Source organism: Phenylobacterium sp. 58.2.17, from assembly GCF_026411515.1.
Taxonomy (GTDB): domain Bacteria; phylum Pseudomonadota; class Alphaproteobacteria; order Caulobacterales; family Caulobacteraceae; genus Phenylobacterium.
This window is the reverse complement of record NZ_JAPMTQ010000014.1, coordinates 1-54,030: the sequence shown is the minus strand read 5'-3', so window position 1 is coordinate 54,030 and position 54,030 is coordinate 1. Positions and strand designations below refer to the sequence as shown.

The 54,030-nt window shown below is 68.7% G+C and carries 60 protein-coding genes and 1 pseudogene (1 of these 61 only partly in view); 32 read left to right on the top strand and 29 right to left on the bottom strand.

What is annotated here, in order from left to right; genetic code table 11:
* Both OUA97_RS11670 and OUA97_RS11665 read right to left on the bottom strand, forming a co-directional pair.
* Positions 1-93, bottom strand: partial view of a hydroxymethylglutaryl-CoA lyase gene (locus tag OUA97_RS11670; RefSeq protein WP_267232065.1) — the 5' end (the start) only. 810 nt of this gene lie to the left of the window's left edge; the window shows 93 of its 903 coding nt (coding positions 1-93); the start codon lies at positions 91-93; its stop codon lies beyond the left edge, outside the window.
* Complete coding sequence (locus tag OUA97_RS11665) at positions 90-1,763, bottom strand: ArnT family glycosyltransferase (protein WP_267232064.1); 1,674 nt, start codon at positions 1,761-1,763, stop codon at positions 90-92. Before OUA97_RS11665 ends, OUA97_RS11670 begins: the two co-directional genes overlap by 4 nt.
* 48 nt (positions 1,764-1,811) lie before the next feature.
* Here OUA97_RS11665 and OUA97_RS11660 point away from each other — a divergent pair, with 48 nt between their 5' ends.
* The 3 genes from OUA97_RS11660 (at position 1,812) to OUA97_RS11650 (ending at position 3,491) form a co-directional block, all read left to right on the top strand.
* Positions 1,812-2,540, top strand: coding sequence for a glycosyltransferase family 2 protein (locus OUA97_RS11660; protein WP_267232063.1), 729 nt, complete (start codon positions 1,812-1,814; stop codon positions 2,538-2,540).
* 69 nt (positions 2,541-2,609) lie between these two features.
* Entirely contained in the window at positions 2,610-3,038 is a 429-nt protein-coding gene (locus OUA97_RS11655) for a hypothetical protein (protein ID WP_267232062.1), read from the top strand.
* 138 nt (positions 3,039-3,176) lie between these two features.
* Positions 3,177-3,491 carry a DNA-binding protein gene (locus OUA97_RS11650; protein ID WP_267232061.1) on the top strand — a complete coding sequence of 105 codons (315 nt, stop codon included), beginning with the start codon at positions 3,177-3,179 and terminating at the stop codon, positions 3,489-3,491.
* Here the strand turns inward: OUA97_RS11650 and OUA97_RS11645 are convergent.
* Entirely contained in the window at positions 3,488-3,811 is a 324-nt protein-coding gene (locus OUA97_RS11645) for a hypothetical protein (protein WP_267232060.1), read from the bottom strand. The two genes, OUA97_RS11650 and OUA97_RS11645, sit on opposite strands and share 4 nt — an antisense overlap.
* A 28-nt stretch (positions 3,812-3,839) precedes the next feature.
* Complete coding sequence (phaR, locus tag OUA97_RS11640) at positions 3,840-4,454, bottom strand: polyhydroxyalkanoate synthesis repressor PhaR (RefSeq protein WP_267232059.1); 615 nt, start codon at positions 4,452-4,454, stop codon at positions 3,840-3,842.
* A 179-nt stretch (positions 4,455-4,633) separates the two neighbouring features.
* Here phaR and OUA97_RS11635 point away from each other — a divergent pair, with 179 nt between their 5' ends.
* The 3 genes from OUA97_RS11635 (at position 4,634) to OUA97_RS11625 (ending at position 7,417) form a co-directional block, all read left to right on the top strand.
* Entirely contained in the window at positions 4,634-5,809 is a 1,176-nt protein-coding gene (locus OUA97_RS11635; RefSeq protein WP_267232058.1) for an acetyl-CoA C-acetyltransferase, read from the top strand.
* A 59-nt stretch (positions 5,810-5,868) separates the two neighbouring features.
* Positions 5,869-6,594, top strand: a complete 726-nt coding sequence (locus OUA97_RS11630; protein ID WP_267232057.1) for a beta-ketoacyl-ACP reductase — start codon at positions 5,869-5,871, stop codon at positions 6,592-6,594.
* Between the two features lie 97 nt (positions 6,595-6,691).
* The gene (locus OUA97_RS11625) at positions 6,692-7,417 is read left to right on the top strand and encodes a DUF4908 domain-containing protein (RefSeq protein ID WP_267232056.1); all 726 of its coding nucleotides are present in this window, start codon (positions 6,692-6,694) and stop codon (positions 7,415-7,417) included.
* A 59-nt stretch (positions 7,418-7,476) separates the two neighbouring features.
* Here the strand turns inward: OUA97_RS11625 and OUA97_RS11620 are convergent, their stop codons facing one another.
* Entirely contained in the window at positions 7,477-7,800 is a 324-nt protein-coding gene (locus OUA97_RS11620) for a UrcA family protein (RefSeq protein WP_267232055.1), read from the bottom strand.
* 263 nt (positions 7,801-8,063) lie between these two features.
* Between OUA97_RS11620 and OUA97_RS11615 the strand changes: the two genes are divergently transcribed.
* From OUA97_RS11615 to OUA97_RS11585, 8 genes and pseudogenes are all read left to right on the top strand, one after another.
* Positions 8,064-8,531, top strand: a complete 468-nt coding sequence (locus OUA97_RS11615) for a (2Fe-2S)-binding protein (protein ID WP_267232054.1) — start codon at positions 8,064-8,066, stop codon at positions 8,529-8,531.
* Between the two features lie 2 nt (positions 8,532-8,533).
* The gene (locus tag OUA97_RS11610; RefSeq protein WP_267232053.1) at positions 8,534-10,714 is read left to right on the top strand and encodes a xanthine dehydrogenase family protein molybdopterin-binding subunit; all 2,181 of its coding nucleotides are present in this window, start codon (positions 8,534-8,536) and stop codon (positions 10,712-10,714) included.
* An 81-nt stretch (positions 10,715-10,795) separates the two neighbouring features.
* Positions 10,796-12,013: a TetR/AcrR family transcriptional regulator gene (locus tag OUA97_RS11605; protein ID WP_267232052.1), complete on the top strand. Its 1,218-nt coding sequence runs from the start codon at positions 10,796-10,798 to the stop codon at positions 12,011-12,013.
* 89 nt (positions 12,014-12,102) lie between these two features.
* Positions 12,103-15,435: a carboxyl transferase domain-containing protein gene (locus OUA97_RS11600; RefSeq protein WP_267232051.1), complete on the top strand. Its 3,333-nt coding sequence runs from the start codon at positions 12,103-12,105 to the stop codon at positions 15,433-15,435.
* 134 nt (positions 15,436-15,569) lie between these two features.
* Positions 15,570-15,737: pseudogene (locus OUA97_RS23440) on the top strand (response regulator transcription factor); the annotation flags it as partial.
* A gap of 109 nt (positions 15,738-15,846) precedes the next feature.
* The gene (locus OUA97_RS11595; RefSeq protein WP_267232050.1) at positions 15,847-16,116 is read left to right on the top strand and encodes a hypothetical protein; all 270 of its coding nucleotides are present in this window, start codon (positions 15,847-15,849) and stop codon (positions 16,114-16,116) included.
* Positions 16,117-16,306: 190 nt separating this feature from the next.
* Positions 16,307-16,663, top strand: a complete 357-nt coding sequence (locus tag OUA97_RS11590) for a hypothetical protein (protein ID WP_267232049.1) — start codon at positions 16,307-16,309, stop codon at positions 16,661-16,663.
* 46 nt (positions 16,664-16,709) lie between these two features.
* On the top strand, positions 16,710-17,138 hold the full coding sequence (locus tag OUA97_RS11585; RefSeq protein ID WP_267232048.1) for a hypothetical protein: 429 nt from the start codon (positions 16,710-16,712) through the stop codon (positions 17,136-17,138).
* Here the strand turns inward: OUA97_RS11585 and OUA97_RS11580 are convergent.
* From OUA97_RS11580 to OUA97_RS11570, 3 genes are all read right to left on the bottom strand, one after another.
* Complete coding sequence (locus OUA97_RS11580) at positions 17,135-18,487, bottom strand: VWA domain-containing protein (RefSeq protein WP_267232047.1); 1,353 nt, start codon at positions 18,485-18,487, stop codon at positions 17,135-17,137. The two genes, OUA97_RS11585 and OUA97_RS11580, sit on opposite strands and share 4 nt — an antisense overlap.
* A gap of 118 nt (positions 18,488-18,605) precedes the next feature.
* Entirely contained in the window at positions 18,606-19,523 is a 918-nt protein-coding gene (locus OUA97_RS11575) for an AAA family ATPase (protein WP_267232046.1), read from the bottom strand.
* A 307-nt stretch (positions 19,524-19,830) separates the two neighbouring features.
* Positions 19,831-20,913, bottom strand: a complete 1,083-nt coding sequence (locus tag OUA97_RS11570; RefSeq protein WP_267232045.1) for a hypothetical protein — start codon at positions 20,911-20,913, stop codon at positions 19,831-19,833.
* 183 nt (positions 20,914-21,096) lie between these two features.
* Here OUA97_RS11570 and OUA97_RS11565 point away from each other — a divergent pair, with 183 nt between their 5' ends.
* Genes OUA97_RS11565 through OUA97_RS11555 form a run of 3 tightly spaced genes read left to right on the top strand, consistent with a single transcriptional unit; the run spans position 21,097 to position 23,815 of the window.
* Positions 21,097-22,371, top strand: a complete 1,275-nt coding sequence (locus OUA97_RS11565) for a cytochrome P450 (RefSeq protein ID WP_267232044.1) — start codon at positions 21,097-21,099, stop codon at positions 22,369-22,371.
* Positions 22,372-22,379: 8 nt separating this feature from the next.
* Positions 22,380-23,399 carry a phosphotransferase family protein gene (locus OUA97_RS11560; protein ID WP_267232043.1) on the top strand — a complete coding sequence of 340 codons (1,020 nt, stop codon included), beginning with the start codon at positions 22,380-22,382 and terminating at the stop codon, positions 23,397-23,399.
* The gene (locus OUA97_RS11555; protein ID WP_267232042.1) at positions 23,396-23,815 is read left to right on the top strand and encodes a hypothetical protein; all 420 of its coding nucleotides are present in this window, start codon (positions 23,396-23,398) and stop codon (positions 23,813-23,815) included. The genes OUA97_RS11560 and OUA97_RS11555 overlap by 4 nt, the downstream gene beginning before the upstream one ends.
* A 40-nt stretch (positions 23,816-23,855) precedes the next feature.
* Here OUA97_RS11555 and OUA97_RS11550 read toward each other — a convergent pair whose 3' ends face one another.
* Entirely contained in the window at positions 23,856-24,308 is a 453-nt protein-coding gene (locus OUA97_RS11550; protein WP_267232041.1) for a DUF1810 domain-containing protein, read from the bottom strand.
* Positions 24,309-24,436: 128 nt separating this feature from the next.
* Between OUA97_RS11550 and OUA97_RS11545 the strand changes: the two genes are divergently transcribed.
* A complete protein-coding gene (locus tag OUA97_RS11545) occupies positions 24,437-24,829 on the top strand; it encodes a Zn-ribbon domain-containing OB-fold protein (RefSeq protein ID WP_267232040.1) in 393 nt (130 codons plus the stop codon).
* A 13-nt stretch (positions 24,830-24,842) separates the two neighbouring features.
* Positions 24,843-25,982, top strand: a complete 1,140-nt coding sequence (locus OUA97_RS11540) for a thiolase C-terminal domain-containing protein (RefSeq protein WP_267232039.1) — start codon at positions 24,843-24,845, stop codon at positions 25,980-25,982.
* A 72-nt stretch (positions 25,983-26,054) separates the two neighbouring features.
* Here OUA97_RS11540 and OUA97_RS11535 read toward each other — a convergent pair whose 3' ends face one another.
* Positions 26,055-27,182 (bottom strand): zinc-binding dehydrogenase, encoded by a 1,128-nt coding sequence (locus OUA97_RS11535; RefSeq protein WP_267232038.1) that lies wholly within the window; start codon positions 27,180-27,182, stop codon positions 26,055-26,057.
* A 148-nt stretch (positions 27,183-27,330) separates the two neighbouring features.
* On the opposite strand from OUA97_RS11535, the gene OUA97_RS11530 reads away from it, so the two are divergent.
* The 3 genes from OUA97_RS11530 to OUA97_RS11520 all read left to right on the top strand — a co-directional run bounded on the left by OUA97_RS11530 (position 27,331) and on the right by OUA97_RS11520 (position 30,002).
* Positions 27,331-28,842, top strand: a complete 1,512-nt coding sequence (locus tag OUA97_RS11530; protein ID WP_267232037.1) for a CehA/McbA family metallohydrolase — start codon at positions 27,331-27,333, stop codon at positions 28,840-28,842.
* An 87-nt stretch (positions 28,843-28,929) separates the two neighbouring features.
* Positions 28,930-29,532 carry a response regulator gene (locus OUA97_RS11525; RefSeq protein WP_267232036.1) on the top strand — a complete coding sequence of 201 codons (603 nt, stop codon included), beginning with the start codon at positions 28,930-28,932 and terminating at the stop codon, positions 29,530-29,532.
* Complete coding sequence (locus tag OUA97_RS11520) at positions 29,529-30,002, top strand: hypothetical protein (protein WP_267232035.1); 474 nt, start codon at positions 29,529-29,531, stop codon at positions 30,000-30,002. Before OUA97_RS11525 ends, OUA97_RS11520 begins: the two co-directional genes overlap by 4 nt.
* Positions 30,003-30,109: 107 nt before the next feature.
* On the opposite strand, the gene OUA97_RS11515 is transcribed toward OUA97_RS11520, so the two are convergent.
* Genes OUA97_RS11515 through OUA97_RS11460 form a run of 12 tightly spaced genes read right to left on the bottom strand, consistent with a single transcriptional unit; the run spans position 30,110 to position 39,822 of the window.
* Positions 30,110-30,559, bottom strand: a complete 450-nt coding sequence (locus tag OUA97_RS11515; protein WP_267232034.1) for a hypothetical protein — start codon at positions 30,557-30,559, stop codon at positions 30,110-30,112.
* Positions 30,556-31,152, bottom strand: a complete 597-nt coding sequence (locus OUA97_RS11510; protein WP_267232033.1) for a response regulator — start codon at positions 31,150-31,152, stop codon at positions 30,556-30,558. Before OUA97_RS11510 ends, OUA97_RS11515 begins: the two co-directional genes overlap by 4 nt.
* Positions 31,153-31,163: 11 nt before the next feature.
* Positions 31,164-31,529 (bottom strand): hypothetical protein, encoded by a 366-nt coding sequence (locus OUA97_RS11505; RefSeq protein ID WP_267232032.1) that lies wholly within the window; start codon positions 31,527-31,529, stop codon positions 31,164-31,166.
* On the bottom strand, positions 31,529-32,089 hold the full coding sequence (locus tag OUA97_RS11500) for a chemotaxis protein CheD (RefSeq protein WP_267232031.1): 561 nt from the start codon (positions 32,087-32,089) through the stop codon (positions 31,529-31,531). Before OUA97_RS11500 ends, OUA97_RS11505 begins: the two co-directional genes overlap by 1 nt.
* Positions 32,086-32,475: a response regulator gene (locus OUA97_RS11495; protein WP_267232030.1), complete on the bottom strand. Its 390-nt coding sequence runs from the start codon at positions 32,473-32,475 to the stop codon at positions 32,086-32,088. The genes OUA97_RS11500 and OUA97_RS11495 overlap by 4 nt, the downstream gene beginning before the upstream one ends.
* Positions 32,475-33,512, bottom strand: a complete 1,038-nt coding sequence (locus OUA97_RS11490) for a protein-glutamate methylesterase/protein-glutamine glutaminase (protein ID WP_267232029.1) — start codon at positions 33,510-33,512, stop codon at positions 32,475-32,477. Before OUA97_RS11490 ends, OUA97_RS11495 begins: the two co-directional genes overlap by 1 nt.
* Positions 33,509-34,390, bottom strand: a complete 882-nt coding sequence (locus tag OUA97_RS11485; protein WP_267232028.1) for a CheR family methyltransferase — start codon at positions 34,388-34,390, stop codon at positions 33,509-33,511. Before OUA97_RS11485 ends, OUA97_RS11490 begins: the two co-directional genes overlap by 4 nt.
* A complete protein-coding gene (locus OUA97_RS11480) occupies positions 34,387-34,857 on the bottom strand; it encodes a chemotaxis protein CheW (RefSeq protein ID WP_267232103.1) in 471 nt (156 codons plus the stop codon). The genes OUA97_RS11485 and OUA97_RS11480 overlap by 4 nt, the downstream gene beginning before the upstream one ends.
* A gap of 2 nt (positions 34,858-34,859) precedes the next feature.
* Complete coding sequence (locus OUA97_RS11475) at positions 34,860-37,190, bottom strand: chemotaxis protein CheA (protein WP_267232027.1); 2,331 nt, start codon at positions 37,188-37,190, stop codon at positions 34,860-34,862.
* A gap of 27 nt (positions 37,191-37,217) precedes the next feature.
* Positions 37,218-37,583: a response regulator gene (locus OUA97_RS11470; RefSeq protein WP_056017186.1), complete on the bottom strand. Its 366-nt coding sequence runs from the start codon at positions 37,581-37,583 to the stop codon at positions 37,218-37,220.
* A gap of 10 nt (positions 37,584-37,593) precedes the next feature.
* Positions 37,594-37,875, bottom strand: coding sequence for an STAS domain-containing protein (locus OUA97_RS11465; RefSeq protein ID WP_267232026.1), 282 nt, complete (start codon positions 37,873-37,875; stop codon positions 37,594-37,596).
* A gap of 36 nt (positions 37,876-37,911) precedes the next feature.
* A complete protein-coding gene (locus OUA97_RS11460; protein WP_267232025.1) occupies positions 37,912-39,822 on the bottom strand; it encodes a methyl-accepting chemotaxis protein in 1,911 nt (636 codons plus the stop codon).
* Between the two features lie 553 nt (positions 39,823-40,375).
* Here OUA97_RS11460 and OUA97_RS11455 point away from each other — a divergent pair.
* The 5 genes from OUA97_RS11455 (at position 40,376) to OUA97_RS11435 (ending at position 45,389) form a co-directional block, all read left to right on the top strand.
* Positions 40,376-41,563 carry an acyl-CoA dehydrogenase family protein gene (locus OUA97_RS11455; RefSeq protein WP_267232024.1) on the top strand — a complete coding sequence of 396 codons (1,188 nt, stop codon included), beginning with the start codon at positions 40,376-40,378 and terminating at the stop codon, positions 41,561-41,563.
* A gap of 1 nt (position 41,564) precedes the next feature.
* On the top strand, positions 41,565-42,641 hold the full coding sequence (locus tag OUA97_RS11450) for an acyl-CoA dehydrogenase family protein (protein WP_267232023.1): 1,077 nt from the start codon (positions 41,565-41,567) through the stop codon (positions 42,639-42,641).
* 48 nt (positions 42,642-42,689) lie between these two features.
* Positions 42,690-43,508, top strand: a complete 819-nt coding sequence (locus OUA97_RS11445) for a hypothetical protein (RefSeq protein WP_267232022.1) — start codon at positions 42,690-42,692, stop codon at positions 43,506-43,508.
* Positions 43,505-43,747, top strand: coding sequence for a UBP-type zinc finger domain-containing protein (locus OUA97_RS11440; protein ID WP_267232021.1), 243 nt, complete (start codon positions 43,505-43,507; stop codon positions 43,745-43,747). The genes OUA97_RS11445 and OUA97_RS11440 overlap by 4 nt, the downstream gene beginning before the upstream one ends.
* Before the next feature lie 142 nt (positions 43,748-43,889).
* On the top strand, positions 43,890-45,389 hold the full coding sequence (locus tag OUA97_RS11435) for a tetratricopeptide repeat protein (RefSeq protein ID WP_267232020.1): 1,500 nt from the start codon (positions 43,890-43,892) through the stop codon (positions 45,387-45,389).
* Here OUA97_RS11435 and OUA97_RS11430 read toward each other — a convergent pair.
* From OUA97_RS11430 to OUA97_RS11420, 3 genes are read right to left on the bottom strand one after another with little or no spacing between them, the layout of a single operon-like run.
* Entirely contained in the window at positions 45,379-45,675 is a 297-nt protein-coding gene (locus OUA97_RS11430) for a GNAT family N-acetyltransferase (protein WP_267232019.1), read from the bottom strand. The genes OUA97_RS11435 and OUA97_RS11430 overlap by 11 nt on opposite strands.
* On the bottom strand, positions 45,672-45,983 hold the full coding sequence (locus OUA97_RS11425; protein WP_267232018.1) for a GNAT family N-acetyltransferase: 312 nt from the start codon (positions 45,981-45,983) through the stop codon (positions 45,672-45,674). The genes OUA97_RS11430 and OUA97_RS11425 overlap by 4 nt, the downstream gene beginning before the upstream one ends.
* 48 nt (positions 45,984-46,031) lie before the next feature.
* Positions 46,032-46,811, bottom strand: coding sequence for a hypothetical protein (locus tag OUA97_RS11420; protein WP_267232017.1), 780 nt, complete (start codon positions 46,809-46,811; stop codon positions 46,032-46,034).
* A gap of 152 nt (positions 46,812-46,963) precedes the next feature.
* On the opposite strand from OUA97_RS11420, the gene OUA97_RS11415 reads away from it, so the two are divergent.
* Positions 46,964-48,292, top strand: a complete 1,329-nt coding sequence (locus tag OUA97_RS11415) for an SLC13 family permease (RefSeq protein ID WP_267232016.1) — start codon at positions 46,964-46,966, stop codon at positions 48,290-48,292.
* A gap of 3 nt (positions 48,293-48,295) precedes the next feature.
* On the opposite strand, the gene OUA97_RS11410 is transcribed toward OUA97_RS11415, so the two are convergent.
* On the bottom strand, positions 48,296-49,354 hold the full coding sequence (locus tag OUA97_RS11410) for a methyltransferase domain-containing protein (RefSeq protein WP_267232015.1): 1,059 nt from the start codon (positions 49,352-49,354) through the stop codon (positions 48,296-48,298).
* A 144-nt stretch (positions 49,355-49,498) separates the two neighbouring features.
* On the opposite strand from OUA97_RS11410, the gene OUA97_RS11405 reads away from it, so the two are divergent.
* The gene (locus OUA97_RS11405; protein ID WP_267232014.1) at positions 49,499-49,747 is read left to right on the top strand and encodes a DUF333 domain-containing protein; all 249 of its coding nucleotides are present in this window, start codon (positions 49,499-49,501) and stop codon (positions 49,745-49,747) included.
* On the opposite strand, the gene OUA97_RS11400 is transcribed toward OUA97_RS11405, so the two are convergent.
* A complete protein-coding gene (locus OUA97_RS11400) occupies positions 49,732-50,370 on the bottom strand; it encodes a VOC family protein (protein WP_267232013.1) in 639 nt (212 codons plus the stop codon). The genes OUA97_RS11405 and OUA97_RS11400 overlap by 16 nt on opposite strands.
* Complete coding sequence (locus OUA97_RS11395; protein ID WP_267232012.1) at positions 50,370-50,882, bottom strand: hypothetical protein; 513 nt, start codon at positions 50,880-50,882, stop codon at positions 50,370-50,372. The genes OUA97_RS11400 and OUA97_RS11395 overlap by 1 nt, the downstream gene beginning before the upstream one ends.
* 154 nt (positions 50,883-51,036) lie before the next feature.
* Between OUA97_RS11395 and OUA97_RS11390 the strand changes: the two genes are divergently transcribed.
* Positions 51,037-51,972, top strand: a complete 936-nt coding sequence (locus OUA97_RS11390) for an NAD(P)H-dependent flavin oxidoreductase (RefSeq protein WP_323690729.1) — start codon at positions 51,037-51,039, stop codon at positions 51,970-51,972.
* Here the strand turns inward: OUA97_RS11390 and OUA97_RS11385 are convergent.
* A complete protein-coding gene (locus OUA97_RS11385; RefSeq protein ID WP_267232011.1) occupies positions 51,969-52,352 on the bottom strand; it encodes a hypothetical protein in 384 nt (127 codons plus the stop codon). The genes OUA97_RS11390 and OUA97_RS11385 overlap by 4 nt on opposite strands.
* A gap of 84 nt (positions 52,353-52,436) precedes the next feature.
* Here OUA97_RS11385 and OUA97_RS11380 point away from each other — a divergent pair, with 84 nt between their 5' ends.
* Together OUA97_RS11380 and gloA are read left to right on the top strand one after the other, a co-directional pair.
* Positions 52,437-53,426 (top strand): helix-turn-helix transcriptional regulator, encoded by a 990-nt coding sequence (locus OUA97_RS11380; protein ID WP_267232010.1) that lies wholly within the window; start codon positions 52,437-52,439, stop codon positions 53,424-53,426.
* Positions 53,427-53,428: 2 nt separating this feature from the next.
* Positions 53,429-53,926 carry a lactoylglutathione lyase gene (gene gloA, locus OUA97_RS11375; RefSeq protein WP_267232009.1) on the top strand — a complete coding sequence of 166 codons (498 nt, stop codon included), beginning with the start codon at positions 53,429-53,431 and terminating at the stop codon, positions 53,924-53,926.
* The last annotated feature ends 104 nt before the right edge of the window (positions 53,927-54,030 follow it).

Below are 54,030 nucleotides of genomic sequence, written 5' to 3'. Positions count from 1 at the left end.
GAAGTCGAGCTTCTGATCGACCTCGAGGATGGACTTCTCGTTCTGCAATCCGTCGCGCGGACCGACTTCGACGATTTCGATGAACCGGCTCATGGGGACTCAGATGGGGCTGGGGCGTAGATGCGTAAAGTCGTTTCGTCGCCGTTCGAGTAGTCGAGGCCCTCGACCTTGCCGATTTCGCGGACCTTGAGGCCGCGGGCCTTGAGCTCGGCCTCGAAGGCCGCCTGCTCGCGGCCCTCGACCACGGCGGGGCGCTGATCGGCGATGGCTTCAATGGCCTCGGGCACGTCGCCGAGGTCGGTCGGGGTGCCCAGCGCGAACACCAGGCTGGGCTCGGCGTAGCCGGCGACCGCGACCGGGGCCGGGGTGAAGCCTTGGCGCGGCAACAGCCGGGCCGCCTCCAGCGCGCGTTCGGTGCGCTGCGACAGCCACAGCGGATCCAGGCTCGGCGCGAAGGCGCCGGCGAAGGCGCCATGTCCGAGGATGGTCAGGACGCCGGCCCCGACGATCGCCTTCAGCGCCTCGCCGCGCCACAGAAGGTAGGCGCCGGTCAGCCCGGCCGCGGCCAGCAGCAGGGCGGTGACGACGGTGGCCGGCAGATCGCCGGGATCGCCGTACTCGCCATAGAGGTAGAAGATCGCCGCGGCGAAGACGACGCCGACCAGGGCCGAAAGCACGACGCCGATCCACTTGGCGACCTGGCCCACCGGCGGGCGCATCACGGCCGCCGCCATCAGCCAGGCGAAGGCCCCGTAGGTCGGCAGGGTGTAGTGCACCAGCTTGGTCGGGGTGGCCTCGAAGACGATGAAGGCCGGGATCAGCCAGCACAGCGCAAAGCGCACGCCCGGCTCGTTGCGCGCGCGCCAGCCCAGCGCCAGCGCGGCCGGCAGCAGCAGCGCGCCGGGGAAGATCAGCAGCGGCGTCAGCAGGGTGTGGTAGCCGGGCGGAGCCCCGTGGCTCTCCTGGCCGCCGACCAGCTTGGGCGCGAAGTCGGCCCCGAAGGCGGTGGTCCAGAACCCGCCGTCGGTGGCGACGGTCACCGCCGCCGCCCAGGGACCGACGATCGCGGCCATCAGGATCAGGCCCCAGGTCCAGCCGAGGTCCTTCAGCCAGGCCCCTTTGCGGTCCCACGCCCACAGCGACAGCGCCGTAAGGGTGACGACCATCAGCCCCACCGGCCCCTTGACCAGCATCGACAGCGAAAGGCCGAGCCAGAACAGCAGCCGGGTGATCCGCCCGGCCGGCGGACCGTCGCGCGACGCAGCGTAGATCCTGGCCAGCGCCGCCAGCGCCAGCGTCGTGGTCCCGGCCAGCACCGCGTCGGTCTTGGCGATGAAGGCCTCGGTCGAGAGCAGGAAGGTCGATCCCAGGATCGCCCCGGCCAGCAGGCCGGTCGGCCCGCCGAAGAACACCGAGGCGCCCCAGGTGCAGGCGGCGGCCGCCAGCATCGCGCCCAGCAGCGAAGGCAGCCGATAGGCCCAGATGTCGCGGTCCTCGACCTGCGACACAAGCGCCACGCTGGCCGCCTGCATCCAGTGGATGCCGACCGGCTTCTTGAACCGCGGCTGGTCCTGGAACTGGATGACCACGAAGTCGCCGGTCTCCAGCATCTGCGCCGTGGCCTGGGCGAAACGGCTCTCGTCGCGGTCGAGCGGCGGCATCGCGAACACGCCGGGCAGCCCCGCGAGCATGGCGATCAGGGCGGCGAAGGCCGGCGCGCGCCAGCCCTGGCTGAATCGGTCCAGATAGGCCTGTAGACTCATGGCAGCGTTGATAGCATCCGCGCGGCGATTTTTCCGCTATGAGGGGCCATGGCCAAATCAACGCCCGACATTTCCGTGGTCGTCCCCGTTTTCGACGAGGAGGGCGCGGCGCCGGACCTCGCACGCGAGATCGCCGCCGCCTTCGCCGGCCGCGACTATGAGATGATCTTCGTCGACGACAAGAGCCGCGATGGCACACGCGCGGCGCTGAGCGCACTAAAGGCCGAAATCCCGCAACTGCGCGTGCTGAGCCACGCCAGCAATTCTGGGCAGAGCCGCTCGATCCGCACCGGTATCCTCGCCGCGCGCGGCGACGTGATTGTCACCCTGGACGGCGACGGCCAGAACGATCCCGCCGACGGCCCGGGCTTGGTCGACGCGCTCAACGCCGGGCCGTCCGAGCTGGTCATGGTCGGCGGCGAGCGGGTCAAGCGCCAGGACAGCGCCGCCAAGAAGTTCGCCTCGCGGTTCGGCAACGGCGTGCGCAAGAAGTTGCTCAAGGACACCGCCAACGACACTGGCTGCGGTCTGAAGGCGTTCCGGCGCGAGGCCTTCCTGCGGCTGCCATACTTCGATCACATCCATCGCTACCTGCCGGCGCTGATGCTGCGCGAGGGCTATCAGGTCGCGTTCCGGCCGGTGAACCACCGGCACCGCCAGACGGGCCAGTCCAAGTACACCAACCTCGGCCGGCTCTGGGCCTCGCTGTCCGACCTGTTTGGCGTGATGTGGCTGCAGTCGCGTTCGCGCCTGCCCGGCCGCGTGGAAGAGCTCTGAGGGCCGCGCTTGTCGCGCCTGGAGAAGCAGCGGAAGCTCCTGCTCGATCCCGGAGGGGGAGGGGTTTCGATGTTCGCCGCCGTGCCGCTGCTGGCCCTGCCCGTGCTCGCCTACAACATCGTGGCGCTGACCCTGGCCGGCGGCTTCGGTTCGCAGGAAGCGACCATCCGGATGACCGAGCCGCTGTTCACGATCGCGATGAACTCGGCGGCCGAGTGGCCGGTGACGCTGGGCGACTTGCTGCTGTTGGCCGGCCTGATCGTCTTGTTCATCGAACTGCTGAAGTCGACGACCAGCCGGCGGACGGCGATCGTCAATCACGCGCTCTCAATGCTGCTGTTCGTCGGCTGCCTGGTGGAGTTCCTGCTGGCGCCGGCCTTCGCGACCTCGGCCTTCTTCCTGCTGACCGTGATGGTGCTGCTCGACGTGCTGGCCGGATTCATCGTCACGATCGTCTCGGCGCGCCGAGACGTCGACTTCGGCCACGGCGACTACTAGGCCTCAGGTCAGGGCGGAGAAGATCAGGGTGACGACAGCCAGATCGAAGAAGCGGGTGGCGATGGCGAACATGGGAGTCCCGTCGGCGGTGGATTCACTCCCGGTTAAGCAAGACCGGCGCCAGAGCGCGCGCGGCTGATGGCCCTGTTCTTCGATCGCCAGTGGTTCGAGGAAAAGCTGGCGGAACGCGGGCTTAATCCTCGCATTCTGGCCGCCGCGGCCGGCATGGGCGAGGCCGAGATCGTGCTGGTCTTCAAGGACCAGCGGGAACTTTCCGCCGAGGAGGTAGGCATTTTCGCCGACCTGCTGGGCGTGCCGGCCGCCGAGATCGCCGACCGCGCCGGGGTCTCGACGCCGGTCCCTGGGCAGGGCGACCTGACCGGGCGGCTGTTGGCGCTGGAGAAGAAGGTGGCGGCCCTGGAAGCTGAAGTGGCGCGGCTGAAGGGGCGCTAAACCTCGGTCTTGGCCGTGCGGCCCTTGGGCGTGCGGCGGTCGGCGGCGCCCGAGTATTCGATCTTGTTGTAGAGGCTGCGGGCGCTGTCGAGCGTTTCCTTGCCGTTGCGTAGACCGCGCTTCTGACCGTCCTGGCCGAGCACATGCGCGGCGAAGGCCGCCTCGGGGCGGGCGGTGACGCCCGGGGCCACGGGCGGCGGCGGCGGTTCGTATACCGCCGGCACGCTGCGATCCGTCGATTCGCCCCGCGCGGCGTTGTCCGAGCGCTTGACGCGCCGCGTGGCGTTCGGCCTGCGGATCGGATCGATGGGCGAAGTCATACGCGGAACCTAGCGAGGCGAGGTTAAGCTAGCGTTTGGCGAGCTTCTCGATCTGGGCCTGCATCTCGGCCATCTGCTTCTTGAGGGCGTCGAGCGTCTCGTCGGCCGCCGGCGGGGCGGGCGCCGCGGGCTTGGCGGGCGCTGGCTCCTCCTGCGGGCGCGTATAGGCGAACGGCGAGAACATCTTCATCGCCCGATCGAACATGGCCAGGTTCTGGCGGATCTGGTCCTCGTAGGCGCCGCCCAGGCCCGAGCCAAGTCCCGAGCCCTGGCCGATGCTGGCGAACTGGGCGCGCATGCGCTCCTGCTGCTCGGCGAAGGTGGCCAGCGACAGCTCAAGATAACTCGGCAGGAACGCCTGCATCGAGTTGCCGTAGAACCCGATCAGCTGCCGCAGGAACTGGATGGGCAGCAGGTTCTGTCCCTCGCGGCTTTCTTCCTCGAAGATGATCTGGGTCAAGACGGTTCGGGTGATGTCCTCGTTGGTCTTGGCGTCGTAGACGACGAAATCCACGCCCTGCTTCACCATGTCGGACAGGTGTTCGAGCGTGACGTACGAGGACGAGGCGGTGTTGTAGAGTCGCCGGTTGGCGTACTTCTTGATGACGACGCGGCCGTCGTCGGATCCCTGGGTGTCAGCCATCCCACAGTCCTTCATCTGCCCGCCCCCGGCGGCGGATTCTCATTCTTGCACCGCAGTATCGCGGATGCGAGCGCCTTGCGAAAGTGATCGCCCCGATTAGGCGAGTCAGTTTGCGCCCTTGCCCAAGCTCCGCCCTTTATCGATAGATGAAAACCTCAAATGAGCTGAGGAGCCCTCCCATGAGCGACGTCGTCATCGTCTCGGCCGTCCGCACCCCCGTCGGATCGTTCAATGGAGCGCTGTCCAGCCTCCCAGCCCATGAGCTCGGCAAGGTGGCGATTACCGCCGCGGTCGAGCGGGCCGGCATCTCCACCGGCGACGTCGGCGAAGTCATCATGGGCCAGGTGCTGCAGGCTGGCGCCGGCCAGGGCCCGGCGCGCCAGGCGGCGGTCAACGCCGGCATTCCGGTCGAGAGCCCGGCCTGGAGCCTCAACCAACTGTGCGGTTCGGGCCTGCGCGCGGTGGCGCTTGGCGCTCAGCAGATCGCGGACGGTTCGGCCGCTATCGTCATCGCCGGCGGCCAGGAGAGCATGAGCCAGGCCCCGCACGCCCAGCAGCTGCGTTCAGGCCAGAAGATGGGCGACCTGGCCCTGGTCGACACCATGATCAAGGACGGGCTGTGGGACGCCTTCCACGGCTACCACATGGGCCAGACGGCCGAGAACATCGCAGCCCGCTGGCAGATCACCCGCGAGGAGCAGGACAAGTTCGCCGTCGCCAGCCAGAACAAGGCCGAGGCCGCCCAGAAGGCCGGCAAATTCACCGATGAGATCGCGCCGGTGACCATCAAGGGCCGCAAGGGCGACACCATCGTCGATCAGGACGAGTACATCCGCCACGGCGCGACGCTGGAAAGCGTATCGGGCCTGCGCCCGGCCTTCGCCAAGGACGGCTCGGTCACCGCCGCCAACGCCTCGGGCCTCAATGACGGCGCCGCCGCGCTGGTGCTGATGAGCGCCGACGAGGCCGCCAAGCGCGGCTTGAAGCCGCTGGCGCGCATCGCTTCCTGGGCCAACGCCGGGGTCGAGCCGGAAATCATGGGCACGGGCCCGATCCCGGCCAGCCGCAAGGCCCTGGAAAAGGCCGGTTGGTCCGTGGCCGACCTGGATTTGGTCGAATCGAACGAGGCTTTCGCCGCCCAGTCGATCTGCGTGGTGCGGGACCTGGGCCTTGACCCGGCCAAGGTGAACGTGAACGGCGGCGCGATCGCCATCGGCCACCCGATCGGCGCCTCGGGCGCCCGCATTCTCACCACCCTTGTGCACGAAATGAAACGTTCGGGCGCCAAGAAGGGGTTGGCGACGCTCTGCGTCGGCGGCGGCATGGGCGTTGCCATGTGCGTGGAGTCAGTCTGACGTTCCTGGAGCGCCGGACCAACCGGCGCCCGGTTGTTTAAGCGAGGGAGGCGAGCCCGATGGGCAGAGTTGCGTTCGTGACGGGGGGAACCCGGGGGATCGGCCGGGCGATCGTGGAGCGGCTGAAGAGCGACGGCTTCGAGGTCGCCGCCGGCTATTCCGGCAACGAGGCCGCCGCTCAGGCCTGCGCGTCCGAACTGGGCGTGATGGTCGTAAAGGGCAATGTCGGCAGCTTCGAGGACTGTGGCCGTGCGGTCGAGGCGGTGACCGCCGAGCTCGGCCCGATCGAGGTGCTGGTCAACAACGCCGGGATCACCCGCGATGGCGTGTTCCACAAGATGACCGCCGAGCAGTGGTCTGAGGTCATCCGCGTCAACATGGACTCGGTCTTCAACATGACCCGGCATGTGATCGAGGGCATGCGCGACCGCGGCTGGGGCCGGGTCATCAACATCTCGTCGATCAACGGCCAGAAGGGCCAGATGGGTCAGACCAACTATTCGGCGGCCAAAGCCGGGGTGATCGGCTTCACCAAGGCGCTGGCGCTGGAGAACGCGCGCAAGGGGGTCACGGTCAACTGCATCGCGCCGGGCTACATCGACACCGAGATGGTGCAGGCCGTGCCCGAGAACGTCCTCGCCTCGATCATCGGCCAGATCCCGGTCGGCCGTCTGGGCAAAGGCGAAGAGATCGCCGACATGGTCGCATTCCTGGCCGGCGAGCACGCCGGTTACGTCACCGGGTCGACTTTGTCGCTGAACGGTGGCCAGTACATGGCCGGCTAAGCTTGGCGCGCGTCCAAAAAGCGCCCCAGTCAAAGGGCATCTGCCTAGCTCGATGGTGAGCGAAAGACCGGCGTCAGCGTACCTAGGGCTTATCGCCGTGGCGTTCGCCGCGGCGATGAACCTTGGCTGGGCGGCGGTCGCGCACGCCGGACCGCAGACCCTGCGCGAGGGCCTGTTCGGCGATCGCACGGCCCCCGGCCGCCAGGCCAGCCCGCCGGTAGCCCGCTATGTCAGCGAGGACGGCGACGGCTTCGTCCTCGATCGCAGCCAGCCGCGCGTCTACATGAAGTTCGACGACAGCCCCGAAATCTGGGCGCTGCGGCCGCATCCGGCCCCGCGCGGCGACGTGATCTACAAGAACGATCTGGGCGAGCCGGTGTTGCGCGCGACGCGACTGGGCGGCCTGACCCTGTTCACCGCCGATCGGCCCGGCGGCTCTCCGGCGGCCCTGGCCGGCGCTGGCGGCGCCCTGCGGTTGGCGCCGCTCAGCCCGCAGGCGCTGCTTGAACGGCTGGCCCAGGCCAGCGCCCGGGCCACGCGCGCGGCCCGCAGGCTGATTCCCTTCGAGGCCGACGCCTCGCCGGCCTCCTCGGCGGTGGTCGCCGACGCCGCCGCCGTGACGGCCGAGGCTGTCGTGCGCATCTCCCGCAGGCCAGATGGCCGCAGCCTGCTGTCGCGGGTCAAGAAGGTGAAGCTGGTCGAGGGACGTAGACCCTCGGCGATCCTGTACGGCGAAGAAATGCGCATCACTGTGACGCCGGCCGACGGCCTCTATGGCCGCCCGTCGTCGGACCGCATCATGCAGGCGGCGGGTTCCCGCTAACACTGGACATGCAAAGGCCCGCCACAAGGGCGGGCCCTACTCGCGCGGCCTTCGGGGGACTAGCGCTGCGCGAGTTCCTGGGGCTTCCCGGCCAGGGCCTGATGCGCGGCCAGCTTGTCCTGGATTTCGGCGCGGGCGCCCTGCAGGCAGGCGTGGTGCGCGGCCAGGGTGATGCGGCCGACCGAGGCGGAGCTGCAGTAGTCGGCGGCGGCCTTCGCCACCCGATGCTCCAGGGTGTGCGCGTGGCGTGCCGAGCCGAGGTCGATATCCGACACCTTCACCGCGACCGGAGCGGCCTGCGCGCCGGTGGCCAGGGCCAGGATAGGAACAGCGGCCAGGGCGATGGTCGCGACGCCGGCCAGGGCGGTGCTGAACTTGGTCATCTGAACTCTCCCAATTCGTGGCGCCTGTCTGGGTCGCCGATGAGCAATGGGTAGTCCAAGCGGGCCCGATAAATCGTGTTAATCCGGAGTAATGACGAAGGTTTAAGGAAGTTACCGAACGTACATGTGCGCTGTTATTTGATGTCTATGCTTGGTTGGTCCGGACGCGCCGTGCGCCGTTCGTCGCCCATCAGATTTACTCCGCTTGCGGTGCGGCCATACCAGCCCTTAGGATTTCGCAATAAACAGGGAGGGCGGCTTTCATGGCCTTCAAGCTCAATGTGAACGGCAAGGTGCTGTCGGCGGACGTCGACGGAGACACGCCTCTTCTCTGGGTGCTCCGCGACACCCTCGGCATACTCGGTCCCAAGTACGGTTGCGGCGTCGCCCAGTGCGGGGCCTGCACGGTCCATATCGACGGCGCGCCGATGCGTTCGTGCACGATCCCGGTCGAGGGGCTCGGACAATCGAAGATCGTCACCATCGAGGGCGTCGGCGCCAGCGCCGTGGGCCAGAAGGTGCAGGCCGCCTGGAGCGAACTGGACGTGGCCCAATGCGGCTACTGCCAGGCCGGCCAGATCATGTCGGCGACCGCGCTGCTGACCGAAAAACCGAAGCCGACCGACGCCGACATCGACGAGGCGATGGCGGGGAACATCTGCCGCTGCGCGACCTACACGCGCATCCGCGCGGCCATCAAGCAGGCCTCCGGCCAGAAGACGGAGGCCTGACCATGGCGGACGGATCCCAGCTTACTTCGGCCAATCGCCGCGACGTCCTGGCCGGCGCGGGCCTGGTGCTGTCGTTTGCGGTCGCGGGCAAGGCCGGCGCCGCCGGGGCCGCGCAGGGCGGCGGCAAGCTCAACGCCTATGTGCGCGTGGCCCCCGATAACAGCGTGACCATCGTCTCCAAGAACCCGGAGATCGGCCAGGGCATCAAGACCATGCTGCCGATGCTGATCGCCGAGGAGCTCGACGTCGACTGGAGCCAGGTCCGCACCGAGCAGGCGATGAATGACTTCGCCACCTACGGCCGCCAGTTCGCCGGCGGCAGCATGGCCACGCCCCTGCACTGGGACGAGCTGCGCCGGGTCGGCGCGGCGGCGCGGATGATGCTGGTGGCGGCCGCGGCGCAGGGCTGGGGCGTGCCGGCCACCGAGTGCACGACCGCCGGCGGCGTCGTCCATCACGCCGGCTCCAAGCGGAAGGCGACCTATGGCTCGCTGGCGACCAAGGCCGCGCAGGTCACGGTGCCGGACCTCAAGACCGTGCCGCTGAAGGACCCCAAGGACTACAAGATCATCGGCAAGCCGCTGCGCCAGGTCGACACCGACGCGATCGTCACCGGCAAGCCGCTGTTCGGCATCGACGTGGTCGTGCCCGGGATGCTTTACGCCACCTACGAGAAGGCGCCGGTGTTCGGGGCCAAGGTCGCGGGCGCGGACCTCGCCGCGGCCAAGGGCGTGAAGGGCGTGCGCGAGGCCTTCGTGGTCGAGGGCGGAACGGCGCTCGACGGCCTGCTGCCCGGCGTGGCGGTGGTGGCCGACAGCTGGTGGGCGGCGCGCAAGGGCCGCGACCGGCTGAACACCCGGTGGGAGCAGCATCCAACCTCGGCGCAGTCGTCGGCCGGCTTTGCGGCCAGGGCGACCGAACTGGCCAAGGGGGCGCCCGGCAAGACCGAGCGCAACGACGGCGACGTCGAGGCGGCCCTGAAGGGCGCGGCCAAGACGGTGGAGGCGGCCTACGCCTATCCGTTCATCTCGCACGCCAACCTCGAGCCGCAGAACTGCACCGCCCACTTCAAGGACGGCAAGGTCGAGATCTGGGCGCCGACCCAGAACCCCGAGCCGGGCCGCCAGTTGGTCGCCAAGACCCTCGGCGTCGCGCCGGAGGCGGTGACCATCCACATGATCCGCTGCGGCGGCGGCTTCGGCCGGCGGCTTATGAACGACTACATGGTCGAGGCGGCCTGGATCTCCAAGCAGGTCGGCGCGCCGGTGAAGCTGCTCTGGACGCGTGAAGACGACATGCGCCACGATTTCTATCGGCCCGCCGGCTGGCACTTCCTGAAGGGCGGGGTGAACGCGGCCGGCGAAGTGGTCGGCTGGCGCGACCACTTCGTGACCCTCGGCGAAAACGGGACGGCCGCGCGCAGCGCCGGCATGTCGCCGACCGAGTTCCCGGCCCGCTTCGTACCGAACTACCGCTATGACCTGTCGATGATGCCGTGCGGCGTGCCGACCGGACCGCTGCGCGCGCCGGGCTCCAACGCCATCGCCTTCGTCGTGCAGTCGTTCATCGACGAACTGGCCCACGCCGCCGGCGCCGATCCTGTCGCGTTCCGGCTGAAACTTCTTGGCGACAAGCCGGTGGTCGGGGATGCGCCGTCGGGCTACGCGGCCGGCCGCATGGCTGCGGTGGTCAAGCTGGCCGCCGAGAAGGCGGGCTGGGGACGGGCGCTACCTAAGGGCTCGGGCCTGGGGATCGCCTTCCACTACAGCCACCTGGGCTATTTCGCCGAAGTGGTCGAGGCGGCGGTGGCCCCGGACGGCGCGATCAAGGTGGTCAAGGTCTGGGTCGCCGCCGACGTCGGACGGCAGATCATCAATCCGTTCGGCGCCCTGAACCAGATCGAGGGATCGGTGCTGGACGGCCTGTCCGGCGCGCTGCACCAGACTATCACCATCGAGAACGGGGCGGCGGTCGAGAGCAACTTCACCGACTATCCGCTGATGCGCATCAACGAGGCGCCGCCGATCGAGACGCACTTCATCAAGTCGGACAATTCGCCGACCGGCCTGGGCGAACCGGCGCTGCCGCCGATCGTCCCGGCCTTGTGCAACGCGATCTTCGCCGCCACCGGAAAGCGCATTCGTCAGCTTCCGATCGATACGGCCATGCTGAAGAGTGGCTAAGCGCGCGCAGGTCGGCCATCATGTGTTCGGGAGGACGCGGCGGAGCTGATCTGTCGTCGTCTAGATAACAAGAACGCATCGATGACGACGACGACGGTCCGTGTACCGACCAAGCGCTATGAACAGCGCAAGAACGCCATTGTGGGCTCGGCCGTGGAGGTGCTCAACCGCCGCGGCGTGCGGGGGATGACGCTGGCCGACGTGGCCGCGCGCCTCGACCTCGTGCCGACCGGGGTGATCTACTACTTCAAGAACAAGGAAGATCTGGCCGCGGCTTGCTTCCTGCGGGGCATAGACCGCTACAACGGTCTCATCGCCCAGGCCGAGGGCGGCCCGGACGTACGGGCGCGGGTGAAGCAGTTCCTCGACGCCTATTTCGAGTACCGCGCCCGGATGCTGGCGGGGGAGGCCGAGCCCCTCACGGCCTTCAACGACGTGCGGGCCCTGAACAGCGCGCCGGTCAACGCCGCCTATGTCGACATGTTCCGCCGCATCCGCACGCTGCTGTCGGGGCCCGAGACCCGCGGGCTGTCGCGGCCGGCGCTGGGGGCCCGGGCGCTGCTGCTGATCTCGGAGGTGTTCTGGGCGCCGGTCTGGCTGCACCGCAACGACGTCGAAGACTTCGGCCGGGTGTCGCAGCGCGTTTGGGCGATCACCGTGGACGGGCTCGCCGCGCCGGGCGCGGACTGGGACCCCGTTTCATTGCCGACCCTGATCCCCAAGGCGGGCGGCGAGGCGTCCAGCGAACTCTTCCTGCGCGCGGCCACTCAGCTGATCAACGAGGAGGGCTATGTCGGCGCCTCGGTCGAAAAGATCAGCGCCCGGCTCAACGTCACCAAGGGCGCCTTCTATCACCACCACGAGACCAAGGACGAACTGGTGGTGGCCTGCTTTGAGCGGACCTTCGACGTCATGCGCCGGGCCATCCGCCAGGCCGAGGCGGTGTCGACCTGCGGGCTGCAGACCCTGGCGACCATCGCCACGGCGTTGGTCGAGTACCAGCTCAACGGCAATTCGCCCCTGCTGCGCGCCTCGGCCCTGACGTCGGCGCCAGAGGCCATTCAGCCCAAGCTGGTGGCCCGCTTCGACCGGCTGTCGGACCGCTTCGCCTCGCTGATCTCCGACGGGATCGCCGACGGCTCTGTGCGACCGGTGGACGTCAATGTCGGCGCCCAGATGCTGACGGCGATGATCAACGCCGCGGCCGAACTGCACCACTGGACGCCGGGCGTGACCCCGCAAGCCGCGGCCGCGCTCTACGTGCGGCCGTTCTTCGAAGGACTCGCTCCCAAGGCGTAGACGGCCCCCGCGGCGCCCGGGCAAAGTGGGAGAAAAGCCCGAGAGCCGCCAAGGCTCTTGATCCAGGAAGCCGAGCGGGGAAACGCCACGTGAAGAAGCTGCTGATCGCCAACCGCGGCGAGATCGCCATTCGTATCGCCCGCACCACTGCGGACATGGGGATCGACACGCTGGCGGTCTATTCCAGCGACGATGCGGCCTCGCTGCATACTCGGGTGGCGGGCGCTGCTCACGCCCTGACCGGGGCCGGCCCCGCCGCCTATCTCGACGGCGCCCAGATCCTCGCCGCGGCCCAGGCGCATGGCTGCGACGCGGTCCACCCCGGCTATGGCTTCCTCTCCGAGAACGCGGCCTTCGCGCGCGCCTGCGCTCAGGCGGGCGTCGCCTTCGTCGGTCCCTCGCCCGAGACGCTGGAGCTGTTCGGCGACAAGGGCGCGGCCCGCAGCCTGGCCCGACGCTGCGACGTGCCGATCCTGGCCGGGACCCATGGCGGGGTGACCTTGGCCGAAGCGCGGGCGTTCCTGGAAAGCCTGGGGCCCGGCGGCGCGGTGATGGTCAAGGCCGTCGCCGGCGGCGGCGGGCGCGGCATGCGGCCGGTGCGGTCGGCGGGCGAACTGACCGACGCCTTCGAGCGCTGCGCCTCTGAAGCGCAGGCGGCCTTCGGCGACGGGGCGCTCTATGTCGAAGAGTTCCTGCCCCGCGCCCGTCACGTCGAGGTCCAGATCGTCGGCGACGGCCAGGTCGTCTCACACCTGTGGGACCGCGAATGCAGTTTGCAGCGCCAGAGGCAGAAGGTGGTCGAGATCGCGCCGGCGGCGAGCCTGCCGATGGAAACCCGCGAGCGGCTGTTCGAGGCCGCAGTCGCCCTCGGCCGTGCCGCGCACTACCGAAGCCTGGGCACGGTCGAGTTCCTTGTCGACGCCGAGCGCGTCGTGTTCATCGAGGCCAATCCGCGCCTGCAGGTCGAGCATACGGTCACCGAGGAGGTGACCGGGCTCGATCTGGTCCGCCTGCAGATCGAACTGGCCCGCGGCTGCTCCCTGGCCGAGCTCGGTCTGGTGCAGGCCGAGGTTCCGCGTCCGCGGGGCGTCGCCCTGCAGGCCCGGGTCAACCTGGAGACCATGACTGCCGACGGGGCCGCCAAGCCGTCAGGCGGAGTGCTGTCGGCGTACGAGCCGCCGTCGGGTCCGGGCGTGCGGGTCGACGGCTTCGGCTATGGCGGCTACCGCACAGGGACCCGGTTCGACTCCCTGCTGGCCAAGTTGATCGTTCATGCGCCGGACCTGCCGGCCGCGACGGCCAAGGCGCGGCGCGCGCTCTCGGAGTTCAAGATCGTCGGTGCGGCGACCAACATCGAATTCCTGCAAGGCCTGCTGGCCCATCCGGCGGTGGCGAGCGGCGATGTGCACACCCGGTTGATCGAGGAGCGGATGGAGGAACTGGCGCAGGCGCCGGCGGCCCCGCGCCACTACTTCGAGACTGCGGCGGCGAGCGGGACCAAGCGGGCCGGGGCGCAGGTCGACGCCGCCGACCCGCTGGCCGTGCTGCATCACGGCAAGGCGCAGGCCGAGACGCAGGACGAGCCCGAGGAACTGGACGGCCCGGAAGGCACGCGGCCGGTGCGCGCGCCGCTGCAAGGCACGGTGATTGGTCTGATGGTCCAGGTCGGCGACGAGGTGCGCGAGGGCCAGCCTCTGTTCGTCATGGAAGCCATGAAGATGGAGCACGTGATCGCCGCAGACGTCTCCGGCGTCGTGCGGTTGGTGGCCGTGGGCGAGGGCGACACGGTCTTCGAAGACCACGCCCTGGCCTTCATTGAGCCGGCCGAGGTGGCCGGCGGCGCCGTCATCGGCGAGGAAGCGATCGACCTCGATCACATCCGCCCGGACCTGGCCGAGGTGCTGGAGCGCCACCGGATGACACTGGATGAGGCGCGGCCGGACGCTGTCGCCCGGCGTCGCAAGACCGGTCAGCGCACGACGCGGGAGAACATCGACGACCTCTGCGATCCGGGCAGCTTCACCGAGTATGGCGCGCTCACCGTCGCCGCCCGGCGACGCCGCAACACGGTCGACGAGCTCATCGCCCAGACCCCGGCCGACGGCATGGTGATGGGGCTGGGGGCGGTCAACGGCGACCGCTTCGCCGAGGACAAGGCCCGGGTGGCGGTGATGGCCTACGACTACACCGTGCTGGCCGGCACCCAGGGCTCGCACAATCACGACAAACTCGACCGAATGAGCGAAATCGCCGCGCGCTGGCGGTTGCCGACCGTGTTCTTCACCGAGGGCGGCGGCGGGCGGCCCGGCGACACCGAGGGCGGCGGCTTCGTCCGCGGCTTCGAGTTCTGGGGGCGGCTGTCGGGCGCGGTGCCGCTGGTCGGGATCTCGTCCGGGCGCTGCTTCGCCGGCAATGCGGCCATCCTCGGCTGCTGCGACGTGATCATCGCCACCAAGGATTCGGCGCTCGGCATGGGCGGCCCGGCCATGGTCGAGGGCGGCGGGCTCGGCGTGTTCCGCCCCGAGGAAATCGGGCCGATCAAGGTCATGCAGGCCAACGGCACCATCGACGTGCTGGCCGACGACGAAGCCCATGCCGTGAAGCTCGCCAAGCAGTACCTGTCCTATTTTCAAGGACCTGTGGCCGCGTGGACCTGCGCCGACCAACGGCTGTTGCGCCGGGCGATCCCGGAGAACCGGCTGCGGGTCTACGACATCCGCAAGGTCATCGAGCTGATCGCCGACGAGGGCTCGGTGCTGGAGCTGCGCCCGAAGTTCGGCCTGGCCATGGTCACCGCTTTCATTCGCATCGAGGGGCGGCCGGTCGGCGTGTTCGCCAACAATCCGCAGCATATCGGCGGCGCCATAGACTCCGACGCCTCCGACAAGGCCGCGCGCTTCATGCAGCTTTGCGAGGCCTTCGACATCCCGTTGCTGTCGCTATCCGACACCCCCGGCAACATGGTCGGGCCGGAAGCCGAGAAGACCGGCCTGATCCGCCATTGCTCGCGGCTGTTCGTGATCGGGGCGAACCTGACGGTGCCGCTGTTCTCGGTGATCCTGCGCAAGAGCTACGGGCTGGGCGCCATCGCCATGACCGGCGGCAGCTACCAGGCCTCGATGTTCAGCGTCGCCTGGCCCACCGGGGAGTTCGGGGGCATGGGCCTGGAGGGCTCAGTGAAGCTCGGCTACCGCAACGAGTTGGCGGCCATCGAGGATGCGGCCGCCCGTAAGGCGAAGTTCGATGAAATGGTCGCCGCCGCCTACGCCCGTGGCAAGGCGTTGTCCCAGGCCATGGGCCCGGCGCTCGACGACGTGATCGATCCGGCCGATACCCGGCGCTGGGTGCTGGCGGGGCTGAAGGCGCAGCCGCCAGCACCGGTCCGCACCGAGAAGAAGCTGCGCTGGATCGACAGCTGGTGACCGGGTGATGCACAGGGGTGTGACCGACCGCGCCTTGCTTCGTCATCGACGTTAAGCAAGTTTACGCCCGCTAGGCCTCGCTGTGCGCGGTCGCCTCGAAGGCGCCGCGTCCGACGAGGGTCGGGGGACGCGTAATGGATAGGCTGGCCACGCTCACGCCACGCGAGCGGCAGTGCCTGATGGGGGTGGCCCGCCACCTCCAGTCGAAGGAGATCGCGCGCGAGCTCGGGCTCGAGGCGCGTACGGTCGACAAGCATATCGAACGGGCGATGAAGAAGCTGGGGGTGGCCAACCGGCGCGACGCCGCACGTCTGCTCGCCGGCGATGTACGTGATGACTACGTAGGGGCGCCGCTCCCCCTGGCCGAGAGCGTCGACGAGATGGTGACCTCCTTGGCGAAAGGAGGCGCACATGCCCCACACGGCGAGACGACTGCCACAGACTACCTGGGGCGACCTGGAAGCGATCTTCGACAGCCTGGCCAGCACAGGTCAGCAGAGGGAGACGGTGCATCACCTGTTGCAGGTGACGCGCGAGATGAGCCCGTATCTCACGAAGCTCGATCTGCTGCGCGAGATTATCTGCGTCGCGCTCGTCTTGTTGCCCGCCGAGGCGCAGCCCCCCCAGTCGTGGAGGTGGCTGGCCCAGGGACCACCCGGACCCCCTGGCGACGACTCCTGAGCGCCATGTTGTTCACCCTAGTCGCAGGGGCCCTGCTGATCGGCGGTCTGGCCATCGCCATCCAGCTCGGCCACCTCATGCAGACGCTCGACGTCTGGTTTGCCCGCGGCTGACCGGCCCTCCGCCGACGCCGCTCCTCTTCGCAGAAACACACCACGTCCCGCGCCCTTGCGCGGAGGAAGGACACCTCATGCAACGTCGTGAACTGGCCCAGGCCATCGCCACCTCGCTCTTCGAGACCGAGGCCGCCCTGGATGCGGCCCTCGAGAAAGCCGCCTTGCTGATCGCCCAGACCAGCGCCCTGCGCCGCGAGCACAACTACTCGGCGGTCCTCGGCCACGAGGCCGTCGCCGCCCTGACCCGGACCATCGACGCCCTGGGCGAGGCGCGCGGCCACACGATGTCGGCCCATGCCGCGTTCGAGAAGGCTTCGCCCCAACTCGGCGTCAAGCCGGCCACCCTGCATGGCACCGGCGTCGAGAAGCCGCCGACCGGCGCCTCGGAAGCCGAGGGGCCGATCCTGCGCGCGGTCCGCAGCGCGGCTTGACGCGATGCCCGCACCGCTTTCCCTTCCGGGGATGAGCTGGCTTGCGATGTTCGACGCGCCTGTGCAGCTGACCGGCGCCGTCGCGACGGCGACGGTCACGCTGCTGGCGCTCTGGAAGGGCGGCGTTCCCGAGCGGATCGCCGCACTCGTCAGTCTCGCCGCCTTCTTCCTCAGCCCGCTGGCCCAGCAACTTGGCGGCCTGCCGCAACCGCTCTGGGGCGTGGCGGCGGTGGATGCGACGGTGCTCGGCGTCGTGACGCTGCTGATCTGGTTTTACGACCGCCAGTGGCTGATCGGGGCCTGGGCGGCCGAGGCGCTGACCCTGATGTGCCATGCAGCCAAGCTGGCCGACGTCACCCTGCTGGCGCGCGGCTACGTCGCCAGCCTCTACATCCTCTATTTCGGCTTCCTGGCCTCGCTGGCCTGGGGCGCGTTCGAGGCCAGCGCCCGCCGCGCCCGCGCCGCCGGGACCTAGTGAGGGACGTAGGTGCGCAGCACATCCTCGATGATCCGTTCGAGCTGGCCCAGGGTGTTGCAGGTCTTCGCCACGTGGCAGAAGCGCTCGTAGCGGTGCATGACGCTGTCGCCCTGGGTCCAGTAGCTCTCCGGCTCGGGGTTCAGCCAGATGACCGAGCGGGCGCGATTGTGGATCGTGGCCATCAGGTCCAGCCGCGGATCGGCATAATTCGACCGCCCGTCGCCCAGGAAGATGACGGTGGTGTGCCGGTCGACGTGATCGAGGTGGTTCTCGCAGAAATCCTCCAGCGACTTGCCGTAGTCGGTCTGCTGGAAGCCGATCTTGCGCAGCACCTGGAAGATCGCGCCGTCGACGTGCTCGTCGTCGAGGATGTCGTTGACGCTGATCAGCCGGCCGGAGAACGCATAGGCTTCCATCCGGTCGACCACTTCATTTAGCGAGTAGAGGAAGGTCAGCAGGAACTGCGCGGCGGCCGCCACCGACTTCGACACGTCGCAGATGCAGACGATCGACGGCTTGTCGATCTTCTCGGTCTTCCAGACGATCTCGAACGGCATGCCGCCATAGGGCATTGATTTCCGCAGCGTGCGGCGGATGTCCATGTGGCCTTTGCGGGCGCGGTTGCGGCGGCGCGAATAGCGGTCGGCCAGCCGCTTGGCCATCTTCTTGACCAGGGCCTGCATCATCGCCTGGTCGACCGGATCGATGCCGCCCTCGGCGTTCAGCGCCTTGCGGGCCAGCATCTCCTCACGGAGCATCTTGCCCGAGCCTGAGGCGTAGAGTTCGTGCTGGCGCTCGACATAGCGCTGGGCTTCCTGGGCCAGCCGGCGCTTGCCGGCCTCCAGCCGGTCGGCGGCGTCGCCGCCGCCTTCCAGCTTTCGGGCGTTGGCGATGATGCCCTCGATCTCGGCCAGCCCCATCTCTTCGAGCAGTCGCCGGGTCAGGCGCGAACGCTGGGTGGTCAGGCGGATCTGCGAGACTTGCGCGCGCTGGGCGGCCTCTTCCATCGCCTGGGCCAGGCCCGAGGCGTCGCCCTCCAGCAGCATGCGGGCGAGCTCCGATTCCTCAGCGCCTTCCGGCAGGCCTTCCATCGGATCGCCGTCGCCCTGCGGCGGCGGCTCGAAGGCCATCTCGTCGCGGCGGAAAAAGGTCTCGAACGTCTCGTCGAACCGGATCACCTCGTCCGAGCTCTTGGCCAGGGTCGCGCACAGCGCGTCCTTGAACAGCTCGCGATCGGCGAAGCCAACCTTCTCCACCGTGCGGTGGGCGTCGATGGCCTCGGCAGGCGAGACCTTCACGTCCGCGGCCCGCAGGGCCCGGAAGAAGTCCTCCAGCGCACCCTGCATGGGGCTAGACCCTTTCCGGTTCAGGTGAAATCACCTGAACCGGACAAAAAGGGTCTATCTTCAAAAACTTAGAGCATGACGGCCGCTTCAACCGGCTTCCACTTGAAGCTGTCATGCTCTACGCCGCCGGACGGCGCAGCAGTTCGGAGATCTGCGGCTCCACCGCAGCGATGTCGGGCTCGAACTTCAGCAGCACGTTCAGCGTGTCGCGGACGATCTCCGGGCTCAGGCTGTCTGCGCCCAGCAGGATCAGCGCGCGGGCCCAGTCGACCGTCTCGGAGATCGAGGGCGACTTGCGCAGGTCGAGCGTGCGCAGCGACTGGACGAAGCCAACCAGGTTCGTGGTCAGGGCCTGTTCGATGCCCGGCACGCGGCTGGCGACGATCTTGCGCTCCAGGTCGGCGTCGGGCAGCGGGATGTGCAGGTGCAGGCAGCGGCGCTTAAGCGCGTCGCCCAGGTCGCGGATGTTGTTCGAAGTCAGGAACACCAGCGGCGGGGTCTTGGCCTCGATGACGCCCAGCTCCGGGATGGAGACCTGATAGGCTGACAGCACCTCCAGCAGGAAGGCCTCGAACGCCTCGTCCGACTTGTCGATTTCGTCGATCAGCAGCACGCAGCCGTCGTCTTCCTTCAGCGCCTTCATCAGCGGGCGGGGTTCCAGGAAGGGCTCGGAGAAGAACAGGTCGCCGATGCCGTGCAGCCGCTCCATGGCCGCGTCCATGTCCTGGGCGTCGGAGAGGGCCGCGCCCATCCGGTCCTTCAGGATCTGGGTGTAGAGCAGCTGCTTGCCGTACTTCCACTCGTACAGCGCCTTGGACTCGTCCAGGCCCTCGTAGCACTGCATGCGGATCAGGGGCTGGCCGAGCAGCTTGGCGGTCGACAGCGCCAGTTCGGTCTTGCCCACGCCGGCCGAGCCTTCGACCAGGATCGGCTTTTGCAGGTGGATGGCCATGTAGAGGGCCGTGGCGATGCGGCGCGAGGCGATGTAGCCGACGCTGGCCAGACCTTCGATCAGGGCGTCCACGGACGACAGCACGTCCGGCTTCGCGGCCTTAATCGCCGCGGGAGAGGTAGCGCTCAAAGTCTCAAACTTTCAAAAGTCGCGCGAAATGGCGCCTGGCTATCTTCAATGACCGCGAGTGTGCAGGGGCCGGGGCCTGCACGCAAGCGCTGGTTCAAACGGGCGTTGGGGTGTCGCCCGGGTGTGTCATCGGCTCGCGATCGTCTGGCTGGGCTTGTCCCCGCCACCCAGACGCACCGCGTTCGGAATAACCCCGTGAGCGCGCAGTTTATGGGGCCCCGGCATTTCGCTTCGCTGCAGCCGGGGATGACGAACGGAAGGGCTACACCCCGTACGGCCGATACGGCCCGGCGATCAGTTGCTCGAACACGCCCATGCCCTTGACCGGCGCCTCGCCCGGCAGGGTCAGGGTGACGTGGCTGAGCGCCTGGATGTGGACGTTCTCAGGTGCGGCCATGTCGACGGCGTTCAGGTCGATGTCCTCGCGCTCTACCACCAGGTCGCCCTTGTAGCCCCCGTGGCGCCAGGTCGGCGCGCCGTAGCCGATACCGCGCATCAGGAAGGTCAGGAACGGCTCGAAGCGGATGGCGGCCGAGCCCTGGGCCAGCGGCACGTTCAGCGTTCCGGTCTTGGCGTGGCGGGTGCCGGCAATCAGCGACACCTCGTCCATGCTCGCGCCTTCGCTTTCGTAGAAGGCCTCGGGCCCCGCGCCGTCCGCGGCGATCACCGCGCGGGTGTTCCAGGGGCGGCCGTCCGGGTCGGCGTTGACGTGGAAGAAGATGCTGCGATCAGCGAAATTCAGCGGCGTCCACTGCCAGAAGAAGCCGCCGACGGTCATCGGGACCGGCGGCTGCGGGTCGGGCGCGCCGACCGGGCGGATGCCCCAGGAGCGGTCGCGGGTGCCGACCGTTCCCGCCGCCAGCTGCTTGCGCACGCCGTCGACCTCGATCCAGCCGGTGCAGCGCACGTTCTGGGTCAGGCGGGTGTAGTCCATGAAGGCGCGCGGCCCGATCCGGCGCATGAACCGCGGCTCCTCGATCGGGAAGCTGCGGCCCTCGAAGACGATCTCGGCGGCGAAGCCGTTCGACGGCGCCACCGTGACCTTCAGCTTCTGCAGCGGCTCGATCACCTCGATCGAGATCGGCCCGCAGGCGAGGTCAAGCCGCTCCATGTTCATCACCTTGGAGGCATGCAGGCAGTGCTCGACCCCGTCGCGGATCACCGAGAAGTGGGCGTCGGCGATGTTGAGCTGCGGATAGACGCCGAAGGCGATGGCGAAGAACTCGGTCCCATCGGGCTGATAGCCGTTGAAGAAATAGCGATCATAGAAATTCCGGTCCGTGCCGGCGTAGGCGATCGGCTCGGGCGTCTGGTGGATCGGAAAATCGTCGGCCTTGGTCAGCATGCGGGGCGTCCTCCCAGACGGCTTGGAACTGTCGGCGATCTTGTCTTTGTCGATTGACGGTATTGCGACGTCGCCGTGTGCGGCATTATCAAGTGAACAAAGAAAACAAAACAAGGGAGGACGCTTTTTGCTGACGCCACGTAAGGTTACGTGGCGTGAACCGGCAACGAGCGCTCAGGAGAGATGAGCACAAGCATCGCGCGCATACCCGACGAATACGCGGCCAATCTGGTCGATCCCAAAGCCTATGCAGACGGGCGCATCTACGAGACCTATGCTTGGCTCCGCGCTAACAACCCCTTCGGGCTAGCCGAAATCGAAGGTTTCGACCCGTTCTGGGTGGCGACCAAACACGCCGACATCCTGGAGATCAGCCGCCAGAACGCGCTGTTTCACAGCGGCGACAAGGCGACCGTCATCACCAACAAGGCCGCCGACACCGCCGTGCGCGCCATGATGGGCGGCAGCCCGCACCTGGTCCGCAGCCTGGTGCAGATGGACGCCCCCGATCACCCGAAATATCGCGCCCTGACCCAGTCCTGGTTCATGCCGACCAACATCAAGGGCCTGGAAGATCGTATCCGCGGCATCGCGCGCAAGGCGGTGGACCGGATGGCGGCGACCGGCGGCGAGTGCGACTTCGTTCGCGACGTCGCCCTGGGCTACCCGCTGCACGTGATCATGGAGATCCTCGGCGTCCCGGAAGAGGACGAGCCGCGGATGCTGACCCTGACGCAGGAGTTGTTCGGCGCGACCGATCCTGAGCTCGCCCGCGACAGTGCGCCGGACATCTCCAAGATGCTGACCGAGGGCGTGGTGGCGGATTTCTATGCCTATTTCGCCAAGATGTCGGCCGACCGCCGGGCCAACCCCAAGGATGACGTCGCCTCGGTGATCGCCAACTCGCAGATCGATGGCCAGCCGATCTCAGAGCTGGAGGCGATGAGCTACTACATGATCGTCGCCACCGCCGGGCATGACACCACCTCGTCCTCGACCGCCGGGGCGCTGTGGGGCCTGGCCGCCAATCCGGGCGAGTTCGCTAAGGTGAAGGCCGATCCGACCCTGATCCCGAGTCTGGTGGACGAGAGCATTCGCTGGATCACCCCGGTGAAGACCTTCATGCGGTCGGCCACCGAAGCGACCGAGTTCGCGGGACGCCAGCTCGCCAAGGACGACTGGATGATGCTCTGCTACGCTTCGGGCAACCGCGACGAGGAGGTCTTCGACGACCCCGCGGCGTTCAAGATCGACCGCAAGCCCAACAAGCACCTGGCCTTTGGCTACGGCGCGCACCTGTGCCTGGGTCAGCACCTGGCCAAGATGGAGATGCGCATCCTCTGGGAGGAGCTGCTACCGCGCATCCAGAGCCTGGAGCTGGCCGACGAGCCCAAGCTGAGCCAGGCGACCTTCGTCAGCGGGCCCAAGACCCTGCCTGTCCGCTTCTCGATGCATTGAGTTTGAGTATGGCGTTAGAACCCCGTCTGGCCGCCTACATCGCCGCCCGCATGCCCGGCGCGCGCGACGTGACGGTCGAAGACCTGTCGCGTATCTCGGGCGGCGCCTCGCGCGAGACCTATCGTTTTCGGTTGCTGTGGAACGAGGACGGCGCAGCGCGCGAGCGCAAGCTGATCCTGCGGCGCGATCCACCGGCCTCTCTGATCGAGACCGAGCGTCGCATCGAGTTCGAGGCCTACCGCGCCTTCCACGGCAGCGCCGTGCCGGTGCCCGAGATGCTGTGGCTGGAGGAAGAGGACGCCGCCCTCGACCACCCGTTCTTCATCGCCGAGGAGATCGCCGGGTTCCAGGCCGGACCTGCGGCGCTGTTCGGACCGCCCTATGCAGCGACCCTCGGCCAGCTTGGCCAGCGTAAGTGGACGATCCTCGGCGAGATCGCCAAGGCCGATCCGGCGGCGCTGGGCCTCACGCAGGTGATGGCGCCCGTGGCGCAGGACGCCTGCTGGGACCGTGAGCTCAGCTATTGGGAAGGCCTGCTCGATCGCGACGAGCCCGAGCCGCTGCCGATCACCCGGGCGGCGATCCGCTGGCTGCGGGCCAATCCGCCGCCGCCGGCCCAGAAGCTGTCGGTGGTGCACGGCGACTATCGGACCGGCAATTTCCTCTATGACGAGGCTGGCGGCATCCACGGCATCCTCGATTGGGAAATGTGCCACCTGGGCGATCCGCTGGAGGACCTCGGCTGGAGCTTCAATCCGGTCTGGTCGTTTGGCCAGGGCAAGGCCGGCGGCCTGCTGCCCCGCGAGGAGGCCGTCGCCATCTGGGAACGCGCCAGCGGCCTGACGGCCGATCCCGCCGCCCTGCACTGGTGGGAGTTGTTCAACTGCGTGAAGGGTCAGGCGATCTGGATCTCGTCGGCCCGCGTCTGGATCGACGGCGGCAACCGCGAGCCGATCATGGTCTATCCGCCCTGGTTGCTGCAGAACGCCCAGGACCGCGCCACCCTGCAAGTGATGGGACGCCTATGAACCCGACCGTTCCCGCCGTCCTGGCAGAGCTCGCCGGACTGTGCATGCGCAACGCCATGCCCGACGTCCACCCCGCCGACCGGGCCAGCTCGCTCGGCCTCTCGGCCGCGCTGCTGGGCGTCGCCGCCGAGGTCTGGGACGGCTCGGCCGCCCGGCTGGTGACCGAGAACCGCGCCATCCGGCCGCTGCTGGCCAGGGCCGGGGAGGCGGGGCTCGACTTCGCCGCCCTGGCGTCCGGCGCGGACGAGGACCTGCGCCTCTCCGCGCTCAAGGCCGACAACGACGCCCTGCGCGCGGCCCTGATCCAGTTGCATGCCGCGGCCGAGGCCAAGGGCGCGCGCGAGCTGGAGGCTGCGGTCTGGTCCGAACTGGTCGCCTCGACCGAGCGCCGCAAGCTGGCCTCGTCGCCGGTTTAGCGGCAACGGTTTCGGTCGCAGACCGAAGACCGGCTCGCCCTCAGCGCGCCTGGTCTGGCCGACTTCCGTCGAGCCGCTCCAGGATATCCAGCGTCCGCGCATCGCGCTCGCCGCCGAAGAACCGGGCGAGCGCCGTGCGGAACGGCTGTTCCTCCGGGGCGAGCGCGTTGAACAGCGTCATGCAGGATCGAAACTTCAGGTCGTCGGGCTGGCCGAACACCTCGCGCGCCGACCCGGGCGCCTCGCACGCCAGTTCGGTCAGGTCGCGCAGCCGAGAGCCCAGCACCGGGTGCTCAAGGTAGGCGGAGGCCTCGGCTGGCGAGCCGATGGCGTAGCGCTGGGCCATGGCGCTGGATCCCAGGCCGGCGATCTGCGGGAATACGAACCACATCCAGTGGGACTGCTTGCGCCCGGCGGCCAGTTCGGCCCGGGCGGCGGCGATCACGCCGGCCTGGGCGTCGAGAAAACGGGCGAGGTCGAAGGGATCGGACATCGAAGTTTCCCTTAGCGTCAGGATCGACAACGGCGCCGTATCGGGCTTTGCTGCCGCGCCCGTCGTCAGGCGGGCCAATTTCCAAATGTCGAATTTTGATTGGGGACGAATTTTAGATGGCGAGAATCTTGCCTGAACCCACGCCCGAGACCCAGCATTTCTGGGACGGGGCGGCCCGGGGCGAACTGCTCCTGCAACGCAACAAGGCCACCGGCGAAGCCTATTTCCCGCCGCGCCCCTTCTGCCCGAAGACCGGCTCGCGCGACGTCGAGGTCTTCAAGGCCAGCGGCAAGGCGATCCTGTGGTCCTATGTGATCAATCACCGCCCCCGCCCCGACATGGGGACCGAGCCCTACGCCATCGCGGTGGTGAAGCTCGAAGAGGGCCCGACCATGATGACCAACATCGTCGGCTGCCCGCAGACGCCTGAAGCCCTGGTCCTCGACATGCCGCTCGAGGTCGTTTTCGAAAAGTTCAGCGACACCATCTCGCTGCCCTTCTTCCAGCCGGCCAAGTCGTAAGGGCGCAAAGACAATGCAGAAGAATTCCGTCGCGGTCGTCGGGGCCGCGGAAACCACGAAGATGGGCAAGATTCCGGACGTGTCCGTGATCGGCCTGCACGCCGATGCGGCGCTGAACGCCATGGCCGATGCGGGCCTGACGCCGGCCGACATCGACGGCGTCGCCACCGCCGGCATCAGCCCGGTCGAACTGGCCCACTATCTCGGCATCAAGCCGACCTATGCCGACGGCACGTCGGTCGGCGGCTGCTCGTTCATGCTGCACGTGCGCCATGCTGCGGCGGCGATCGCCGCCGGCCACGCCAAGACCATCCTGATCACCCACGGCGAATCGGGCCGCAGCCGAGTCGGCGCCGGCGGCTGGGCGCGTTCGCCCTCCAGCCTGATGGGCCAGTTCGAGATGCCGTTCGGCGTCACTTCGCCGCCGACCATGTTCACCGTTCCGGTGCTTCGCTACATGAAGACCTACGGCGTGACCGAGCAGGATCTGGCCAACGTCGCGGTGATCCAGCGCGAGTGGGCGGCCAAGAACCCGCGCGCCAGCTTCAAGGACCCGATCAGCGTCGACGACGTGCTGAACTCGCCGATGATCGCCTGGCCGTTCCGGATGCTGATGTGCTGCCTGGTCACCGACGGCGGCGGGGCTTTGATCCTGACCAGCGCCGACCGCGCCAAGGACTTCCCGCAAAAGCCGGTCTACATCCTCGGCACGGGCGAGAGCGTCGAGACCCCCATGGTCTCGCAGATGTACGACTTCACCTCGTCCACGGCCTTCAAGATCTCGGGCAAGAAGGCCTTCGACGACGCCGGCATCAAGCACTCCGACGTCGATCACCTGATGATCTACGACGCCTTCGCCCACCTGCCGCTCTACGGCCTGGAGGACCTCGGCTTCGTGAAGCCGGGCGAGGCCAAGGACTTCATCAACGAGCGCAACACCGCCATCGGCGGCAAGCTGCCGCTGAACACCAACGGCGGCGGGCTCTCCTACATGCACTCGGGGATGTACGGCATGTACGCCCTGCAGGAGAGCGTGCGTCAGATGCGCGGCACGGCGGCGGCCCAGGTGGAAGGCGCCAAGATCAGCGTCGCCCACGGCGTCGGCGGCATGTTCGCCGCCTCCGGAACGGTGATCTTCACCAACGAGAAGTGATCTAGAAACAGCGGCTTACCGCAGTTCATGCTGCACCCATGCTGCAAGGCGTGGGTGCAGCATTTTTTTGCGTCAGACGCCCTTGTTCGGGTTGATCAGGTACTTCTCGCCGGTGGCCTTGCGGGCGTAGGCGGCGATGACCTCCGGCTGCAGCACCTCGGCCAGCGAGATTTCGGCCGTGTAGTGGCTGGCGAAGGTGGTCTTCAGTTCGGCCGCCACCCGGGCGCGCAGCTTGGCGGCGTCAGCGCCCAGCTTCATCAGGAACGGGGTCAGCAGCCAGCCGTTGACGCCCCACGACAGGCCGAAGTTGCGGGCCAGTTCGGTCGGGCCGGTGTCCAGGCCGCCGTAGATGTAGACTTGCTTGTAGGTCGACGAGCCGTAGCGGCTGTATTCGGTGGCCTTGCGGTTGGCTGCGACCTCCATGGCCGACAGGATCTGCGAGGCCAGCTTGCCGCCGCCGATGGCGTCGAAGGCCAGGGTGGCGCCGGTTTCCTCGATCGCGTCGGTCAGGGCGGCGATGAAGTCGGGCGCGGTGGAGTCGATCACATACTTGGCGCCGATGTCCTTGAGGATCTTGGCCTGCTCGGCGCTGCGCACGATGTTCACCAGGCTGATCCCGTCGGCGATGCAGATCTTGTTGAGCATCTGGCCGAGGTTCGATGCCGCCGCCGTGTGCACCAGAGCGGTGTGGCCCTCGCGGCGCATGACCTCGGTCATGCTGAGCGCGGTCAGCGGGTTGACGAAGCACGAGGCGCCGTCGGCCGCCGTGGCGCCGGCCGGCAGTTCGAGCACGTCGCTGGCCTTGGCGATGCGGTGCTGGGCGTAGGTCGCGCCGCCGAGGATGGCGACGGTCTTGCCGAGCAGCGCCTTGGCCTGGGGCGAGTCGCCCGCCGCGACGACCACGCCGGCGCCCTCGTTGCCGACCGGCATCGAGGCGTCCAGCCGTGCCTTCAGCGCGCCCATGAAACGCTGCGGCACGGGGGCGGTGACGACGGCGTCGGCGCCCGAACCGCTGACCGTGGCGTTGGCGATGTCGGCCGGGCCGAGCAGCAGGCCAAGGTCCGAGGGGTTGATCGGCGCGGCCTCAATGCGGACCAGCACCTCGTCGGCGGCCGGTTGCGGCACGGGGACCTGCGCCAGGGACAATTCCAGTTCGCCGCTCGACTTCACCAGCGAACGCAGTTGCAGGCTCGTTTCCATACCCGTCTCCCAATTTTGCTTACGACGTAAATATGGAGGGGTTGTCGTCGCGGCAATCATAAATCGCACGACCGGTCGCACTTTGATGCGGGCTTGATCGGTGCGCGCCCAGCCGCGCGTTCCGGGCCGCCGTGCTATACGGGTTCTGATGACGTGGACACAGCAGCAGGGCCTGCGGGCGGGGGCGGTGCTGATCGCCCTCGTGCTGCTCGCCGTCTTCTTCGACGCGGCGGCGGCGCGGGCGCAGACCGCGCGCGCGCCGGACCTGACCCTGACCGGAACCCTCACCGGGGCCGCGCACGAGACCTACACCGAGCTGCCGTTCAGGGTGCCGGCCGGGACCGGGCGGCTGAACGTTGAGTTCAGCTACACCGGCAAGGAGCAGAAGTCGGTCATCGATCTGGGGCTACGCGATCCGGAGCGTTTCCGCGGCTGGAGCGGCGGCAACAAGAGCCGCTTCACCGTTGCCGAGGCCGACGCCACGCCGTCCTACCTCGCCGGGCCGCTGAAGCCCGGAACCTGGAAGCTGATCCTCGGCGCGCCCAACATCCGCAAGACCGCCCGCGCCGACTATGTGGCCAAGATCTGGTTCGAGCCGGTCGGCGCGGCCTTCACCGGTTTCTCGGACAAGCCGGCGGCCGGCGGCGACGATCGCTGGTGGCGCGGCGACCTGCACATGCACACCGGCCACAGCGACGGCGCTTGCCTGTCGCGCAAGGGCGCGAAGGTTCCCTGTCCTGTGTTCAAGACCCTGGATGCGGCGGCCGCCCGCGGTCTCGATTTCGTGGCGGTGACCGATCACAACACCACCTCGCACTTCGAGGCGTTGCGCGAACTGGCGCCTTACTACGACGACCTGCTGATCATCCCGGGGCGCGAGATCACGACCTTCCACGGGCACGCCAACCTGTTCGGTCCGACCGCCTTCGTCGATTTCCAGCTGGGCGGCCCGCGCGCGCCCCGCTTCGCCGACATCCAGGCGCAGTCGGAAAAGGCCGGCGGTCTCCTGTCGATCAACCATCCGGGCCTGCCGTCGGGCGAGCTCTGCATGGGCTGCGGCTGGATCGCTCCGTCTACGGACTATTCGCGCGTGCAGGCGGTCGAAGTGATCAACGGCGGCGCGGCTGAGGGGCCGCTCTCGGGGCTCGCTTTCTGGGAGGCGCGCCTCAACGAGGGCCTACAGATCACCGCCATCGGCGGTTCCGACAACCATGACGCCAGCCTCGACCCTGCCCGGGCGCCGGCCATCGGCGTGCCGACCACGGTGGTGCGCGCGCCCGAACTCAGCCAGGTCGCGATCCTGCGGGCCATCCGCCGGGGCCATGTGTTCCTCGACGTGGCCGGAACCCGCGGGCGGCTGCTCGAAGTCACCGCGCGAGCGGGCGCCGCCGAGGCCCAGATGGGCGACCAGATCGCCGCGCCGGCCGGGGCCAAGATCTCCCTCTCCGTGCGGGTCGTGGGCGTTCCGGGCGGACGCATCGTCCTGGCTGGCGACGGCGCCGGGCTGGCGGCCCTGGCAGACCCGAACCTCTCGGGCTCGGACCAGACACTGGCCTTCGATCTCACCGCCGACGGCCGGTCGCGCTGGCTGCGCGTCGACGTGCGCGACGCCGGCGGAAGGCTCGTCCTGCTCGGAAATCCGATCTACCTGCGTCCCTGAGGCGTCTCGCCGCAGCAGGGCGGTCGGAAACACTTATTAACCCTGACCGCCATAGGTTGAGGCGATTGCTTCACCGCCGGAAAGTGCATGGGTCTTAGTCCGGAATCCCGCGCCCGCTTCAATCTCGAGCGCGCTTCGGTGCTGGTGCTCGATGAGTCCCCCATGGGCATGAGCATCCTCGTGCAGATTCTTACCGGCTTCGGGGTCAAGACGCTGCATCGCTGCGAAAAGGTCGAAGAAGCCAAGGAGACGATCGCCAAGGTCGAGGTCGACCTGATCGTCTGCGACTCCATGGGCGCGGGGGGCGAGGGCTACGACTTCGTCAGCTGGCTGCGGACCAGCAAGATCGAGCCGAACTGCTATGCGCCGGTGCTGCTGACCTCAGGTCACACGCCGAGCCACGCGGTGCAGAAGGCCAGGGACTGCGGCGCGCATTTCATCATGGCCAAGCCGCTGACCCCGATCGCCGTGCTCGAACGCATCATCTGGATCGCGCGCGAGGGCCGCAGGTTCGTGGAGTGCGACACCTATGTCGGCCCCGACCGCCGTTTCAAGAATGACGGCGTCCCCGCCGGGATGACCGGCCGCCGTCGCGATGACCTGCAAGGCGACATCGGCGAAGCCCAAAGCCCCAACATGGATCAGGAGGTCATCGACAGCCTGATGAAGACAAGACGGGTGGAACTATGAGCTCGGTTCGGATCCATACCCCGCCGGTCAAGCTGGCGAAGCTGCTGCGCACGCCGGGCGGCCTGCCGGTCGCAGAGGCCGTCCAGAGGGCCGGCGCGGGGCTCGCCGGTCTCAAGAACGACTGTCTCGGCGAACTGACGACCATGCTCGACCAGGCCGAGGCCTGCGCATTGCGGGCCGGCGCTGACTATGACGCCGCCCTGACCGGCGAGCTCTACGACATCGTCGCCAAACCGATCGGTGTGCCGAGCGTCTGCGGGCTGGCGGCCATCGACACCGCGCTGATCAGCCTGTCGGACCTGCTGGACTATCTGAAGGGCCAGCAGCGCTGGGACGCCAACGCCGTGGCGGTGCACCTGCGCGCCTGCCGCCTGTTGCTGCAGACCGAGGGCGCGGCCGACGCCGCCGGCACCCAGGCGATCCTGGCCGGCCTGCGCAAGGTCAGCCAGCGTTACGCGAGGCCGGAATAGAAAACGGGACGGCGCCCCAGGGCGTCATTCGCCGAAGGCCGCTGGTTCGGTGAGGAAAACGCCCCTGAGCTCAAAGAGTCTTGAGCGAAGTCCGCACCGACTTTGCTTTAGGGCGCCAGCCGGTCGGTGATCGACCAGAGGCCGTCGACGACCGATTTCAGCGAGGCAGGATCCTGGCCGTCCTTGGTCCAGAGCAGCCGCAACGCGCTGACGTGAACGCTGATCGAGGTCCAGTCCTGACGCCCGTGCGTACGCTGGCGATCGACCAGTTCGCAGAGGCTGTAGCAGGCGTCGCAGAGCACGCGCTTGTCGAACAGCCCGGCGATGTCGAGGATCGCGGAGGCTTCCTCGTAGACGGCGTCCAGCGCGGCGGTCTGCTCGCGGGTCATCACCTCAAGGCGGCCGATCATGTTGCCGAGCGATTTCATCGCATCGCCCGCATGAGCGGCCAGCTCGCGTTGGGCGCGCTCGCTGGCGATCCCGGCGGTCATGCCGCCCGGGCGGGCGACCTGTTCGGTCAAGCGGTACTTGACCTTGACGAATTCAGCTTCGCTCACAGTTGCGCCTTCATCGGTTTCAGCAGCATGTCGATGTCGGACTGATCCATGTTCGGATCGGTCGCGGCCCCGACGTGCGTGGAGAGATCGTCCTTGCGTCGGCCCTTGATGCCCAGCGGCGGGCCCATGTTCTTGAACCGGCGGTCAGGACCGACATAGCCCTCGGCGACGACCATCTGCCGTTCGTCCTTGGCCACCCAGAACACCCGCTGCAGCAGGATTTCGGGAGTGAACGGCCGCGAGACCACGAAGTTGGCGCCGGAGTCGCGGCTCTTCTCGACCATGCTGCGCGCAGCGTGGCCGGTCAGCATGATCACCGGAGTGAAGCGCGCGTTGTCGGGCCCTTCGCGGCGCAGCCAGCGCACCAGATCGTAGCCGTCCATGTCCGGCATGTGCGCATCGACGACGATCAGGTCGAGTTCCTGAGTCTTGATGATGTGCATCGCCTCGGCGCCGCTGGCCGCCTTGAACTGCTTGCGTACGCCGAACCCGCGGAACATTGCGGTCAGCGCGTCCATAGCCTGCGAGTTCTGTTCGACCAGCAGGACCACCGATCGGTCGAGATTGATCCGGATCTTGGGATCGAGGGCCATCGGCGCGCCGCCTAGAAGAGGTCGAGGTCCCCGGCGTCGGCCGCCGCCCGCACCGGTCCCTCGCGGGTCACCCGCGCCAGCCGGTTGGCGAGGTCGCCGAGGGTGACGCCGGCCACGGCGTCGGTGAGGTCATAGGCGTCGCTCTCGGCCTGGGCCGACAGCTTGCGGGTGAAGTTGGCCAACGCGGCCAGATGCTGGGTCAGCACGTCGAGGGTCTGGGCCTCGTGCAGGGCGATGGCCAGCGGTTCGCCGCGGCTGGCGCGCACCAATTGGGTGACCAGGGTCTCCAGGCGGTCGCACAGCTCTCCAGCGTGCTCCAGCTCCTGGGCGATCGAGGCCAGCACCTCGGGGGTGCGGACGATGGCGGATTGGCTCATCAGAACAGCTCCACGGACCCTTCGTCCTCGACCGGCGCGGGGGCACGGACCACAGGTTCGCGCAGACGGGTTAGCTCCGCGTTATCAGTGACGGTTCGTTGTTGCGCCCGGCCGGTGGTCGGCCAGTACTGCACCCGCCGGGCGGCCAGGCCGCCCAGGCTGGACCCGACGACGGGAATGCCTTCGTCGCGCAGGAATTTCTCGGCGAAGGCGGCGTTCGAGGCGCCGACGTCCGACAACCCGCCGAACATCCGGGCCCCGCCGAACAGCTTGGCTTCCAGCCGGTCGCGGCGCGCGCCCGAGCGCAGCAGCTCGTTGATCAGCAGTTCCATGGCGTAGGCGCCGTAGCGGCGGCCTTCGTCCAGTCCCTCGGCCTTGCCGCTCGGCAGCAGGAAGTGGTTCATGCCGCCGACGCCGGTCTTTGGATCGCGCATGCACACCGCCACGCACGATCCGAGGATCGTGGTCAGCATGACATCGGGGTCGCTGGAAATGTGGTGCTCTCCCTGCACCACATGGATCCGTTTTCCCGGCCGTCCAGAGACGTTCTCGACGATCATGTCAGGGGACCGAACACCGCTTCGATTTTTTCTTTGAGCGTCTGGGTGGTGAAGGGCTTCACCAGGTAGTTGTTCACGCCGAACTGCACCGCGCGCTGCACGAGTTCGCGGTCGGCGCGGCCGGTGAGCATGATCACCGCGGTCTTTGAGGTCGGGCCGTGGGCGCGTATCGCGCGCAGCAGGCCCAGCCCGTCGAGTTTGGGCATGTTGAAGTCGGTGATCACCAGGTTGGCCGGCGCGGCGATCAGCTGGCGCAGCGCTTCCTCGCCGTCGGGCGCCTCGCGCGTCTGGGTGATGCCCAGGGCGTGCAGGCTGGTGCGGATGAGCGAGCGCATCGTCTGCTGGTCGTCGACGATCAGGGTCTTGATGCTGACAGCGGTAGGCATCAGGCGCTCCTATGGATGTCTGCAGCGGAGCAGAGGTTCAAGATGGACGGACCCATCCGCGAGAGGCCCACTTGCTTCTCGACGGCGCCGATTTCGAAGGCGACCCGCGGCATGCCGTAGACGACGCAGGAGGACTCGTCCTGGCCGAGCGTCCGGGCTCCGGCCTTGCGCATGGCCAGCAGACCGGCGGCCCCGTCACGGCCCATGCCGGTCAGGATCACGCCGACTGCGTGGCGGTTGAGCTTGGCGACCGAGTCGAACAGCACATCGACCGAGGGCCGGTGGCCGTTGACCGGCTCGCCCGCGCGCAGGCGGATCACCGGATGCGAGGCCGACAGCACTTCCATGTGCTGGTCGCCGCCGGGGGCGATGTAGACGTGGCCCGGCTGCAGGCGGTCGCCGTCGCGGGCCTCGGTCACATGCGCGCCCGAGATGCGGTCCAGGCGTGCGGCGAAGCTCTTGGTGAAGGTCGCCGGCATGTGCTGGGTGATCACCGTCGGCGGGCAGGTCTCCGGGAAGGTCGCCAGGATGGTCATCAGCGCCTCGACCCCGCCCGTGGACGATCCGATCGCCAGGATCGCGTCCGACGCGCGGTAGTCGCCGTCGCGCTCCACCGGCGTGGTCGGGCCGTTGTACGGCTTCACCCGCGCCCGGGCGGCGGCCTTCACCTTGGCGGTGAGGTCGTTGAAGGCTTCCTGCGCGGTGACCCCGCCGACCGGCTTGCCGACGCAATCGACGGCGCCGAGCTCCAGGGCCTCCAGGGTCACGTCCGCGCCGGCCTGGGTCAGGGTCGAGACCATCACCACCGGCGTCGGCCGCAGGCGCATGATCTTTTCCAGGAACTCCAGGCCGTTCATCTTCGGCATCTCGATGTCGAGGGTGACGACGTCGGGATTGAGCTTCTTGATCTGCTCGCGGGCTTCCAGCGGGTCGTTGGCGAAACCAAGGACCTCGATTTCCGGGTCGCGTTTGAGGGCGGCGGCGATCAGGCCGCGCATGGTGGCGCTGTCGTCGACGACGAGGACTCCGACGCTCATCGGGCGCCTCGCAGGGCGTAGGTGGTCAATCCGGTGGTCTCGAACAGGCTGGTCGCGGGGCCGGACACGCGTTCCGAATGGCCGATGTACAGCGTGCCGCCGGGAACGAGCGCGGGCGCGAAGCGGCTCCAGATCCGCTCCTGGGTGGGCTCGTCGAAATAGATCACCACGTTGCGGCAGAAGATCACGTCGAACTTGCCCTTCATCGGCCAGTCGCCGATCAGGTTCAACTCGCGGAAGGCCACCAGCTCGCGCAGCTCGTCGGCGACTTCCCAGCCCGAGCCGAACTTCTTGAACCACTTGCGGCGCAGGTCGATCGGCACCGGGGCGACGGCGTCCTCGCGGTACACGCCGGCCTTGCCTTCAGCGATCATGTTCGGGTCGATGTCGGTGGCCAGGATCTTGACGTCCAGGCTAGCTGCTTCGGGCAGCGCGGTGAGCACGGTGATGGCCATGGAGTAGGGCTCCTGGCCGTTGGAGCAGGCCGCCGACCACAGCCGCACCCGGCCGCCGCGGCGCGCAGTTTCGGCCAGCTTTGGCATCACCACCTCGCGGAGGTGGTCGAAGTGGTGCGGCTCGCGGAAGTAGCGGGTCACGTTGGTGGTCAGGGCCGCCATCATCGCCTGGCGCTCGTCGACGCCCTGCTGGCCTTCGACCAGGCTGCAGTATTCGCGGAACGAGCGCAGGCCCAGCGTGCGCAGCCGCTTGGCCAGGCGCGAATAGACCAGCGCGGCCTTGCCCTCGGCCAGGGCGATCCCGGCGTGGCTGTGCAGGATGTTGGCGATTTTCTTGAAATCGTCTTCGGTGAACAGGAACTCGCCTTCGACCAGTCCGGCCGCGGCGCCGCCCCTGGCGCGCGTATCGACCGGGGTCGTCATGCGGCTTCCGCCTCGGTCTCGGGCAGGACGCGATCGAGCGAGATCAGGCTGACCATGCGTCCGTCGATGGCGAACAGGCCCTTCACGAAGGTCTTCACCTGGTCGCAGGCCACGTCCGGGGTCGGCTGCACCATGTCGTCGCTGACATTGATAATGTCGCTGACCGCCTCGACCAGCAGGCCGAGCGTGCGTCCGCCGACATTGACCACCATGATCACGTGGCGGGCGCTGGGCTCGCTGGTGGTGAGGCCCAGGCGCGCGCCCAGGTCGACGATCGGCAGCACAGCGCCGCGCAGGTTGATGACGCCCTTCATGTAGGACGGAGTGCGGGGCAGGGGCGTGGCCGGAGTCCAGCCGCGAATCTCACGCACCTGCATGATGTCGACGCAGAATTCCTGCTCGGCGATGCGGAAGGCGATCAGTTCGCGCCGCGCGCCGGCGGCGGAATGGGTCATCGGGTCGGTCATGCTCATCCGGCCATTCGCTTTTCGCTACGCGGCGTCGGCTTGCGCCGGTGCTGGGTGGTCACAAGGGCGTCGACGTCGAGGATCAGGGCGACGCGGCCGTCGCCCAGGATGGTGGCGGCGGCGATGCCGTCGATCTGCTGGTAGTTGGCCTCAAGGCTTTTGATCACGACCTGGCGCTGGCCCTGGATGGCGTCGACCAGCAGGGCGGCTTTGCCGCCGCCTTCGCTCTCGACCAGGATGGCCACGCCTTGGCCGGCTTCCATCGGGCCGTCGCGGAAGCCGAGCGAAACCCCGACGTCGATCAGCGGGACGAAGGTGTCGCGGATGCGGATCACCGCGTCCTTGCCGCCGACATAGTGCACGTCCTCGGGGCGCGGGGTCAGGCTCTCGACGATGGCCGACAGCGGCGCGACCAGGGTCTGCTCGGCGGCGGTCACCACCATGCCGTCCAGCACCGCCAGGGTCAGCGGCAGCGACATCGTGAATTTCGAGCCCTTGCCGGGTTCGGACGAGATCGAGATGCGGCCGCCCAGGCCCTGGATCGAGCGGCGGACCACGTCCATGCCGACGCCGCGGCCGGAAATGTCCGAGATGGTCTCGGCGGTTGAGAAGCCGGGCAGGAAGATCAGGTTGTCGGTCTCTTCGTCCGACAGCACCGCGTCCTCGGCGATCAGGCCCTTGTCGATGGCGATGCCGCGGACGCGCTGGCGGTTGATGCCGCGGCCGTCGTCCTGGATCTCGATAACGATGCGGCCGCCACGGTGCAGGGCGCGCATGTGCACGACGCCTTCGGCCGGCTTGCCGGCTTCGGCGCGGCCCTCGGGCGTTTCCAGACCGTGGTCGATGGCGTTGCGCAACATGTGGGTGATCGGGTCGGTCAGGCGCTCGATGACGGTCTTGTCGACCTCGGTGCCTTCGCCTTCCATGACCAGGCGCACGCGCTTGCCGACCATGTCGGCGACCTCGCGGACCAGGCGCGGCATGCGTTGGAAGACGCTTTTCACCGGCTGGGCGCGGATGGCCATGACGCTGTCCTGGATTTCCCGGGTCAGCAGTTCCAGGTCTTCAAGACCGAGCACCACGTTCGACGAGCGGGCCAGGCCGCTTTCCAGCACACGCTGGGACAGCATGGCCTGCTGGATGACCAGTTCGCCGACGGCGTTGATCAGCCGGTCGACGCGATCCAGGTCGACCCGGATCGTGGCCTGGGCCGGAGCGGCCGGAGCGTTGGCGGGCGCGGCGGCCTTCGCCGCGGCGGGCGCCGGAGCCGGAGCCGGCGTGGCCGCGGGTGCCAGGGGCGGGGCCGGGGTGGTGGTCTCGGCCTGGGCGCGGGCGATCAGCGCGGCGACGTCCATGTCGGCGGCCGCTTCGGGCTCCGGCGCAGGTTCAGGTTCGGCGGCCATGGCCGGCGCGTCGCCGGACACGCGGGCGAGCAGGGCGGCGAGATCGAGCGGGGCGTCGGCGCTGGCCTTGGCCAGGTCGTCGTCGCTCGTCGGCACGTCGGCCTTGGGGGCCGGCTCGTCGCCGCCTTCGCGGACGATCGACAGGACGCAGTCGTCCTCGACGAACTCGAACACCTCGCGGATCGCGGCCTCGTCGGCCTCGGTCGTCAGGCGGATGGTCCAGCGCAGATAGGCGCTCTCGGCGGAAATCTGGTCCAGCGGCGGCAGGTCGCTGTCGTCCAGCGTCACCTGCGTCTCGCCCAGGCGGGCCAGTTCGCGCAGCAGCAGCCCGGCCTCGTTGGCCTTGGCGTACATCTCGGTCTTGGGCGCGAAGTCGATGACCCAGGCGCCGCCTGCGGCGACCACAGGTTCGGGATCCAGCGCCACTGGCGGCGGCAGGTCGAAGTCCAGGGGCGCGGCGGCTCCGGCGTCGTCGTCGATCGAGACCGCCATCGGGACGAAGCCGAAGTCCTCGTCGTCCCCCAGGTCGCCGTCGTCCAATCCCTCGTCGCCGATCAGCGACTTCAGTTCGGCGAGGATGCCCGCCGAGCGGGCTTCATCCACCGTCGTGCCGTCGCGCGCGGCGGCCACGTGGTCGGCCAGCACGTCGAAGGCGCGCAGCAGGGTTTTGGCGACCTCGTCGGTCAGCTCCATCTTCTCGGAGCGCAGCTCGTCCATCACCGTCTCGAAGACGTGGGCGAAGCGGATCAGGTCCTCGAGGCCGAAAGCCCCGGCCCCGCCCTTGACGGAATGCACCGCCCGGAACACCGCGTTGATGGTCTCGCTGTCGGCGTCACCGGCCTCCATGGCCAGCAGACCCTGCTCGGCGTCGGTCAGGAGCTCGTCGCACTCCTGGAAGAAGGTCTGCTTGATGCTCTCGAACGGATCCAACGGAGCGCTCCGGTTGGGTGGAAAGATTTAGGCGGCGACCCGACGGACGGCTTCGACCAGCTTCACGGGATTGAACGGCTTCACGATCCAGCCTGTGGCGCCGGCCGCGCGGGCCCGCTCCTTCTTGGCCGCGTCGCTTTCGGTGGTCAGCACCAGGATCGGCGTCGCGCGGTGATCCGGATTGGCGCGCACGCCCTCGATCACGCCGAAGCCGTCGAGGCGGGGCATGTTGATGTCGGTGATGACGACGTCGGCGCCGTTGGCCTGCAGAACTTCCAGGCCCTCCACGCCGTCCACGGCCTGGATCACGGTGTATCCGGCCTGAACCAGTGCGTGGTTCAGCATTTCCCGCATGGTGCGGCTATCGTCGATCGTCAGGACGGTCTTGCTCACGAGAATCCCCCTAGGACTCGAATTGCAGCTCGGGCGCGCCGAAGGCAGCCAATTGCTCTGAGAAGCCCGAAGACGGTTGATCCACAGTTAAGCTAAGACCGTCCTCAGACCAGATTTTGCGCGCCGACATCAAAACCTGCAGGCAGAGCCCGCCCAGGCGCGTCACCTGCGAGGCGTCGAGGCTCAGGGGACGGCCGCGCAGGGCCATCAGTTCAGCCCGCAGGGGCTCGGCCGCCTGCAGGTCCAGGATCGGCTGTAGGCTGACCACGGCGGGCGCCGTCGACTGCGTCATCTTCACTCCCCCCGAGGGGCCGCGTTGTGCGGCGCCCTAGAATTCTTCCCAACCGTCGGCCTCGGGCTCCGGCTTGCGGAGCGCCGAGCCGTCACGGCTCGACCGTCGCATCTGCGGGCTGGCGGCGACCGGACGGCGTCCGGCCGGAGCGGCCTGCACCTGGCCGATGTTGAACCGCGCGACGGACCCGGAGAGGGTTTCGGCCTCGCCCGCCAGGGCATGGCTCGCCGCCGTCGATTCTTCGACCATGGCCGCATTCTGCTGCGTGACCTGATCCATTTGGTTAACGGCGGTGTTGACTTGTTGCAGGCCGACGGCCTGCTCCTGGGCGCTCGCCGCGATCTCCGAGACCAGGCTGTCGATCTCGGCGACGCGGCTGACGATCCGCTGCAGAGCCTCGCCGGTCTCGCCGACCAGGTGCACGCCCTGGCCGACCTGCTGGCTGGAGGCGCTGATCAAGGTCTTGATTTCCTTAGCCGCTTCGGCCGAGCGCTGGGCCAGGGCCCGCACTTCCGAGGCGACGACCGCGAAGCCGCGGCCCGCTTCGCCCGCTCGCGCGGCCTCGACCCCGGCGTTCAGCGCCAGCAGGTTGGTCTGGAAGGCGATCTCGTCGATCACCCCGATGATCTGGCTGATTTGTTGCGCCGATTGTTCGATTTCGCTCATCGCCGCGACGGCTTGCCGCACGACTTCGCCGCTCTTCTGGGCGTCACCGCGCGCGCCCAGCACCACGTCGCTGCAAGTCCGGGCGCCGCTGGCGGTCTTGTTGACCGTGGCGGTGATCTCGTCGAGCGCCGCGGCGGTCTCTTCCAGGCTGGCGGCCTGCTGCTCGGTGCGGCGCGACAGGTCGTCGGCGGCGATGCTGATCTCGCCGGCGCCGCTCTTGATGGCATGCACGTTGGAGATGACGACGCTCATGGCGTCCTGCAGCTGCACCATGGCGGCGTTGAAGTCGGTCTTCAGTTGCGCGGCGTCCGGGGCGAAGGGCGCGGTGATGCGGTGGGTCAGGTCGCCGTGGGCCAGCTTGCCCATGGCCTCGGCCAGGGCGCCGATGGCGACCGCGTCTTCCTCGGCCTTGCGGGCCTTTTCCTCTTCACGGGCGCGGCGCTCGGCTTCGGCGGCGGCGCGTTGCTCTGCCGTCTGACCTTCCAGGCGCAGCTTCTCGATGCCGGCTTCCTTGAACACCGCGACGGCCTGAGCCATCTCGCCGACCTCGTCCTTGCGGTCCATGGCCGGGACGATGGCGGTGAAATCGCCTTGCGCCAGCCGACGCATGGCGGCGGTCATCGCGGTCACCGGCGCGCCGATCATCTTGCTCAGCAGCCAGCCGAGGCCGACGGCGATCAGCACCGCCAGGGTCAGGCCGATCGCCAAGCTGGCGGTCGCCGTGCGCGAGGCGTTGATCTGTGCGGTTTGCAGGCGGGCCATTTCCTCGTTCATCGCCGTCTGGACCGCTTCCATGGCGTCTTCCGCCGGCGAGATCACCGAATCGGCGGCGCCGTCGGGGCCGACCATCGCGATGGCCTGCGGCAGGGTGGCCGGGTCGGAGGCGAGCCGCACGCCGGCCTCGAAGACCTCGGCGTACCAGCGGTCGGCGGACGCCGCGGCGGTGTCGATCTTTGCGGCCAGTTCGGGAGTGTCGGTCAGACCGGCGCGGGCGGTCTCGAGGCGCTTCTTGAAGTTCGCCCGGTGCGTGTTCACGCGCTCGACATAGTAGTCGTTCTTCGACAGCAGGTAGCCGCGGTAGCTGTTCTCCTGGCGGGTCATGAAGAACTTGGCCTCGTCGAGAGCCGAGAGGACCTCGCGGCTTTCTTTGATCTGCACGCGTGCGACGTCGAGCGTGCGCAGGTTGATCATCATGGCGCCGCCCATGCCGGCCATGGTCAACACCACCGCAGCAAAGCCCAGGGCCAGCTTGCGGGAGATCTTAAGGTTGTCGAGAAACACGAGGCCGTCCCCAGGGTTCAGACCGCAGCGCGGCTAGCGCGGTGCGAGGCGAGCGCGCCCAAGGCGTTTCTTCCGTACCTGAACCAAGAATATGCGGAAGCGACCTTGTTGCCTCTGCATTGGGAGAACGCTGTTCTCAACTATACGGAAGTCGGTCGCCTACGGACGTGCACTATTCTCCTACGAATACTATGGCTCCGTCGGAGGTCATGGATTCAGCCCCCTTCGTCGCCCACCCCATCGCTAGGTCCTCTGGGCTGAAGAAATGGTTACTGCGGCTGAGGCGGCCGGCGTCTTTTTCCAGTGTTTGCCGTGGTTTGCGCGTGCGGGTGCGACAAGCCGCCACAGGGCGCTGGCGGTCTTGCGACGGTCGCCAAACCTCAGCGTGCGGCAATGACGGCTCTACAGTCTAGGGTAATATAACGGCGTCATTTCAGATTGGACTGAAGTTCAGTTTCAGATGTCCGCCGAGGCCGGGGTTCCGTCACGTCATACTTGCGGGGCGCGGGCGGGGGTGCTCGCCTAGAGGCGACGACGCCCTGGGAGGACGCCGATGGACCTCAGATTCACGCCCGAAATGGAAGGTTTCCGCGAGGAGGTTCGCAGCTTCCTGACGAAACACCGCGACCGCTATGCCGGCGACGCGGCGCGTCCGCGCGAGGCGGCGCTGGAATGGCAGCGGCTGCTGATCGAGCAGGGCTATGCGGCCCGCACCATCCCCAAGGCCTATGGCGGCTACGGCGCGGCGCCTGACGTGCTGAAGTCACGGATCATCGCCGAAGAGTTCACCCGCGCCGGAGCGCCGCGCGGCTTCGCCAACCAAGGCATTTCGATGCTGGTCCCGACCCTGCTGGAGGTGGGCTCGGAGGAGCAGAAGACGCGCTGGATCGGCCCGACCCTGCGCGGCGAGGTGGTCTGGTGCCAGGGCTATTCGGAGCCGGGCGCCGGGTCGGACCTGGCCTCGCTGCAGACCAAGGCGGTCGAGGACGGCGACGACTTCGTGATCTCGGGCTCGAAGATCTGGACCAGCACCGCGGCCCAGGCCGACATGATCTTCTGCCTGGTGCGGACCGAACCGGACGCGCCCAAGCACGACGGCATCTCCTACCTGCTGTTCCCGATGACCACGCCGGGCATCGAAGTGCGGCCGCTGAAGACCATGACCGGCTCGGCCGATTTCAACGAGGTGTTCTTCACCGACGTGCGCGTGCCCAAGAGCGCGGTGGTCGGCGGGCGCGGCCGAGGCTGGTTCGTCGCCAACGCCACGCTCAAGCACGAGCGCGGCATGCTGGGCGATCCCAACGCCACCGAGGCGCGGCTGCACGCCCTGATCGAGCTGATGAAGTCCGAGAGCGTCGACGGCCGCCGGCTGATCGACGACGCAGTGTTCTGCGACCGGGTCATGCAGCTGCAGGCCCGGGTGCTGACCATGAAGTTCAACGGCCTGCGCAACGTCACCGCCTCGATGAACGGCGAGGCCAGCGGCATGGCGGGGCTGGTGGTCAAGCTGCAGGGCTGCGAACTGAACCACCAGATCGCCGCCCTGGCCATCGACGCCCTGGGCGAACTGGGCGTGCTCTACGAAGACGGGCCGCACCTGCGGGCCAGGGGCTCCTGGCAATGGAACTACATGTTCGACCTCGGCCTGATCATCGGCGGCGGCACCGCCCAGATCCAGAAGAACATCATCGCCGAACGCGGCCTGGGCATGCCGCGCGAACCCAAGCTCGCGAGCGCCTGACATGGATTTTTCGATCACCGCCGACCAGAGGCTGATGCAGGAGAGCCTGGCCCGCACGCTGGAGACGGCCGCGCCGCTGGACCGGGTGCGCGCGTTCGCCGCCGACCGCGAGCCGATCGCCCGCGACGTGTGGTCCGCCCTGGCCGACTTCGGCCTGCCCGGCGTCGTCGTCCCGGTGGAGTACGGCGGGCTGGGGCTCGGCCTGCTGGACGCGGCCCTGGCGGCCGAGGTTCTGGGCCGGGCCGTCGCCCCGTCGCCGTTCCTCGGTTCGGTCGCCGCGTCGGTGGCGCTGGTCCGCGGCGGCAGCGGTGAACAGCAGGCGCGCTGGTTGCCGAAGATCGCCTCGGGGGAGGTGGTCGTCGGGCTGGCGATCTCCGAAGCGGTCGCCGGCGCTCGCGACGGCATGGGCGTGACCGCGTCCGGCGGCAAGCTGAGCGGCGGGGCGCTGTTCGTCACCGACGCCCTGGCCGCCGATCTGTTCCTGGTCGCCGACACCGCCGGCGGCCTGCACCTGGTCGCGGGCGATGCGGCCGGGCTCTCCCGCTCGGACGTGACCAGCATCGACCTGACGCGGCGCCTGGGCGAACTCGCCTTCGACGGCGTCGCCGCCGAGCCGTTGGCCGCCCATGCGCTCGACGCGGTGCGTGACGCGGCCTGGACGCTGCTGGCCGCCGACACGCTGGGCGCGGCCGAGGTGATGATCGAAAAGGCCGTCGCCTACGCCAAGGAACGCCGTCAGTTCGGCCGGGTCATCGGCTCGTTCCAGGCGGTCAAGCACCTGTGCGCCGAGATGGCGGCCGAGCTGGAGCCGAGCCGCTCGCTGGTCTGGTACGCCGCCTACGCCTTCGACGACGCCCCGGCCGAGGCCGGGCTGACCGCCGCCCACGCCAAGGCGCACACCTCCGAAATCGGCCGCTTCATCGCCCGCACCGCCACCGAGGTGCATGGCGGCATGGGGATCACCGACCTGCTGGGGCTACACTACTGGTTCAAGCGCATCGGCCTGAACCGTCAGTTGCTCGGAGGACCAGAGCGGGTGCGCAGAATCGCGGCGCGGATGCAGGGTCTGGCGGCCTGATGTCCCCGGGCGCTTGCGTCCGCCCGCCGAGCGCGTAGCGTCGGGCGCATGGCGCGGATCCTCCTGCAGACGACGATCGCGACGACGCCGGACGATTGGCATGTCGGCCGCTTCTCGCTGCTGGCCGCGCATCTGCGCAGCCTGGGCCACCAGGTCGTCGCCCGCGACCGCGAGCCGGGCGAGGACCCGGTGCTGTCGTCGATCGACGCCGGGGAGTTCGATCAGCTCTGGCTGCTTGCGGTCGATGTCGGCGACGGCCTGACCACGGGCGAGAGCGCGGCCATCGCCCGCTTCCACGCCGCCGGCGGCGGGGTGCTGGTCACCCGCGATCACCAGGACCTGGGCTGCAGCGTGCGCCATCTCGGCGTGCTGGGCCTGGCGCACCACTTCCACACGGTCAATCCCGAGCCCGATCCCGCGCGCTGCCGCCGCGACGACCAGGCCACGGCCTATATCGACTGGCCCAACTATCACTCCGGCGCCAACGGCGACTTCCAGACGATCCGCGCCGAACTGGCCGGCCATCCGTTGCTGGAGGACGGGAGGGGCGGCACGCTCGCCTTCCTGCCCGCCCACCCGCACGAGGGCGCGATCAGCCCGCCGGGCCCGGCGGCGCGGGTCGTCGCCACAGGGACCAGCCAAGTCTCGGGCGCCCGCTTCAACCTGATCGTGGCGTTCGAGGGGGCCGGGGGCCGCGCCGTCGCCCAGTCCACCTTCCACCATTTCGCCGACTACAATCTCGATCCGCGCCTCGGCTGCCCCAGCTTCGTCAGCGAACCGCCGGCCGACCGCATCCTGACCGATCCGCGCGGCCGCCGCGACGCCGAGCGTTACTTCCAGAACCTGGCGGAATGGCTGAGCCCATGACCTGCACCCACGGCGCGCACCTGAAGGTCGTTACGCCTTCGGCGGACGGATGCGAGGAATGCCTGAAGATCGGCTCGGGCTGGGTCCACCTGCGGCTCTGCCGGGAGTGCGGCCATGTGGGCTGCTGCGACGACAGTCCCAACACCCACGCCACCAAGCACTTCAAGGCCACCGGCCATCCGATCATGGAGACCTATGACCGCCGGACGGCTGGGGCTGGTGCTATGTCGACGAAGTGATGCTGGACCTGGAAGGCATGACCACGCAGCATCCGGCGGGATGGAAGTACTAGACGGCTCGCCCCCACGCTGGCCTTCGGGCTCGACACACGTCATGCGTGTTGTATGACGATTGGCGCAACCACAATGCGTCGGGGGGAGCATGGGGACGAAGATCACGCGACGCGTGGGGAACTGGGCGCGGATCGCAGCGGCCTTGGCGATGCTGTGGCCGGCCGCCGCCGACGCGGCCTGGGTCAAGGCTGAGACCGAACGCTTCGTCGTCTACGGCCAGGGGCGCGAGGCGCAGGTCCGCGACGTGGCCATGCGGCTCAGCATGTTCGACGCGGCGTTGCGGGTGGCGAATCCCGCCGCCGCCCAGGGGCCCTCGCGCAAGCTCGATGTCTATCTGGTGCGTGGAATCCGCGAGATCCAGCAGGTCGCGCCGGAGGCGGCGCCGACCCTCGGCGGCTTCTATGCGGCCGGCGAGCTGGGGGCTTTCGCCGTCGCCGACGCCAACGAGATGGGCCGCGACGACGTGCTGTTCCACGAGTACGCCCACGCCTTCATGCTGGAGAATTTCCCGGCCGCCTATCCCGGATGGTTCGTCGAGGGTTGGGCCGAGTACTTCATGACCGCCGAGGTGACGTCCCGGACCGTGACGATCGGAAGCTACAACCCTGGCCGCCTCTATGCGCTGTTCGCCGAAAACTGGCTGCCCTGGGAGACGGTCGTCACCAAGGCGCCGTTCGAAGTGCCCAGGCAGGATCGGAGCGTCTACTATTCGCAGGCTTGGCTGATGATGCACTACATGCGCAGCGACCCTGTGCGCGCGGCGCAGTTGACCAGGGCCACCCAGGCGATTGCGGCCGGCGCGGATCCGGTCAAGGCGTTGGAGGAGGCGTCCGGCAAGCCGCTGGGCGAACTGACGCGCGGCGTGCGCCTCTACAAGAAGCTGCCGATGTTCGTGATCAGCGACCCGCTGCCCACGCCGCCGGAGATCAAGGTCACGCAGCTGCCGCCGTCGGCCGACGATCTTCTGCTCTACAAGCTTCGGCTCGAACGGGATGGAGGAAAGGCGCAGGGCGAGCAGGTGCTGGCCGACATTCGCGCCAGGGCGGCCAAATGGCCGGGTGACCGGATGGCCGAGTTGACCTTGGCGCGGGCCGAGTTCGCGCTGGGCGATGTCGCGGCCGGGGAGGCGATCGTCAAGCGCCGCCTGGAGCAGGATCCGAAGGACATCGAGACCTTGCTGGTCGCCGGCCTTGGCCAGATTCAGGCCGGGGACCGCGATTTGGCCCAGCAGGCCGCGCGCTACATCGCCGCCCGCCCCCTGCTGATCAAGGCCTACGGGCTAGATCAGGGCGACTATCGCACCCTGCTAAACTATGTGCGTTCGCGCTCGGTCGAGCCCGAGTTTCCCAACGACAACGACGTCAACGCTCTGCTCACCGCGCGCGCCATGGCGCCGACGGTGAGGGCCTCGTCGATCATGGCGGGGCAATTGCTCTTGATGCGCGGCCGGCGTGCGGAGGCGCAGGCCGTGTTGTCGATCGTGGCCAATGACCCGCATGGCGGCGAGGCGGCCAGACTCGCCCAGGCGCTGATCGACGGTCAGGAGACCTCGGCGGGCAAGTCCGAGGTGGCGGCCCCTACGCAGTGAGCGCCGCCCGCTCGTCCGGATGCACCAGATCGTGCAGCTCCGGGCGCTTGGCGATGTAGGCGGCGAAGAACGCACAGTGCGGTCGCACCTTCAGGCCCTGCTCGCGGGCATAGGCGAGGGCGGCCTTCGCCAGTTTCGAAGCCAGGCCCTGGCCCTTGAAGGCGCGGGGCGTGACCGTGTGCGGAAAGACGATGCTGTCGCCCTCGATCCGATAATCGGCGAAGGCGATTTCGCCGCCGCCCAGGGCGATCTCGAACCGGCTCGGCGTGCGGACGACCTCGCTCACGCGGTCATGCCCGGGCGCTCGTCCGGGTGGACCATGGCGTGCAGTTCGGGGCGCTTCTTCATATAGGCGTTGAAGAAGGGGCAGTGCGGCCGCACCCACAGCTTCTCGTCGCGGGCGAACTGCAATCCGGCCTCGACCAGACGTTTGCCGACGCCCTGGCCGGCGAAGGCCTCCGGGACCACGGTGTGCGGAAAGATTACGCTGTCGCCGCGCACCCGATACTCGGCGAAGGCGACATCCTCGCCGACGCGGATCTCGAAGCGTTTGTCGGTGCGCACCACTTCGGGCAGGTCGGTCGCTTCGGTCATGGTCGGTCCTCGTCGGCTCTGGTCGATGGCGCGAAATCTAGGCCGCTCTCAATCCTTGCGCCACTCGCTGATCACCGCGCTGGTGTCGCCGTCCTCGAACGCCACGCGATCGAGCTGCGCGGCGGCGACGCAGAGCGGGCGCCGGTCCGGGCTCTCCGCGCGGCAATGAATGCTGCGGCCATCCGGAAAGGCCGTGAAGCGGCCCTCAAGCACCAGTCGGTAGCCCTTGGCCGGCGGCTCGGGCGGCGTCTTGTCCACACCGCGAAGCGTGAAGCTGTAGGCGCGGCCGTTGCGGCGGCCGAAGCGCGAGCCCTCGGGCTCGAACACGGCGGCCAGGCCGAGGGTCTGCGGGCTCGGCGCAGGGATCTCCGCGTCGTCGCCGGCCGGCGCGGCGCCCGGCGGGCAGACCTCCGACGACAGCCAGGGACGGTCGATCCAGTAGCCCTCCACGGCGTCCCAGACCTTGGCCTCGACGGCGGCGGCGACCAGCGGCGACTGGGTCCAGTCCGCCGGGGTCAGGCTCAGTTCGGCCTGGCCTTTGGCGCGCAGCGCGCGCCCGGCCAGACCCGGCGAGGGCTTGGCGCGGTCCGGCGCGCAGCCGAACGGCGTGCGGATGGTGAAGCTGCGCCCGGCGAGGGGATCGGCGCCTTCGGCCGCAGCGCCGGCCGCGTAGGCCGAGGCCGCCGCCGCTGCTGCGGCCAGCAGGTCGGCGCGGCCGAGCGACGGGGGTGGAGCGATGATCTTCGCCGGCTCGGGCGGAGGCGGTTCGATCTTGGGCGGCGGCGGGGGCGGCGGCGGCGCGGTCTCCTGGGGACCGCAGGCCAGCAACAGGAAAGGCGTCAGGACGACGGCGCCGAGGCGCGCCCTTCTCCGGCGCGCTGAGTTCACATCTGCGGGAGGCATGGGCGCAAGGCTAGCATGTGACCGCCCCGGCGTTCCAAGAACCTTGGCGTGAACGTCACGAAAGCCTCCCCGCGCAGATGAATTTCGATCAGATCGCCGCGCTCGTGGTCCTCGTCGCCGTGGTCGGCGTGCTGATCCATGGGCGGATCCGGTCCGATGTCGCGGCGCTGGCGGCGGCAGCGGCCCTGTTGCTGCTGGGGGTGATCCGCCCGGTCGAGGTGCAGGGCGCGTTCGCCAGCCCGGCGGTCATCGCGCTCGCCTCGCTGTTCGTCATCGCCTACGCCATCGAACTGTCGGGCCTGCTCGGCCTGATGATCCGTCAGGCGACGAAGCTGTGCGCACGGCTGGGCGAGAAGGGCCTGTGGCTGGTCATTGGCCTGTGCGGAGTGGTCGGCGGCTTCCTCAACAACACCCCGATCGTGGTTCTGGCCGCGCCGGTGATCCGCGATGTGGCCAGCTCTATCGGCCTTTCGCCCAAGCGTTTCCTGATGCCGCTCAGCTACGTGACCGTCATGGGGGGGCTGCTGACCCTGATCGGCACCTCGACCAACCTGCTGGTCAACGACATGGCCCGCAACGCCGGCCAGCCGACCTTCGGCCTGTTCGAGATCACCCCCGTCGGCATCTGCGTCGCCGGCGCCGGGGCGCTCTATCTCTACCTGTTCGGCGTGCGGCTGCTGCCCAAGAGCGATGCGGTGATCCCCAGCACGTCTGCGCCGCTCCCGCTGGGCGAGGCGCGCGGCCATGAGGGCGGGGCCGGCGACGCCGTGCTCGGCGACGTCGCGCTGTTCAGCGCCGCCGACCGGCCGCTGCAACTGGGCAAGGCGCTGACGGCGCTGGCGGTGTTCATCACGGTGGTCGTCGCCGCCGCATTGGGCGCTGCGCCGATCTCGGCGGCGGCCTTCGCCGGAGCGGTGTCGCTGATTCTGCTGCGGGTGATCAGCCCGGAGGAGGCCTATGCCGGACTGCGGCCTGACGTGCTGCTGCTGATCGCCGGCATGGTCGTGGTCGGCCTCTCGATCGAGGTCACCGGCCTCGCCGCCGCAGGCAGCGAACTGCTGATCGGCTTCATTCGACCGTTGGGGCCGCTGGCGGCGTTGATCATTCTCTACGGCGTCACGCTGGTCGCCACCGAGTTCCTGTCGAACGCCGCCGTCGCCGTGCTGATTACGCCGATCGCGGTGGCGCTGGCCGAGAGCCTCGGCGTCGATCCGCGGCCGCTGCTGGTGGCGGTGATGATGGCCGCCAGCGCCGCATTCGCCACGCCGTTCGGCTACCAGACCAACGTCCTGGTCTTCCAGATGGGCGGCTACAGTTACATGGACTTCGTCCGGCTGGGCGTGCCGCTGAACATCGTCACCTGGATCGCGGCGATGATCGCGATCCCGGTCTTCTTCCCGTTCTAGCGCCTAGGGCCGCACGTCGAACACGAGGTTGAACGGCGTCTCGGTGGCGCGCTTGAAGTGGGTGAATCCGGCGTCTTCGGCGACCTGCCGCAGCCGCTTCTCGCCGGCCTGGGCGCCCAGGCCCATGCCGACCTCCTGGCTCAGCGAGGCCGGCGTGCAGATCATCGTCGAGGCCGAATAGAATATCCGTCCGAACGGGTTGAGGTTGTCGGCGAGGTCGTCATTGGCGAACGGCTCCACCAGCAGCCAGCTGCCGTCCGGGGCCAGGCTTTCGCGAATGTGCTTGGCCGCACCGACCGGGTCGCCCATGTCGTGCAGGGCGTCGAAGATGGCGATCATGTCGTAGGCGCCGCCGTTGAAGTCCTTGGCGCTGGCGACCTCGAACGTCACCCGATCCTCGACCCCGGCCTCCTTGGCCGCTTCCCGCGCCCGCTCGATCGAGGGGCCGTGATAGTCGAAGCCGTAGAACTTCGAGTTGGGATAGGTCTTGGCCATCAGCACGGTCGAGGCGCCGTGCCCGCAGCCGACGTCGGCCACCCGCGCGCCGGACTTCAGCTTGCCTTCCATGCCGTCGAGCGCCGGGATCCACTCGGTGGTCAGGTGGGCGTTGTAGCCGGGCCGGAAGAACCGCTCGGTGCCGCGGAACAGGCAGACGTCGTGCTCGTGCCAGCCCAGGCCCTTGCCGCTCTTGAACACCGCCGCGACCTTGGGCTCGTCGCGGAACATCGCGGCCAGCACCTCGAACCCGCCGGCCATGAACGCCGGCCCGCCCTCGTCGGCGAACACCATCGCCTGCTCGGGGGTGAGCGAGAACTCGGCCTTCACCGGATCGTACTCGACATAGCCGGAGGCCGCCTGCGCGGCCAGCCATTCGCGGACGTACCGTTCGGTGGTGCCGGTCGCCGCGGCGAGCTTGAGCGAGGTGGTCGGCCCGCCGTCGGCCATCGCCTTGTAGAGTCCCAACTGGTCGCCGAGGATCACCAAAGCCGCGGAGATCGCCGCGCCCATGTCGCCGAGCATCTTGCCCTGAAACGCTTCTAGTTTGGATTGATCGACTTGCACCTGGCCCTCCTTCGGTCTGCGGGGCGTGCATTTTCGGATGACGATGTTCTGTCACCGGGGCCGGCGCGTTTGAAGATATCAGGCCGTGCGTCCGTCGCCTTCTGATTGCAGGCGGCCTAGGCTGGCGAAAAAGGAGACGTGGCCATGTGGAAGCCTCTGGTGATCTTCGCCTTGTCAGCGCTCGGCGCCTGCGCGCCAGGACAGGCCGAGGCGCCGCCGGCCAGAGCCGTGGGCATGGCCAATCCGGCGTCGGTCCATTGCGGAACCTTGGGCGGGGTCAGCGAGATCCGCGAGGGGCCGGGCGGCCAGTACCGCATGTGCCGGCTGCCCGACGGCAAGGTCTGCGAGGAATGGGCGCTTTATCGCGACAAGGTCTGTCAGCCGGGAACGTGATCGCGCGACGACAGGCGCACCGTGCCGCGCGGGGTGTCGAGTTCGGCGCTGATCTCGGCCGGGCCGGCCTCGACCTTCACCGCGACCTCCAGCCGTTCCAGTAGCGGGCCGAGGCTCCAGGCTTCCGGGTGGCGCAGTGTGAGGCCCGTCAGGCGGCAACCCTGGTCGGCTTCCTCCGAAGGGTGCGGGCTGTCGCCCCAGTCGATGAAGAACGGCGCCAGCGGGCCGTAGGCGTGGCCGGCCGGAATCAGCAGTCGCCAGCGGACCAGTCGTCCCGTCGGCAGCCGGCGGGACATCGGAATGATGCCGGCGTGCGGCAGGCCGGCCTGCTCCAGCTTCACCGCCACGCGGTCGAGCCGCTCGGTGGCGACGGCGAAGGTGTGCAGGGTCGGGGCCGACAGCCTCGCCAGCTGTGCGGCCGGCCCCGGCTGGGCGGCCTGGACGGGGTCCGGGGCCAGGACCTCCAGATAGCTGCGGGCGCCGAGGGCGAGCACGGCGTTGCGGGTGCCGGCGCCGGGATGGGCGCCGCCGGGGGTCGCGCTCGCGCCGGTGCGCGCCTGCAGCTCGTCGATGGCGCGCTCGAGGTTCGGCGCGGCCCAGACCAGGTGGTCGATGCGCGTCATCAGGAGGCGCGCCGGCGGAAGGCGAGGACGTTGTCGGTTTCGCAGGCCTCGGCCTCGGGCGGGCGGGCGGCTTCTATGGTCGGCAGCCGGAGCAGGTAGCCGTTCATCGACAGCGCCTGGGCCACCAGGCAGGCGGCGGCGGGGAAGGGCGAACGCGGCGCGTCGGCCAGCAGCCAGGCCAGATGGGCGTCCAGGCGCGCATAGTCCTCGGCCTGGGCGGCCGCGAACACGGCCAGCACCGACTGCTCGTCGCGGGTCAGTCGATAGGACCCCGGGGCGGCCAGGGTGATCTTACGCCGCCCGTTCAGCCCTAGCTCGCGCACGAACACCGACAGCGCGGTCAGCGCCTCCAGCCCCAGCGGGCCGCAGCTCTCCTCGAACTGACGACGGACCAGATGACAGTCGCCGGCCCCGAAGGCCGCGGCGCGGAACGCCCAGAGCAGCATGTGCTCGCCTTGGGACAGGTCGCAGAGGCGGGCGTGGTCGTCAGGCCGGTGAGCGTGCTGAGGCATTGGGGGGCTCCTTGGACTGCCTCGACCGTATTGTTATTAAGAATGACTCGCAATATTGATTTTGCGGTCCCGACGATTTCGTCGCCTGCGCCCGCTTGACGGCGCCGGCCGCGCGCCGCCCAATGGTTCAAACAAGCGTTTGGGAGGCGCCGCCGTGATCAAGACCCGCATCACCGAGATGCTCGGGATCGAGTATCCCATCGTCCAGGCGCCGATGGGCTGGATCGCCCGCAGCCAGCTGGCCTCTGCAGTCTCCAACGCCGGCGGGCTCGGGATCATCGAGACCTCGTCGGGCGAGCTGGACGCCGTCCGCGAGGAGGTCCGGAAGATGCGCGGTCTCACCGACAAGCCGTTCGGGGTGAACATCGCCCAGGCCTTCGTGCGCGATCCGGACATCGTCTCGTTCGTGGTCGACCAGGGCGTGAAGTTCGTCACCACCTCGGCCGGCGATCCCAACAAGTACTGCTCGGCGCTGAAAGAGGCGGGCCTGACCGTCTTCCACGTGGTGCCCTCGCTGGGCGCGGCGCTGAAGGCGATCGAGGCGGGCGTCGACGGGCTGGTGGTCGAAGGCGGCGAGGGCGGCGGCTTCAAGAAATCGCGCGACGTCTCGACCATGGTGCTGCTGCCGCTGGTCTGCTCGAAGGTCGGCGTGCCGGTGATCGCCGCCGGCGGGATCACCGACGGCCGCTCGATGGCTGCGGCCTTCGCGCTGGGGGCCGAGGGCGTGCAGATGGGCACCCGCATGGTCTCGGCCGCCGAGAGCCCCGTGCACCAGAACTGGAAGGACGCCATCGTCGGCGCCAAGGAGACCGACACCGTCTTCCTCAACCGCTTCGGTCCGGGCCCGGCCCTGCGCGCGCTGCGCACCGAGAAGACCGGGACCTACGAACGCGAGGGCGGCGAGGGCGTGATGGGCGAGTTCGCCCGCGCCAAGGAGATGTACTTCGGCGGCGACCTCGAAAGCTCGATCCCGCTGACCGGCCAGGTCGCCGGCCGCATCGACGCGGTCAAGCCGGTCGCCCAGGTCATCGCCGAGACGGTCGCCGAGTTCGAGGAGACCGTGAAGACGATGGGGCGGCGCTGGGGCTAGGCCGCCGCGCTCACCGGGCGAAAGCTCTCCTCGTCGAACAGCGCGTCCCAGTCGGCCCAGCGGTCGGCGGCGTCGCGCAGGCGGGCGTCGTCGCGGACGGTGTGGACCTGGCCTTCGGCCTCGTCCCAGATCACCGTCAGGTCGGCCAGCCGCCAGGCGTCCTCGCCCAGCTTGCCCTGTGCCTGCAGCTGCTCGATCATGCCGCTCGAAAGACGCAGCTTCAGGCGCGCGCCCGACAACCGCACCGCCACGTCCGCGTGGGTGATCACCTGGTCGATCATCTCCGCGCTGGCCGGAACCAGCGGGCGGCGGGCCTCGAACAGGAACAGCGGGTCGGCGTAAGAACGGCGGAACGGGGTCACTCGGGCGGCGCTGGGCATCGGGAAGTCCTTTCCTCTCGGCAGGTTCTTGTTAAAGTGCCGATGCGTCAGAATCGGACGTACTGTTGTTCCGGAAAAGTTCTCATGCGTCACGAGAAGGCCGCGCGCCTGCTGGATCTGGCCCGGATGCTGGCCGCCACCGCCGAGGGGCTGACCCTCGACGAGATGGCCGAGCGCCTCGGCGTCGGCCGCCGCACCGCCGAGCGCATGCGCGACGCGGTCCGCGAGGCCTTTCCGCAAATGGAGGAGGTCGAGGACCCGCCCACCCGCCGGTTCCGCATTCCCTCCGGCCTGGACGGCATCTTTCAGGCCCCGACCGCCGACGAATTCGCCGCCCTGCGCGCCGCGGCCGAGCAGTTCAAGGCCGCCGGCGCCAAGGCCCGCGCAGGCGCGCTGCTGTCGCTGGAACAGAAGGTGCTGTCGGCGATCCGCGCCGGCGCCCGCCGCAAGCTGGCCCCCGACCTCGAGGCGCTGCTGGAAGCCGAGACCATGGCGGTCCACGCCGGTCCGCGCCCGTTCGAGGACGAGGAGGTGCTGGGCGCGGTGCGCGAGGCGATCAAGTCGCTGCGCCGTCTGCGGCTGCGCTACGAGGGCGGCTCCTCGCCGGGCCGGGTGCGCGAGATCACGCCCTTCGGCCTGCTGTTCGGCCGCTCCAACTACCTGGTTGGCGGCGAGGGCGATTCCCCCGAGCCGCGCACCTGGCGGCTGGATCGTATCCGCGACATCGCGGTGTCCGAGACCGCCGGCGCGCGGCCGGAAGGCTTCTCGCTGCAGGCGTTCATGAACCGCAGCTTCGGCATCTATCAGGACGAGGTCGAGGAGGTGGTGCTGCGCATCCTGCCGCATGGCGCCGACGAGGCGATGGGCTGGCGCTTTCACCCGACCCAGTCGATCGAGCCCCAGGGCGGCGGCTCGGTGATCGTGCGGTTCACGGCCGGCGGCATGCGCGAGCTGGCCTGGCACCTGTTCACCTGGGGCGACAAGGTGGAAATCATCGCCCCGCAGCGGCTAAGGAGCGTCATGCGCGAGGAGCTGGCCGCGGCGGCCCGGGCTCACGGCATGAAGGACACCTGACGATGAGCGCCACCGACGGCTTCGTGCTGAACCAGACCATGCTGCGGATCAAGGATCCGGCCAAGACCGTGCCGTTCTACCGCGACGTGCTCGGCATGACCCTGCTGGACCGCTACGACTTCGAGGCCGGCAAGTTCTCGCTCTACTTCATGGGCTATCCGGGCGGCGAGATTCCCAGCGACCCGGCGGAGCGCGTGAAGTGGGTGTTCGAACAGCCCGCCCTGCTGGAGTTCACCCACAACTGGGGCACCGAGGACGACGCTGACTTCGCCTATCACAACGGCAACAGCGAGCCGCGCGGCTTCGGCCATATCGGCGTCTCGGTGCCCGACGTCGACGCCGCCTGCGCCCGCTTCGAGGAGCTTGGCGCCGAGTTCGTCAAGCGCCCGAACGACGGCGCCATGAAGGGCATCGCCTTCATCAAGGATCCCGACGGCTACTGGATCGAGATCTTCTCCGGCGCCGATCTCAAGCGCCTGATCACTGCGGTCCGGGGGTAGGGGGCGTGTCGTCCCGGGGTGTGGCCCGGGGGCGCCACCGGGGGGCGCGGTGCGCGGGGTTTCCTGGGGGGCCGCCGCGGGGTTACAGGCACGCGGCGGGGTCG

Bases quoted from the DNA above. Each gene is read 5' to 3' on its own strand.
- OUA97_RS11665 (WP_267232064.1), bottom strand. From the start codon at position 1,763: ATGAGTCTACAGGCCTATCTGGACCGATTCAGCCAGGGCTGGCGCGCG.
- OUA97_RS11660 (WP_267232063.1), top strand. From the start codon at position 1,812: ATGGCCAAATCAACGCCCGACATTTCCGTGGTCGTCCCCGTTTTCGAC.
- OUA97_RS11655 (WP_267232062.1), top strand. From the start codon at position 2,610: ATGTTCGCCGCCGTGCCGCTGCTGGCCCTGCCCGTGCTCGCCTACAAC.
- OUA97_RS11650 (WP_267232061.1), top strand. From the start codon at position 3,177: ATGGCCCTGTTCTTCGATCGCCAGTGGTTCGAGGAAAAGCTGGCGGAA.
- OUA97_RS11645 (WP_267232060.1), bottom strand. From the start codon at position 3,811: ATGACTTCGCCCATCGATCCGATCCGCAGGCCGAACGCCACGCGGCGC.
- phaR (WP_267232059.1), bottom strand. From the start codon at position 4,454: ATGGCTGACACCCAGGGATCCGACGACGGCCGCGTCGTCATCAAGAAG.
- OUA97_RS11635 (WP_267232058.1), top strand. From the start codon at position 4,634: ATGAGCGACGTCGTCATCGTCTCGGCCGTCCGCACCCCCGTCGGATCG.
- OUA97_RS11630 (WP_267232057.1), top strand. From the start codon at position 5,869: ATGGGCAGAGTTGCGTTCGTGACGGGGGGAACCCGGGGGATCGGCCGG.
- OUA97_RS11620 (WP_267232055.1), bottom strand. From the start codon at position 7,800: ATGACCAAGTTCAGCACCGCCCTGGCCGGCGTCGCGACCATCGCCCTG.
- OUA97_RS11615 (WP_267232054.1), top strand. From the start codon at position 8,064: ATGGCCTTCAAGCTCAATGTGAACGGCAAGGTGCTGTCGGCGGACGTC.
- OUA97_RS11610 (WP_267232053.1), top strand. From the start codon at position 8,534: ATGGCGGACGGATCCCAGCTTACTTCGGCCAATCGCCGCGACGTCCTG.
- OUA97_RS11605 (WP_267232052.1), top strand. From the start codon at position 10,796: ATGACGACGACGACGGTCCGTGTACCGACCAAGCGCTATGAACAGCGC.
- OUA97_RS11595 (WP_267232050.1), top strand. From the start codon at position 15,847: ATGCCCCACACGGCGAGACGACTGCCACAGACTACCTGGGGCGACCTG.
- OUA97_RS11590 (WP_267232049.1), top strand. From the start codon at position 16,307: ATGCAACGTCGTGAACTGGCCCAGGCCATCGCCACCTCGCTCTTCGAG.
- OUA97_RS11585 (WP_267232048.1), top strand. From the start codon at position 16,710: ATGTTCGACGCGCCTGTGCAGCTGACCGGCGCCGTCGCGACGGCGACG.
- OUA97_RS11580 (WP_267232047.1), bottom strand. From the start codon at position 18,487: ATGCAGGGTGCGCTGGAGGACTTCTTCCGGGCCCTGCGGGCCGCGGAC.
- OUA97_RS11570 (WP_267232045.1), bottom strand. From the start codon at position 20,913: ATGCTGACCAAGGCCGACGATTTTCCGATCCACCAGACGCCCGAGCCG.
- OUA97_RS11565 (WP_267232044.1), top strand. From the start codon at position 21,097: ATGAGCACAAGCATCGCGCGCATACCCGACGAATACGCGGCCAATCTG.
- OUA97_RS11560 (WP_267232043.1), top strand. From the start codon at position 22,380: ATGGCGTTAGAACCCCGTCTGGCCGCCTACATCGCCGCCCGCATGCCC.
- OUA97_RS11555 (WP_267232042.1), top strand. From the start codon at position 23,396: ATGAACCCGACCGTTCCCGCCGTCCTGGCAGAGCTCGCCGGACTGTGC.
- OUA97_RS11550 (WP_267232041.1), bottom strand. From the start codon at position 24,308: ATGTCCGATCCCTTCGACCTCGCCCGTTTTCTCGACGCCCAGGCCGGC.
- OUA97_RS11540 (WP_267232039.1), top strand. From the start codon at position 24,843: ATGCAGAAGAATTCCGTCGCGGTCGTCGGGGCCGCGGAAACCACGAAG.
- OUA97_RS11535 (WP_267232038.1), bottom strand. From the start codon at position 27,182: ATGGAAACGAGCCTGCAACTGCGTTCGCTGGTGAAGTCGAGCGGCGAA.
- OUA97_RS11530 (WP_267232037.1), top strand. From the start codon at position 27,331: ATGACGTGGACACAGCAGCAGGGCCTGCGGGCGGGGGCGGTGCTGATC.
- OUA97_RS11525 (WP_267232036.1), top strand. From the start codon at position 28,930: ATGGGTCTTAGTCCGGAATCCCGCGCCCGCTTCAATCTCGAGCGCGCT.
- OUA97_RS11520 (WP_267232035.1), top strand. From the start codon at position 29,529: ATGAGCTCGGTTCGGATCCATACCCCGCCGGTCAAGCTGGCGAAGCTG.
- OUA97_RS11510 (WP_267232033.1), bottom strand. From the start codon at position 31,152: ATGGCCCTCGATCCCAAGATCCGGATCAATCTCGACCGATCGGTGGTC.
- OUA97_RS11505 (WP_267232032.1), bottom strand. From the start codon at position 31,529: ATGAGCCAATCCGCCATCGTCCGCACCCCCGAGGTGCTGGCCTCGATC.
- OUA97_RS11500 (WP_267232031.1), bottom strand. From the start codon at position 32,089: ATGATCGTCGAGAACGTCTCTGGACGGCCGGGAAAACGGATCCATGTG.
- OUA97_RS11495 (WP_267232030.1), bottom strand. From the start codon at position 32,475: ATGCCTACCGCTGTCAGCATCAAGACCCTGATCGTCGACGACCAGCAG.
- OUA97_RS11490 (WP_267232029.1), bottom strand. From the start codon at position 33,512: ATGAGCGTCGGAGTCCTCGTCGTCGACGACAGCGCCACCATGCGCGGC.
- OUA97_RS11485 (WP_267232028.1), bottom strand. From the start codon at position 34,390: ATGACGACCCCGGTCGATACGCGCGCCAGGGGCGGCGCCGCGGCCGGA.
- OUA97_RS11480 (WP_267232103.1), bottom strand. From the start codon at position 34,857: ATGACCGACCCGATGACCCATTCCGCCGCCGGCGCGCGGCGCGAACTG.
- OUA97_RS11465 (WP_267232026.1), bottom strand. From the start codon at position 37,875: ATGACGCAGTCGACGGCGCCCGCCGTGGTCAGCCTACAGCCGATCCTG.
- OUA97_RS11455 (WP_267232024.1), top strand. From the start codon at position 40,376: ATGGACCTCAGATTCACGCCCGAAATGGAAGGTTTCCGCGAGGAGGTT.
- OUA97_RS11450 (WP_267232023.1), top strand. From the start codon at position 41,565: ATGGATTTTTCGATCACCGCCGACCAGAGGCTGATGCAGGAGAGCCTG.
- OUA97_RS11445 (WP_267232022.1), top strand. From the start codon at position 42,690: ATGGCGCGGATCCTCCTGCAGACGACGATCGCGACGACGCCGGACGAT.
- OUA97_RS11440 (WP_267232021.1), top strand. From the start codon at position 43,505: ATGACCTGCACCCACGGCGCGCACCTGAAGGTCGTTACGCCTTCGGCG.
- OUA97_RS11435 (WP_267232020.1), top strand. From the start codon at position 43,890: ATGGGGACGAAGATCACGCGACGCGTGGGGAACTGGGCGCGGATCGCA.
- OUA97_RS11425 (WP_267232018.1), bottom strand. From the start codon at position 45,983: ATGACCGAAGCGACCGACCTGCCCGAAGTGGTGCGCACCGACAAACGC.
- OUA97_RS11415 (WP_267232016.1), top strand. From the start codon at position 46,964: ATGAATTTCGATCAGATCGCCGCGCTCGTGGTCCTCGTCGCCGTGGTC.
- OUA97_RS11405 (WP_267232014.1), top strand. From the start codon at position 49,499: ATGTGGAAGCCTCTGGTGATCTTCGCCTTGTCAGCGCTCGGCGCCTGC.
- OUA97_RS11400 (WP_267232013.1), bottom strand. From the start codon at position 50,370: ATGACGCGCATCGACCACCTGGTCTGGGCCGCGCCGAACCTCGAGCGC.
- OUA97_RS11395 (WP_267232012.1), bottom strand. From the start codon at position 50,882: ATGCCTCAGCACGCTCACCGGCCTGACGACCACGCCCGCCTCTGCGAC.
- OUA97_RS11385 (WP_267232011.1), bottom strand. From the start codon at position 52,352: ATGCCCAGCGCCGCCCGAGTGACCCCGTTCCGCCGTTCTTACGCCGAC.
- OUA97_RS11380 (WP_267232010.1), top strand. From the start codon at position 52,437: ATGCGTCACGAGAAGGCCGCGCGCCTGCTGGATCTGGCCCGGATGCTG.
- gloA (WP_267232009.1), top strand. From the start codon at position 53,429: ATGAGCGCCACCGACGGCTTCGTGCTGAACCAGACCATGCTGCGGATC.